A 57671-nucleotide genomic window follows, 5' to 3' on the forward strand; every position below is an offset into this window, starting at 1 on the left:
GAAGCTACGATCGCGACCTCGACGCACCACCGCCAACCATGCCGGCAGTTTGTTTCGCACCTCGTTATCCCGGTCGGCACGGTAGTTGCGTTGAAACGGCACGTACTGCCTGAGATGCGGAGTAGCAACTGCCGGCCAACTCGGCTGTCCTCTGTGCCTCCCGGATGGGGTCTGAACCTGGATCCACCGGGTGGATTTCGGGGTGAGGGTTTCGGCGGATTTTTGGTCCTCGCGGAGTTGACCGGTGGTTTCGGGTGTCGGGTGTCCGCTGGTCTGCCCAGCTTTTCCACGTGTCTGCAGGTATCGGGCCCTCTCGGGCGGGTCGTTTCAGGGAGCGTCAGCCGACTGGTGGTGGCGCGTGCGTGGCGGTGAACAGCTGGATGAACTCGCTTTCCCAGGGCCAGTGTTGGGGCAGGTGGAGGGTGAGGTGGCGTGCTGAGCGGGCCAGACGTGCGGGGACGTTGATCAGGTGGTCGCGGATCGTCGCGGTGGTCGCGCGGGCATGGAACGCGCAGGCCAGGGCCCCGGCGGCGCGGGTCAGGTTGTGGGCGAGGGCGGCGAGCGTGAGCCAGGCGGCGTTCGCCTGGAAGTGCCCGGAGGGGGCGTGCGCGAAGGCGCTGTTCTTGACGTCCGCGATCACCTGCTCCACCACGGCGTGCCGTCGGTGATCACGCTCGGCGTCGATCAGGGTGAGCGGGGAGTCGGTGAACGCGGCGTGGTAGCGCCAGGTATCGAAGAGCGTGCCCTGTCCCTCGGGCAGGGCCGCGGGGTTGAGCCGCTTCACCCTGCGCACGATCAATCGGGCGGTGACCTGCTGTTTCTTTGGCTTGGAGGTGAAGGCGGTGTAGGTGGTCTCGGCTATCTCCGCGTCCGAGATCCAGCACTGTCCCTCCTCGTCCCAGACCGCCTTGGGGTACTTGATCGCCGTCCACGCGCTCTCGCCGATGGCCGCGATGGCGGTCTTGACCGAGGCGTTCATCCGCGCCGTGACGGAGAACCGGGCGTCCGCGGCCCGGCAGGCGTTCACCACGTCAGCGCCGTAGAACGCGGAGTCGGCACGCACGATCAGCAGGCCGCCGGCCCCGCAGGTGCGGGCGGCGCGGATGGTCTCGGCAACGAACCCGGCCGCACCGCGTGCCGAGTTCGTGGGCCCCTTGCGCAGGCGGGTGGCAGCGATCACCGGTGCGGCGAGCGGGGTGGAGATGATCCCGAGCAGCGCGTTCAGGCCCTTGACCTTGCTGTATCCGTAACCGGCACCCTGCTTGGCATAGCCGTAGGTACGGCGGATCGTGTCGTCAATGTCCACATAAGCCACCGCCTGCGCGCCGGGCAGCAGCCCGGTGTGCGCGGCCAGGGCGGGTAGGAACCGCCGGGCCACGGCATGCAGTTGCTTCACATGACCGTGGGTGAAGGAACGCAGGAACGAGCCCAGCGTGGACGGCGCCCGCACCCCGGTGAACAGCCGGGACAGTCCGCCGTGCCGCAACCGGTCCATGTCATCGAAGCTGTCCGCACCCGCGACCATGCCGCCGACCAGCGACATCACCTTCGCCGCCGGGAAAGAACCCGTGCCGTCCCTCGAGACCGGCAGCTTCACCAGGCCCTCGACCAGCGCGGGCAGTCCGCACCGCTCGGCCAGACGCGCCACCGGCTCAAGCCCGCCGTACGCGACGAGATTCGGGTCATCGAACCGTGCGGAGACCATCGCGGCGGCATGGGAAGATTGCATCTCGGAAGTGCCTTGTCGATCGTGCCTGATGTGGTCCTAGAGAAACCCCATCATCGCAGGTCACAAGGCACTTCCTCGTTTCCGTGAGAGTCATCCACAGACGTCAAGCCGGTGGATCCAGGCTGAAGGGTGCTGCCTCACGACCCTTGATTTGTCAAATATTGCAGATTGCGAGGCATTAGCGAGAGGCGCAAGCTGGAGATATGGGGAACTACCCTATGGGCGTTTAGCCCTTGGTGTGTAACCACTGAGGACACGAAGAACGCCGCAGATTCACGATCTTGAGGGGTCACGGTCATGTCCAGCGCATCCAGGCGGCGAATCCCCGGTTTCATCGGCGCTACGGCTCTGATCTCGGCTCTTGCTTTTTCAGGAGCAGTTCCTGTCGCGGAAGCGGCACAGCCTGCGCAGGCAGCGTCCGCATCGCAGGCTGTTGCCAAGGGGTCCATTGACACGGCGCGGCAGAGAACTGCGCCAACCGTCGGACAGTGCTTCCGCCACGGCGAACGAGTGCCGTGCAACGACAACAACTTCAACCAGGACCAGAACCGGCACAACCGGCACAACAACGAGAACAATCAGCAGAACCAGCAGAACCAGCAGAACCAGCAGAACAATCAGCAGAACCAGCAGAACAATCAGCAGAACCAGCAGAACACCCCGCAGAACAACCCGCAGAACAACCCGAATGCTGGTTGCCACATCACCACCAAGAAGACCGTCGATGTGGCAACGGGGAAGTCCCAAGAGGTGACTGAGACCATTTGCCTCCCGGCGTAGTTGGGGCGCGGGTGGGCGAGAGGGGCACCTGATGGGGAAAGGGGCCGAAGGTGACGTCCCCGAGTAACCGTGGTGACAACCCGGCCCTGTTTGGGAGAGCATCGGCTGGGGCGGACCGGCGTTGCGTTCCGGCGCGACAAGGGGTGCGAGCGCACAGCGAAGTCGCGACCTTCGGATCACCACCACCCGCACTCCGGAGCCCGGGTGCTCGGCGTCGTACCTGAACACCCGCCCGCCGCCGGGACGTTACCGGGACGGCTCGCGCCGCCCGCCCGAGGACCAGGCCATGTGGAAGCTGATACCGGGGAGCTTTTCCGTGGTGGTACCTACGGTGATCGGTCTGGTCGAGTTCACGACTCTCACGCGTAGGGGTTCAAACCGCCGGAGACCAACAGGATGTATCCGGAGGCGAGTTCGCGACCCTGCCCGGTGTGACCGGCGGGGCCGCACGGCCCGGCGTCGCCGAGCGGGCATTCCCGCGAGCGGGCGTACCCGTAAGGTGCGGTTGCATGAACATCGACTTCCGGCGCCTGGGCGACTCCGACGCTGATGCCCTCGTCCGTTTTCTGACCGGAGAGAGGTGGCCCTTCCACGTGATCAGCGAGGTGGACGATGCGACAGCGCGTCAGTGGGCCACCGAGGGTCGCTTTACGGGCGAGGAGAACCGCAGCTTCTGGATCGTTGCGGACGGGACGCCCGTCGGTCTGGTCCGGCTCATGGAGCTGACCGACGATACCCCCCTGTTCGATCTCCGGATCCGGGCCGCGCACCGGGGCAACGGCATCGGCGCAAAGGCCGTGACGTGGCTGACGCGATATCTGTTCACGGAGTTCCCGGAGGTACGTCGCGTCGAGGGCACTACCCGACAGGACAACGTCCCGATGCGGCGCGTCTTTCTGCGCTGTGGCTACGTCAAGGAAGCGCACTACCGCGACGCGTGGCCGGCACACGACGGAACGGTTCACGACACCGTCGGCTATGCGATCCTGCGCCGCGACTGGTCGGCGGGTACCGTAACGCCTCTCCCGCGGGACGACGATCCGGTCGACTAGACGGTGCGAAACCAGGGATGCCTGATCGATGGCTCGCGCCGTCGCGTCCGGTGTCAGGGGTGTCCGGTGTGCCCGCAATGTTGGCGGTGGTCAGGCCAGGGCGAGGAAAGGCTTCTCCAGCTCTTCTTCCGACATGGGCGGGGCGTCGTCGGCGCTTTCTGCGAGACACTGGCGCATCCCGCAGGCCACGATCTCGAACCCCGCCCGGTCCAGGACGCGGGACACTGCGGCGAGTTGCTGACTCCGACGCACACGGGCGCCGCGATGACCAGGGCGGTCATGACGTGCCTCGCAGTTCCGCGATCACGCTGCGGATGTCGGTGCGCGGTCCGCGGTTGTAGGGGAGCTTGGACAGCAGGACGCCCATGGCGCAGGAGTTGCTCAGCGCCGCGTACGTCAGGCCGGCGCCGACCGCGGTGCCGATGAGGTGCGCGCCGGGAACGAAGAGGCCCACCACTCCGGTCGCAAGGACGATCGAACCGGCGACGAGCCGGACCTGGCGCTCCATGTCCCAGCGGTCGGCGCCGCGGTTCGCGGGAGCGCCTGCCATCTCCCAGGCGTTGATGCCGCCCTCCAGCACACGGAGGTTCGGCAGGCCGGCCTCGGCCAGAGCCTTTTCGGCCTGGGCGGCACGGGTTCCGGAGCGGCAGACCAGGATGACGTCCTCGTCGAGGTGGGTCAGCAGTTCGTTCCGGTGCTCGCGCAGGATGGCGAGAGGAACGTTGCAGGCGCCGGGGATGTGGACTGTGCGGAATTCGCCGGGCGTGCGCACGTCGAGGATTCGCGGTGCGCGTTCCTCCTGTACGAGGCGGTGCAGGACGGCGGGGGTGATCGAGGAGATCTGGGCGGACTTCTCAGTCATGGGAGGCTCCGTTCAAGAGAGTTGGATACCCAGGGGGTATTCGTCGGAATCGGCTGGGTGACCGCCCCGGTCGGGGGATGACCCCCGCCCGGGGCGTGCCGGGAGGTCGCGGGAGGAGGACGGTCAGACGCCGGCGGGTTCCGCCGACAGGGCCCAGGCGGCGTAGCCGCCGAGAAGGTCGGAGACGTCCTCGAAGCCGCGGTGGCGCAGCAGGCTGGCCGCGATCGAGGAGCGGTGGCCGCCCGCGCAGTGCAGGACGAGGGGCCGGTCGGTGGGGATCTCGTCCAGGCGGGTGGGCAGTTCGCTCAGGGTGATGTGCGTGGCGCCTTCGATGAAGCCGTTCGCGCCGCGCTCGCCGCAGGTGCGTACGTCGACGACGAGCGGGGGGTTCTCTCCTCGCAGGGCGGTGCGCAGTTGTGCAGCGGTCAGGCGGCTCGCGGGCGCGGCCTCCTCAGCCAGTTCCTTCAGGGCGTCCTCGGGGTTGCGGAGGTAGCCCATTGCACGGTCGAAGCCGATGCGGGCGAGGCGGGTGACGACTTCCTCCTCCCGGTTCTCCGGAGCCATGACGATCAGCTCGTCGGCCGGGTCGAGGACGGTGCCGGCCTGTTCGGCGAACCGGCCCTCGGCGGGTACGTTGACCGCCCCGCGCAGGTGACCGTTGGCGAACTCCTGCGGGTCCCGGGCGTCGACCACGACCGCCCCCGCCCGCCGCAGCTCGGTGAACTCGGCCAGGGACAGCGGGCGGGGCGCCGCGGCCGAGTCGAACAGGAGACGGTCCTTGCGGTTGAGTTCCGCGTCGAAGGCGAAGTATCCGGGTGCGGCGGACTGGCCGGCGGTGACGAGTGCGACGAAGTCCTCGCGGCTCATCGGCGCGCAGGCGTAGTTGGTGGCGCGCTGTTCTCCGATGGTGGACTGCTTCTCGGTGGAGAGGTTCTTGCCGCAGGAGGAGCCGGCGCCGTGGGCGGGGAAGACCCGGACGGCGTCGGGCAGCGCCATGAGTTTGTTCTGGACGCTGTCGTGAAGCATCGCTCCGAGTTCGTCCGCGGTCACGCCCACGGAGGCGAGCAGATCGGGGCGGCCGACGTCGCCGATGAACAGCGCGTCGCCGGTCAGCACTCCGTAGGGAACCGTGTCGTCGGCGTGCTCGTACACCAGGACGCTGATCGACTCGGGGGTGTGTCCGGGGGTCTCCATGATCTGCAAGGTGACGTCGCCGAGGGAGATGCGTTCGCCGTCGGTGAGCCCCCGGATGGGGTACTCGGTCTCGGCGCGGTGACCGTAGCCGATCCAGGCACCGGTGTGGTCGGCCAGCTCCAGGTGGCCGGCGATGAAGTCGGCGTGGAAGTGGGTGTTGATGACGCCCACGACGGTGAAGCCGCGCGCCTGGGCATCGGCCAGGTACTCCGAGACGTCTCTGCGCGGGTCGACGACCACGGCCCGGCCGGTCGCCTCGTCGGCGACCATGTACGACGCCTGGGAGAGGCAGTCGAGGTAGTACTGGGTGAAGAACACGGCAAACCCTCCGTCGGGGGACGCGCACCCGGCCGGGTGCGGAAAGTTGGTCGAAGGCGCGGTGGCGCCTTCCTGATGGGCCCGGGGTCCGGGCTTCAGGCGGCCTCGGTCGCAGCGCCGCAGTCGATGGGGCGACCTGCCCGGGCCCAGGCGGCGGTGCCGCCCGCGACCGAGACGGCGTCCACGCCGAGTGCCTGGAGGTGCTCGGCGGCCCGGCCGCTGCGGTTGCCGCTCGCGCAGATCACGTAGACGGTCCGGTCCCCGGGCAGAGCACTCACGACGGCGTCGAGCGTGGACAGCGGTGCGAGGCGGACGCCGGGCACGTGGCCGGCCCGGTACGCCTCCGGCTCCCGGACGTCGATCACGAACGCGCCGTTCGCGAGCTCCGCCGCGAAGACGTTCAGATCCACCTCGCGCATGAAGATTCCTCGCTTCCGGATACCCCCCTAGGTATGTGTGTCTTCGACCGTAGATGGGTCCGCGGCAGGAAGTCAAATACCCCCATGGGTATCTCCCGTCACGCGCGGAAAAATACCCGTGGGGGTATGCTGGCCCTGCGGGTGATCGGATCTTGAGAGGGATGGCGGGGCGATGGAGCAGCGGACCGGCGCGGTCTCGCCCCCGCCCTCCTCGGGTGGAGTGCGGCTGGGCCTCCGGGAGAACCGGGCTCAGTTCTCGGCTACGCGGCCGGAGCTCTCGTCGCGACCATCCTCGCCGGCGTACTCGGTCTACAGGTGACCGTCCATGCCGGCGCGCTCGGTCTACAGGTGGCCGTCCAGCCCGGCGCCCGCACCGCGCTGTCCGGTCTGCTTGCCGCGCGCTGGATTACGGAGCGACCGGGCCGCGAGTACGGCTCAGGATCGGCCCCAGAAAAGCAACAAGCCCCCTGCCTGCGGGAAAACCGCGGGTAGGGGGCCGGAAGCGGTCGAACTACTTCTTCTTTCCCTGGGTCTTGCGGGAGATCTCGACGATCGGGGGTTTCGCAGGTGGGGACACCTTCAGGCGACTGTGATACGCGTTGTGGCGGTTCTGGCCGAGATTCAGCGGGAGGTCGAGTTGGTGGTTCGCCCCCCACAATGGGCACGACTGGGCAGCGGCAGGGTGGGCGTTCGGTGGATACGATGCGCAGGCTAGGAATCGTCCAAGCGATGGGGGAGGGGCAATGAGGATCAAAGATCCGGAGTACCCGGCCGCAGTCGAAGCAGCCGTCGAGATCCTGCGGAAGCGGGCCCGGCAGGGAGAGACGATCACTTACGGAGACCTGAGCGCCGAGCTCAAGACGCAGGGCTTCGACTCCATCCCGCCTCACCGCGGGATCATGACTCACCTACTAAAGGATGTCTGTCTTTACAGCAACGAAGACGGACGGGCACCGATGCTCTCGGTAATCGTGGTGAACAAAGCCAGTCGGGAGCCATCCGTTCAGTTCTCCAGTCTTGCCCGAAGCCTCCCGTTTGGCCGGTCGGCCGCTTGGAGTTGGCAAGACGAGCTGCAGAACGTCTTTACTCAGTATCGCGGGAAGTGACACGTCAGTGCTACGACAGCCGCTTTAGGAGTTCGATCCGGCGGCTCTTCTCGGCCCGCATAGTGGCTTCGTGCCGACGTTTGTGGGTACGCCCTCAGCTGCACTTGTACGCCGACGTTCGCGCCCGTTGATGTCAGGCGTAGATGTGAGCTGCCTCGCCGACGCCCTCGTTGACCCGCGGATCACGGGGCAAGGCGTTTGCGGGGTCACAGGGCTTATCGCCCCCGACCGTGTGGTGGCGATACGCCCTGCCGCGCCGCTGGCTAACCCATAGTCTTGGCGCCGTCCAGGGACTCGCGGATGATGTCGGCGTGGCCGGCGTGCTGGGCGGTCTCGGCGATGATGTGCATCAGCACCCGGCGGGCCGACCATCGCGCGCCCGACTCGGACCACGGGGCCTTCGGTAGTGGTTGTGTGGCGTCCAGGTCGGGCAGGGTGACGACCAGTTCGTCGGTCCGACGGGCTACCTCGGCGTAGTCGGCGAGCACGCCGGTCAGCGTCTCGCTGGGCAGCATCCGGAACTCGTCGGCCCGCCGGGCCCAGTCGGCCTCGGTCATGGTGGTGAAGTCGGGCATCGCCGACGGGCCGTCCAGGATGAACTGCACCCAGGTTCGCTCGACCGCAGTGACATGTTTGATCAGGCCGCCCAGGCACAGCTGGCTGGCGGTGGTCCGGCGCCCGGCCTGCTCGTCGGTGAGGTCGCGGGTGGTGAATCGCAGGAAGCGTCGATGGTTGGCCAGCGCCTCCAGCAAGTCGGCGCGCTCGCCGGTGGCGGTCCGCTCATGGGCCGGGTCGTGGGTGGCCAGTTCGTTGACAGTCACGGTCTCGCTCATGGTCGCTGCCTTCCGTGGTTTGTGTTCCGCCGGGCAAGGAGGACACTAGAGGCCGTAGAGGTCTGATTCTGACCTAATTGACTGGAGAGGTGAGATTTCCATGATTCATCGGATTCCTCCGTGGATACTCCGCCCTTCAGGGCGGGGAGGAAACGGACTTCTGCGGAGCAGGGCAAGGAGCGGAGTTTCGCCCCCAGGGCGAAAGGCCGTGCTGTGACCCGCAGATTTGATCTTAACTCGCAGCAAGCGTGACCACGGGCTGTGTGAAGCGGGCGTTCAAGTACCGCTTCTATCCGACCGATGCGCAGGCAGCCGAGCTGTCGCGCACGTTCGGTTGCGTGCGGAAGGTCTACAATCTGGCGCTCGCCGCCCGCACGGAGGCATGGGTGCGGCAGGAGCGGGTCAACTACAACGCAACGTCGGCGATGCTGACGGCGTGGAAGAAGACCGAGGAGCTGGCGTTCCTCAACCAGGTCTCGTCGGTGCCGCTCCAGCAGACGCTGCGGCACCTGCAGACCGCGTTCACCAATTTCTTCGGCAAGCGGGCGAAGTACCCGCGCTTCAAGTCGCGGAAGAAGTCGCGGAAGTCGGCGGAGTACACCACCAGCGGGTTCCGCTTCCGTGACGGGGAGCTGACCCTGGCGAAGATGACCGAACCGCTGGACATCGTGTGGTCCCGGCCGCTCCCCGAGGGGGCGAGGCCGTCCACGGTGACCGTTTCCCAGGACGCGGCGGGACGCTGGTTCGTCTCGTTGCTGTGTGACGACCCGTCCGTCCAGCCCCTCCCCGCCACCGACAGCGCGGTCGGAATCGATGTCGGCCTGGACCACCTGCTGACCCTGTCCACCGGGGAGAAGATCGCCAACCCCCGGCACGAACGCCGGGACCGCGCCCGACTCGCCAAAGCTCAGCGGAGACTGTCCCGCAAGGCCAGGGGCGAGGGCGCCAACCGGGCCAAGGCCCGGCGCAAGGTCGCCGAGATCCACGCGAGGATCGCCGACCGTCGCCGTGACCTGCTCCACAAGCTGACCACTCGGCTCGTGCGTGAAAACCAAACGCTCGTGATCGAGGACCTGACCGTGCGCAACATGGTCAAGAACCACACGCTCGCCCGAGCCATCTCGGACGCGAGCTGGAGCGAGTTCCGCTCCATGCTGGAGTACAAGGCCGCCTGGTACGGGCGCGAGGTGATCGCCGTCGACCGATGGTTCCCCTCGTCCAAGCTGTGCTCCGCCTGCGGCACCCTCGCGGAGAAGATGCCGCTGAACGTCCGTACCTGGACGTGCGGCTGCGGAACGACCCACGACCGGGACGTGAACGCAGCGAAGAACCTTCTGGCCGCCGGGCTGGCGGTAACAGTCTGTGGAGCTGGTGTAAGACCTCAACGGAGTTCTCCGGGCAGGCAGTCGGCGACGAAGCAGAAACCCCCACGGCGCGAGCCGTAGGAATCCCCCTCGTTCACGAGGGGGAGGAAGTCAATCCCTGCTCGCTCCCCAGGTGCCTTCCAAGAACGCATCAGGCCCGGCCTCCTGAAAGAAGACCGGGCCTGACCTGGTGTTCACCTGTCGGGGCGGCCGGATGTGAACCCACGACCTCTTCGTCCCGAAGCAACTTGGGCGGGCGCTTGACCTTGAGTTGGTGTGCTTCTCACCTGCGGCGACGGTCCACCGGTGTGCATGCATGTCCGCCGCTGTTCGACGGCGTTGTCACGCGCTCGGACACTCACTGTCGCTGCCCGTTGATTCCCGCCCAATCGGGCATACGGTGGATACGACGGAGTCGATAGGCCCGGATCTCGCCGTAGAGCACGGATGCCGCAAGTATGAAGAGCACGGTCTCTATGCTCGCTGACCACGGTTCAGGTACCCACCAGTGACCCATGACCGCACAGGCGGCGGAGATCGGCACGGCGAGGAAGTAGCCGCGCAGACGCACACGCAGCCGACGCACATCGTGCCGTGGTTCAACTGCCATGATGGCCCTCTGTCATCGCGGGGTGATGCCGGAGGGCAAGCGTATGCTGCCCACCTTTGCCCGGTAGGACAATGCTCCAGCAGGGACTCGGCGTTGGATCACGTGTCGGCTCGTTCTTCCAGTTCTTGCCGGGGATCCTGGGGAGCTGGGCTTGCCTTGCTCAGGAGCGGTGGTCCCGTGTCGCCGTTCGGTGAACCGTGACCCCCTATCGGTCGATGAAGAGTGACCCCTTCTGTCCAAAGAGCCCGCGGAGCGCCACTTCTTCTTGCCTGGGTCTTGCGATTGATCTTGGCGACTGGGTTTTCGCAGCTCCGGGAGCTCATCGGCTGCGGCCGACGGGTCGTCATTGGCCTCGTACGGCCCCGAGACTGCCCGTACTCAATCGCGAGCCCAGTCGAAAGGCATCGGCGCATCCTGCGGGATCACCCAAGGGTGGGGATAGCGAGCCCGACAACCGGTGCATCGCGCGACGAACGGACCGATCTCCGGGTTCGTGAGAACGCTGTAGTGGCTGGAGGGCTGAGCCGGGAGCATGTGCCCGTTCGCCGTCGTCTCCAAGTCGGGCCACTCCGGCGAGCATTGGCATGGGTGCTGTACCGCGAACAGGTTGCCGTCAGAGGTCTTGGCCGTGCTCTTGAAGAGCTTGGCGAAGTTCTTTTGTATCGACACGACGGCGGCCTCCCCTTTACTGTGCCCGACTCTCGGGCCTCCAGACAGTAATCGAGGTGGGTGGAGTCTCAATGGCCGAGGCAAGCGAGATGCCTCTTCCGTCACGCGAGAACGGCATGCATGCGATGCGGCACTTCTACGCCTCGGTGCTGCTGGACGCCAGGAAGAGCGTTAAGGCGGTTGCCGAGTACCTCGGCCACTCGGACCCTGGCCTGACGCTGCGGGTGTACGCGCATCCGATGCCGTCGAGTCAGGAGCGCACGCGTAAGGCTGTGGCCGCCGTCTTCGACACGGCACGATCCAGCACCTGACGGCCCCACAGACAGCCCAGCGCACCGAAAAGCCCCCCACCTTGCGGAGAACCCGCAGGTGGGGGGCTTGTTCAGCTCTGGTTACTTCTTCTTGCCCTGGTTCTTCACGGCCTCGATGGCGGCCTTCGCCGCGTCCGGGTCGAGGTACGTGCCGCCCGGCTTGACCGGGCGGAAGTCGGCGTCCAGCTCGTAGGCGAGCGGGATGCCGGTCGGGATGTTCAGGCCCGCGATGTCGGCGTCGGAGATGCCGTCGAGGTGCTTGACCAGGGCGCGGAGGCTGTTGCCGTGGGCGGCGACCAGGACCGTGCGGCCTGCCAGGAGGTCCGGGACGATGCCGTCGTACCAGTACGGCAGCATGCGGACGACGACGTCCTTGAGGCACTCGGTGCGCGGGCGCAGCTCCGGCGGGATCGTCGCGTAGCGCGGGTCGTCGCTCTGGGAGAACTCGGTGCCGTCCTCCAGGGCGGGCGGCGGGGTGTCGTACGAGCGGCGCCAGAGCATGAACTGCTCCTCGCCGAACTCGGCGAGCGTCTGCGCCTTGTCCTTGCCCTGCAGGGCGCCGTAGTGGCGCTCGTTCAGCCGCCAGGAGCGGTGGACGGGGATCCAGTGGCGGTCCGCGGATTCCAGCGCGAGCTGCGCGGTGCGGATGGCGCGCTTCTGGAGGGAGGTGTGCAGGACGTCGGGGAGCAGGCCGGCGTCCTTGAGCAGCTCGCCGCCGCGGACTGCTTCCTTCTCGCCCTTCTCGGTGAGGTTGACGTCCACCCAGCCGGTGAACAGGTTCTTCGCGTTCCATTCGCTCTCGCCGTGGCGGAGGAGGATCAGCTTGTGCGGTGCGTCGGCCATGGCTCCGAGCGTAATCGACGCCGTACGGGCGCTGCGCGGCCGGTCACGGAGCGGACAGGCGCGGGGGGCAGGCGGGGATGGATGGGGGGCGTGGGGCGGACGAGGGGGGTGTGACCGGCTCGGGGGCGTGACGATTGACGGGCGGCGTCAATTGAGTAGCGGACCGGAATCCGGGGTTCGTAATGTTCGGGTGACTGTCGGACCTCTTACCGATGGTGTCCGTTCTGTACTTCCCTGGGGGGATTCCGTATGTCTGTCGCCGGTTTCAGACGGGCCGCACGTGAATCCGTGTCCGGTCTCCCCAGGGAGTTCTGGTGGCTGTGGACCAGCACGCTGGTCAACCGCCTCGGGGCGTTCGTCGCCACGTTCATGGCGCTCTACCTGACCCTGGACCGGGGCTACTCCGCCTCGTACGCCGGTCTGGTCGCGGCGCTGCACGGGCTCGGCGGGGTCGTCTCCTCGCTCGGGGCGGGGGTGATGACCGACCGGCTCGGCCGGCGGCCCACCATGCTCATCGCGCAGACCTCGACCGCCGTGTCCGTGGCCGTGCTCGGGTTCATGGTCCACCCGGTGGCGATCGCGGGCGTCGCCTTCGTCGTCGGCATGGCCAGCAACGCCTCGCGGCCCGCCGTGCAGGCCATGATGGCGGACATCGTCCGGCCCGAGGACCGGGTGCGGGCGTTCTCGCTCAACTACTGGGCGATCAACCTCGGCTTCGCCGTCTCCTCGGCCGGGGCCGGGTTCGTCGCCGAGTACAGCTATCTCGCCGGGTTCCTGGGCGAGGCCGCGATGACGCTGGCCTGTGCCTTCGTCGTCTTCATGAAGGTGCCCGAGTCGCGGCCCGAGAAGGCGGCGGCGATGCCCGGCCGCGCGGTCGGCGGCGCGGACGAGGTCCGGCTCTCCACGGTGCTGCGTGACGGGCGGTTCATGAGCGTCGTCGGTCTGTCCTTCGTGATCGCGCTGATCTTCCAGCAGGGGTACGTGGGGCTGCCGGTGGCCATGGGGGCGGACGGGTTCTCCAGCTCCGACTTCGGTACCGCCGTCGCCGTCAACGGGGTGCTGATCGTGGTGCTCCAGATCCCGGTCACCCGCTTCATCCAGCACCGCGATCCGCGCCGGCTGCTCGTCGTGTCGTCGCTGCTCGCGGGGTACGGGTTCGGGCTGACCGTGTTCGCCGGGTCCGTGGCCGTGTACGCGCTGACCATCTGCGTCTGGACGGTCGCCGAGATCGTCAACTCGCCGATCCAGACCGGTCTCGTGGTCCGGCTCTCGCCGGCCCAGGGCCGCGGCCGCTATCAAGGCATGTACACGATGTCCTGGTCCGCGGCGGCGTTGATCGCACCGCTGATGTCGGGTGTGGTGATCGACCGCTTCGGCGCGGAGTGGCTGTGGGGCACCTGCGCCGTCCTGGGGACCGGGGCCGCGCTCGGGTACTGGCTGCTGATGCGGAATCTGCCGGGGGAGGACGGGGCGGCCTCCGGGGGCGGCAGCCGGGTGGCGGAGAGCGGCGGGGGCGAGGGGAGCGGTGTCCCCGCCGCCGCCGGGGCCGGCGCCGAGCCTTCTGTCGAGCCGGCGGGCTGAGACCGAACGAGGCGGGCCGGGGCGAGGCTGAGCGAAACGGACAGAAACGGGACGGGCCCGGGGCGGCAGCGCGACAACCGCCCGGCCGCCCCGGCCCGTCCCACTCATCTGCTCGCGGTTACGGGGCCGTGCTCGCCGCGCCGGCTGTCGCGGCCGGCGAGCCCCGCGCGGAGCAGCGAGCAGCCTGCTCCGCGCGGGGCGCCCTTCGGCTTCCGTGACGGCCGGTCAGCCGCAGCAGCCACCGCACTGGCACGGGGCCCCGGACTGGCAGCCGCATCCGCAGCCCGAGCCGCAGCCGCAGGCGCCGAGCACGGTCAGGTGCACCACGTCGGCGGGCGCCTCCTGCTGGGGGGCGGTCGTGGGGGAATCGGTCATGGTTCCTCCTCTGGACGTACGACAGGGCCGTACGCCACAGCGACGCGCGCACGACCGGGGCGTACGGACAAGACGTGCCGCCCCACTCCATTGCACGCCCACCCGGGCGGGCGCATCAACGGCGCACACGCGCAGAGACACATGTGCGACCGAATGCGACCGCGTACGCCCGGCAACCCCGCGTCACGGCCCCCACGGTCTCGCGGCCTCATGTTCCCCGCATGCCCCGACAGCCCCCCATCCGCCACGACACCCGCACCCGCCCCGACAGCCCCACGGCCTCCGTTTCGCGCCCCGCTACGCGCCCTCCACCGCCGTCTGCTGCTGCTGGATCTCGTCGGCGTGCTCACCCGTCACCAGGTAGACGACCCGCTTGGCGACCGATACCGCGTGGTCGGCGAAGCGCTCGTAGTAGCGGCCGAGCAGCGTCACGTCGACGGCCGTCTCGATGCCGTGCTTCCAGCGGTCGTCCATCAGGTGCTGGAACAGCGTGCGGTGCAGCAGGTCCATCTCGTCGTCGTCCTGCTCCAGCTGAAGCGCCAGATCGACGTCCTTGGTGATGATCACCTCGGCGGCCTTGGCCATCAGGCGCTGCGCCAGCTGCCCCATCTCCAGAATGGTGGCGTGCAGGTCGTGCGGCACCGCCGATTCCGGGAACCGCAGCCGGGCCAGCTTGGCGACATGCTGGGCGAGGTCCCCCGAGCGCTCCAGGTCGGCGCTCATCCGCAGCGACGTGACCACGATCCGCAGATCCGTCGCCACGGGCTGCTGGCGCGCGAGCAGGGCGATGGCCCGCGCCTCCAGGTCGTGCTGGAGGTCGTCGACCTTCTGGTCCGCGGCGATCACGCTCTCCGCGAGCTTGAGATCGGCGTCGAGCATGGACGTCGTCGCCCGGCCGATCGCCGACCCGACGAGCCGGGCCATCTCGACCAGTCCCTCGCCGATCGAGTCGAGTTCCTCGTGATAGGCGTCACGCATGGAAGTCCCTCTCCAGTCCTCTGTGTAAGGCCGGGGCCAGATATGAACCCCACGCTGCCACCCTGGGCGGCGTACGCGTCGGGTTCCGGCCGACCAAGTGAACCAACCCTTGCCCCTCGGTGAACTCTGAGCGACGAGTGTTCGGATACGCCCTCGGATGGCTGGGAGACTCCTCCCGGACCCGCATAACCTTGACGTATGGACGTGAACGCGGCAGTCGCCGCAGCTGCGGCGATCGGCGGTGCTTGTACCGGCGTGGTTGCCATGCTTGCGTTCCGCTGGAGCGAGCGCGACCAGAAGAAGCCGACGCGCACCTCCCTGCGGCCCGACAGCAACGCCCCCCTGCCCCCGGGGGTTGACACGGTCCTGTCCGTGCTCAGCTCCTCCGCGGTCGTGCTCGACGAGAGCGACAGCGTGGTCAAGGCCAGCTCCGCCGCCTATGCGCTGGGACTGGTCAGGGGCGGGCGGCTCGCCGTCGAGGCGATGCTGACCATGGCCCGGGACACCCGTCGTGACGGTGAGATACGCCAGGTCGAACTGGACCTTCCCCGGCGCGGTACGGGGCGGGGCGAGGCCCTCGCGGTCTCCGCCCGGGTCGCCCCGCTGGGCTCCCGGCTGGTGCTCCTGCTGGTCGAGGACCTCACCGAGGCCCGCCGTATCGAAGCGGTACGGCGTGACTTCGTCGCCAACGTCAGCCATGAGCTCAAGACCCCGGTCGGCGCGCTCTCGCTGCTCTCCGAGGCCGTGATGGACGCCTCCGACGACCCGGAGGCGGTGGAGCGGTTCGCGGGGCGGATGCAGATCGAGGCGACCAGGCTGACCAACCTCGTACAGGAGATCATCGATCTCTCCCGGGTACAGAACGACGACCCGCTGGAGGACGCCGAGCCGGTCCGGGTGGACGAGCTGGTGGCCGAGGCCATCGACCGCTGCCGCCAGCAGGCCGGCTCGAAGCAGATCACCATGGCGTCGGGCGGCACCGCGGAGCTCCGTATCTGGGGCAACCGCGGCCAGCTCGCCGCGGCGCTCGGCAACCTCGTCGAGAACGCCGTCAACTACAGCCCCGCCCGTACCCGAGTGGGCATCGCCGCCAGGCGGCTGTCCGTACCCGGCGGGGACCAGATCGAGATAGCCGTGACCGACCAGGGCATCGGCATCTCGGAGAAGGACCGCGAGCGGGTCTTCGAACGCTTCTACCGCGTCGACCCGGCCCGCTCACGGGCCACCGGTGGCACCGGCCTCGGCCTCGCCATCGTCAAGCACGTGGCCGCCTCGCACGGCGGGGAGGTCACGGTCTGGAGCTCGGAGGGCCAGGGCTCCACCTTCACCCTGCGGCTGCCCGAAGCGGGCTCCGCACGGGACCGCGACCGCAGCCCGGGCGGACCGCTCATCGTCAACGGCGACGAGGGTCCCTACGGACCCGCTCACCCCGACACCCCCGAACCATTTCCTGCCCCGGAGGTCCTTCCGTGACCCGAGTGCTTGTCGTCGAGGATGAGGAATCCTTCAGCGACGCCCTGTCGTACATGCTCCGCAAGGAGGGCTTCGAAGTCGCCATCGCGGCGACGGGCCCGGACGGCCTCGACGAGTTCGAGCGCAACGGCGCCGATCTCGTGCTGCTCGACCTGATGCTGCCGGGCCTGCCCGGTACGGAGGTCTGCCGTCAGCTGCGCAGCCGTTCCAACGTCCCCGTGATCATGGTCACGGCCAAGGACAGTGAGATCGACAAGGTCGTCGGCCTGGAAATAGGTGCCGACGACTACGTCACCAAGCCGTTCTCCTCGCGGGAGCTCGTCGCCCGCATCCGCGCGGTGCTGCGCCGCCGCGGTGAGCCGGAGGAGGCCGCGCCGGCCGCCCTGGAGGCGGGCCCGGTCCGGATGGACGTGGACCGCCACGTCGTCACGGTCTCCGGCGGCAAGGTCGACCTCCCGCTCAAGGAGTTCGACCTGCTGGAGATGCTGCTGCGCAACGCGGGCCGGGTCCTGACCCGCATGCAGCTGATCGACCGGGTCTGGGGCGCGGACTACGTGGGCGACACCAAGACCCTCGACGTCCATGTCAAGCGCCTGCGCGCCAAGATCGAGCCCGACCCGGGCGCGCCGCGCTTCCTGGTGACGGTGCGGGGCCTGGGGTACAAGTTCGAGCCGTAGGCCGGCCCGTACACGACGGCGGAGGGCGCCCCCCCCGAAAGGGAAGGCGCCCTCCGCCGTTCACGTGCTTGGGTACGTGCGTGACCCGCGTAGGCCAGCCGGTCAGCCGGTCTGCGCCGAGGCGGACGCGGCGTCGGTCGGGGTGACCGCCTCGTCCGTGGAACCGGAACCGGACTCGGCCCCGGGCTCGCCCGGCGTCCCCGGGGTCGCGGAGGCGGAACCGGAGGGCGTGGCGGGCGACGTGGGCGGCGCCACCGGCAGCGAGCTCGGGCCGAAGCCCTCGAAGTAGCTGGTCGCCGGAACGACGAACGCGCCGAGCGGGATCTCCCCCGTCGAGCTGAACTTGAAGACGACGGCCTGCATATTGCCCGCCTGCGCGGCCTCGCGGCCCTTCTCGATCACGGCGGACGCGTTGCCCTTGCCGCCGAGGACCACCTTGCCGCCGGCCGGGACCACGACGGGCCCCGTGCCCCGGGCGGCGTGCAGCTGCACCGCGGCGCTCGTACCCGGCAGGGTGATGGCGTCCAGGGTCTGCTGCTTGGTGCCGTTGTTGAAGAGCGTCGCGGAGACGACGGCAGGGCCCTCGGCGTTACGCTCGGGCTGGGTGATGACGTTCGCGTTCTGGATGCTGATGTCACCGGAGGTGGCGGCAGCACTGTCCGGCCTGACCTTGAGCGACGCTGCGTCATTGCCCGCACCGCACGCGGCGAGCGAGGCGATCGAGAACACGATGGCTGTGGCGGCGAGAGCGCCGTGTCGAAGGCTGCGGCTCACGGCGGCGGCAACTCCTTGTTCGGACTGCGGACGGGAGGGGCGAGCGGCGTAAAGCCGCCCTAAGGGTGTGTCAGCGGCCTTAGGCTACCGAGCCGCCCCGCCCGCCCCGCACCCGACCCGCCCCTACGCGCTCCTTCGTGCTCCGGCACTCCCGGGGGCCGGTGCCGTTCGGGACCCGCCCCGGGGCCGGGGTTCCCGGAACGGAGCACCGCCGAACCACCCGAAACCATCGACACGTGCCGTTCGCATATCGCGGGTGATCAATTTATGGAGCACGTCATGGAGCGTGGCGCATTCCGTTCGTATTAACCGATCGCATCGGGGTGCTGATCAATATCCATTGATCAACCACACATGTGTCCGAGCGGGTGATCGATCTCCGAACGGAGTACGTAAAGTTCATCATCCTGAACCAGGCAAAACGGGACGTTCAACCACTTCGGGGCGGGGTTCCGGTGTGTGTGACGTGCGTGTTTCGCCTCGCCCGTACAGCCGCTCCGACCTGCGAATACCGTCCCCCGTGAGCCTTCCGCAGCACGTACGTGTTGCTGTTGTCAAGCCCCGAGATATGCCCTGACCTGCGAAAACGCCATTCAGGAGAAGCTGTTCTCGTGTTACTCTTGATAGCCACGGAAGGGGTACCTGTCACATGACGTTCAAGGTTGGCGACACCGTGGTCTATCCCCATCACGGGGCCGCGCTGATCGAGGCTATCGAAACTCGCCAGATCAAAGGCGTGGACAAGACCTACTTGGTGCTCAAGGTCGCCCAGGGCGACTTGACGGTTCGTGTGCCGGCGGACAATGCGGAGTTCGTGGGTGTACGCGATGTGGTCGGGCAGGAGGGGCTGGACCGGGTCTTCGAAGTGCTGCGCGCACCGTATGCCGAAGAGCCGACGAACTGGTCCCGGCGCTACAAGGCAAATCTGGAGAAGCTCGCCTCCGGCGATGTCATCAAGGTCGCCGAAGTGGTTCGCGACCTGTGGCGTCGTGAGCGCGAGCGCGGACTCTCCGCAGGTGAGAAGCGGATGCTCGCCAAGGCTCGGCAGATTCTGGTGAGCGAGCTCGCTCTCGCGGAGAACACGAACGAGGACAAGGCCGAGGCTCTGCTCGACGAGGTACTCGCGTCCTGAACCGGCTCACGCCGACCCTAAATAATGTGCCGCGGTGCCCGCTGACAACCGTATTCACGGGATGTCGTCGGGCGCTGCGGCATGTTTGGATTCGGCCACGGTATGGCCGGATTTCGCCCCGACTCACCGATGCGTTGGCTTCATCGGTAATCCCCCGGATACGTTGCTCGCGATCTTGCGCAGCCGACCCCGAGCGGCCGGTGCGGCGTGTCCGTCGTCGACCGGGTGTCACGGAAAGGGCCCGGTCGAGTCAAGGCGTGGCGCCCGGCTCGCTTGTGGCCATACCCATGTCGGCCGTGGAAACAAACATGCCGAAGCTTCGGAGTGCAACCGATGTCTGATCAATCGCGTCCGTACCGCACAGCCGCCGTGATCCCCGCGGCCGGCCGCGGCGTGCGGCTCGGCCCGGGCGCCCCCAAGGCGCTCCGTGCGCTGGGCGGGACGCCCATGCTCATCCATGCGGTACGGGCCATGGCCGCGTCCCGTGCCGTCTCCCTGGTCGTCGTCGTGGCGCCGCCGGACGGCGCCCCCGAGGTCAAGAACCTGCTCGACGAGCACGCCCTGCCCGAGCGCACCGACTATCTCGTGGTGCCCGGTGGTGAGACCCGTCAGGAGTCGGTGCGGCTCGGCCTCGACGCCCTGCCCGAGGGCATCACCACCGTCCTCGTCCACGACGCGGCGCGCCCGCTGGTCCCCGTCGACACCGTGGACGCGGTGATCGAGGCGGTACGGGACGGCATGCCCGCCGTCGTGCCCGCGCTGCCGCTTGCCGACACCGTCAAGGAGGTCGAGCCGGGGGCGCCGGGGGAGCCGGAGCCGGTGCTCGGCACGCCCGTGCGGGCAAGGCTGCGCGCCGTACAGACCCCGCAGGGCTTCGACCGCGACACGCTGGTGCGCGCGCACGAGACCGTCGCGGTCGGCGGCGAGGGCGCCACGGACGACGCGGGCATGGTGGAGCGGCTCGGGGCGCCGGTCGTGGTCGTACCCGGGCACGAAGAGGCGTTCAAGGTGACCCGGCCGCTGGATCTGGTGCTGGCCGAGGCGGTACTCGCACGCAGGAGGGCGAACGATGGCTTCTGAGGAACGGACCGGGCCCGTGATCCCGCTCGTCGGGATCGGCACGGACATCCACGCCTTCGAAGAGGGCCGCGAACTGTGGTGCGCGGGGCTGCTGTGGGAGGGCGAGGGCCCCGGTCTGGCCGGGCACTCCGACGCCGATGTCGTCGCGCACGCCGCGTGCAACGCGCTCTTCTCCGCCGCCGGGCTCGGCGACCTCGGGCAGCACTTCGGCACCGGGCGGCCCGAGTGGTCCGGTGCCGCCGGGGTCACCCTGCTGACCGAGGCGGCGCGGATCGTGCGGGCCGAGGGCTTCGAGATCGGCAATGTCGCCGTGCAGGTGGTCGGCGTACGGCCGAAGATCGGCAAGCGGCGCGACGAGGCGCAGCGGGTGCTGTCGGCCGCCGTGGGCGCGCCCGTCTCGCTCTCCGCCGCCACCTCCGACGGCCTCGGCTTCACCGGACGGGCCGAGGGCCTCGCCGGGATCGCGACCGCACTGGTCTACCGCACCGGCTGACCGCCGCGCTGCCGCTGCCGCTGCCGTGCCCACGCCCCGACGCCGTCGCCCCGCGCTGCCGCGGACCGCGAAGAACGTGACGGGGGGCAGGAACGGGAAGCGGAAGCCGCGACGCGGGGTTGGGGTACGGGTAGGAGCACCACCGATGCCAACTGGAGGACGTACGCCATGACCGCCGCACTCTCCGCAGAACTCAAGGCGCTTCTCGACACGCCCGTCTTCGTCACCGTCGCCACCATCCAGCCCGACGGCTCCCCGCAGGTCTCCCCGGTATGGGTGAAGCGGGACGGCGACGACCTGCTCATCTCGACGACGGTCGGCCGCCGTAAGGAGCAGAACCTGAGCCGCGACCCGCGCGTCTCCGTCGTCGTGCAGCCCTTCGACGCCCCGTACACGTACGCCGAGATCCGCGGCACCGCCACGCTCACCACCGAGGGCGGCCAGGCGCTCATCGACGAGCTGTCCGTGAAGTACACCGGCAAGAAGTACGCGGAATTCAATCCCACGGCCGGTGACGACGACGAGCGCGTCGTCGTCCGCATCACGCCCCGCAAGGTCGTCGGACGCATCTAGGAAGGTGCTCGGCGTCCCCGAACTTTTCCCCGCGATCCCCAAGGGGTCGCGGGGCACTGGTGCGCGCCCACTACCCTTGAGACGTGACTATTCGCCTGTACGACACCAGCGCCCGGCAGATCCGTGATTTCGTCCCGCTCACAGCGGGCTGTGTCTCGATCTACCTCTGTGGCGCTACCGTCCAGGCCGCCCCGCACATCGGGCACATCCGGTCCGGGCTGAACTTCGACATCATGCGCCGCTGGTTCGAGTACCGCGGCTACGACGTCACGTTCGTCCGGAACGTCACCGACATCGACGACAAGATCATCGCGAAGTCGGCCGAGCAGGGCCGCCCGTGGTGGGCCATCGGGTACGAGAACGAGCGCGCGTTCAACGCCGGATACGACGCACTCGGCTGCCTCCCGGTCACCTACGAACCGCGCGCGACCGGCCATATCCCCGAGATGATCGAGATGATGCGCGGCCTGATCGAACGCGGTCACGCCTACGCCGCCGACGGCAACGTCTACTTCGACGTGCGCTCCTTCCCCGGCTACCTGGAGCTCTCCAACCAGGACCTGGACGATCTGCGCCAGCCGTCCGGTGAGGGCGAGACCGGCAAGCGCGATCAGCGCGACTTCGCGATGTGGAAGGCGACCAAGCCCGGCGAGCCCAGCTGGGAGACCCCGTGGGGCCGCGGCCGGCCCGGCTGGCACCTGGAGTGCTCCGCCATGGCCCACAAGTACCTCGGCACCGCCTTCGACATCCACGGCGGCGGCATCGACCTGATCTTCCCGCACCACGAGAACGAGATCGCCCAGGCCAAGGCGTACGGCGACGAGTTCGCCAAGTACTGGGTGCACAACGGCTGGGTCACCATGTCCGGCGAGAAGATGTCGAAGTCGCTCGGCAACTCCGTGCTGGTCGGCGAGATGGTCAAGCACTGGCGTCCGGTCGTGCTGCGCTACTACCTCGGCACCCCGCACTACCGGTCGATGATCGAGTACAGCGAGGAGGCCCTGCGCGAGGCCGAGTCCGCGTTCGCGCGGATCGAGGGCTTCGTGCAGCGCGTCACCGAGAAGGCGGGCGAGACGGTCGAGCCCGCCACCGAGGTGCCGCCCGCGTTCGCCGAGGCGATGGACGACGACCTGGGCGTCCCGCAGGCGCTCGCGATCGTCCACACCACGGTCCGCCAGGGCAACTCCGCGCTTGCCGCCGACGACAAGGAAGCCGCCGTCGCCCGGCTCGCGGAGGTCCGTGCGATGCTCGGCGTCCTCGGCCTCGACCCGCTCGACGAGCACTGGGCGGGCGAGAGCGACCGCGGCGACGATCTGCACGGCGTCGTCGACACGCTCGTACGCCTCGTTCTGGACCAGCGGCAGTCGGCCCGCGAACGCAAGGACTGGCCCGCCGCCGACGCCATCCGCGACCAGCTCAACCAGTCCGGGCTCGTCATCGAGGACAGCCCGGCCGGACCACGGTGGACACTCGGCCCGCGCCAGTAGTCCCCCCATGTGCCGCCCGGCGATCCGGGCGGCACACTTCACTTATACGTACACACGTCTGAGAAGCAACGAAACAGGTAGGTCATGGCCGGGAACAGCCAGCGCAGGAACCGCCGCACGTCCAACAAGAAGGGCGCGCAGGTCGGCAGCGGTGGGCAGCGACGCCGTGGCCTCGAAGGCAAGGGCCCGACGCCGCCCGCCTCCGCCCGCAAGGGACACAAGAAGAACCGCGTCGCCAACGCCCAGGCCAAGCAGGCCGCGGCCCGCCGCCCCGCCCCCCGGCGTGGCGGCGCCAAGGGCACGTCCGAGATGGTCGTCGGCCGCAACCCGGTCTACGAGGCCCTGCGCGACGGTGTCCCGGCGACGACCCTGTACGTCCAGCAGTACATCGACAACGACGAGCGGGTCCGCGAGGCGCTGCAGCTCGCCGGTGAGCGCGGCAACATCAACCTGATGGAGGCCCCGCGCCCCGAGCTGGACCGGATGACGAACGGCCTGAACCACCAGGGCCTCGTCCTTCAGGTCCCGCCGTACGAGTACGCGCACCCGGAGGACCTCACCGCCGCCGCGTACGACAAGGGAGAGGACCCCCTGATCGTCGCCCTCGACGGCGTCACCGACCCGCGCAACCTGGGCGCGATCGTACGCTCCGTCTCCGCGTTCGGCGGCCACGGCGTGGTCGTGCCGGAGCGGCGCGCGGCCGGAATGACGGCGGGCGCCTGGAAGTCCTCCGCGGGCACGGCCGCCCGCACGCCGGTCTCCCGGGTGACGAATCTGACCCGCGCCCTGGAGGGCTACCAGAAGGCCGGCATCACCGTCGTCGGCCTCGCCGCGGACGGCGAGCACACCGTCGAGGACCTGGAGGCACTCGCCGGTCCCGTCGTCATCGTCATCGGCAGCGAGGGCAAGGGCCTCGGCCGCCTCGTCGGCGAGACCTGCGACTACCGGGTCCGCATCTCGATGCCGGGCGGCGCGGAGTCGCTGAACGCGGGTGTCGCGGCCGGGATCGTCCTCTACGAGGTCGCCCGGCGCCGGGCCTGACGTACACCCGGACGGGGGGCGGCCGACCGGGGCGCCCCCTGCCGGAGGCCATTGACGGGCCTCGGACACTTCGGGCCCGTCAAGGCAGTGTCCTAAACACACATCACACGGTTAGATGAGTGTGGACACCAGAACGCCTCGGTTCGACGAACAACCCGCCCTGAGCATGACCAAGGTGGACTGCGACCCCGCGCAGGTCATCGTCAACCACGCCAGCTTCCGGGTGCGGCTCGCCCCCGGCCAGCGCGCGCGGCTGCGCGGTCCGGCCTCCGGTGTGCCCCGGATCCCCGCCATGAGCGGCGGCACCGGAGCGGCGCGCGGCAGGCGCTCGCCCGTCGTGTGGAGCGGCAGGTCCGCCCCCGGCGACCCCGGCGCCACGGGACTCCTGCAGGCCGTACGGAACTCCACCGCGGGCCGCCCGGCCACCGCGTACGACTCCTACGGCCCCTATGCGCCCCAACCCGCCCACACGGGACACGAGTTCGACGGCGGGTTCGGCACGGGCGGCACCCAGGTCATCGAGCGCCTCGAAGAGACCCGGCCCAACCCCGTCATCACCGCGCCCCGCCGGCCGGGCCGCCGCGGCAACGGCCCCCTGCTGCCGCCCATGCGCCGGGCGGTCGGCGCCTACGACCCCGTCGACACCGGACCGTACGGCCGGGGCGCCTACGACCGGGACGACGAGGACGACTACGACGGCGGCGCCGAGGCCCGGGGCCCGCGCCACGGCAACGACTCCGTGCGGCACGCGTACTACCCCGACCGCCGGATGAACCTCGGCGTCGTGCTGCTGCCCCTGCGGGTCTTCCTCGGCTTCATCTCGATCTACGCCGGCATGGGCAAGCTGTGCGACCCCGTCTACTTCGACGGCGGCGAGCGCGGCTCGATGGTCAAGTGGCTGACCTCGCTGCACCCCTGGGCACTGGCCGAGCCGCTGCGCGACTTCGCGCTCTCGCACCCCGTCGGCGCCGGGCTGACCGTCGCCTTCCTCCAGGTCGTCGTCGGCGTCCTCACCGTCCTCGGCCTCTGGCAGCGGGTCGCCGCCTCCTTCGGCACCCTCCTCTCCGCCGCCCTGCTGGTCACCGTCAGCTGGCGCACCGTCGCCGCCTACGACGCGCCGGACATCATCTACCTCGCCGCCTGGAGCCCGCTGATCATCGCGGGCGCCCCCGTCTACTCCGTCGACGGACGTCTCGCCGGTGAGGCATGGCGCAGGCTCGGCCCGCGCTCGGCGATCTGGGACCTGCGCCGCCGGGTGCTCCGGCGGGGCGCCGTCGTCGCCACCGTCGTCGTCGGCCTCACCCTGCTCGTGGGCTCCATGCTCGGTGGCGCGGTCCGCTCCTCCGAGGTCGTCACCGTGCCCGGCCCGAACGGCAACCCGACCAACCAACTGCCTGGTTCCCCGCTCCCGCAGGAGTCCCGCAGCGACCGGGCCTCCCACGCGCCCGCCGGGCAGCGTCCCGCGCCCTCCCGCAGCGGTGCCGCCGGCTCCCCCTCCGCCAAGGAGGTCACGCCCGCCGCGGGCTCCGTCCGCGAGTCGGGCCAGGCGGGGGCCGGCGCGGGACAGCCCAGCCAGACCCAGGGCACCGTCCAGCAGCCCCCGCAGCACACGACTCCGCAGCAGCCCCCGTCCTCCAGCAGCTCCGGCCCCAGCTCCTCCGGCTCCACCGGCACCGGCGGCGGCTCCACGGGCGGCGGCGGTCCGGACAACGGCGGCGGCTCCTCCGGCGGTTCCTCCGGCGGGACCTCCGGCGGTTCCTCCGGCGGCGGGCAGAACCCCATCGGCGGCCTGCTCGGCTGAGCCGCCTGCTCGGCTGAGCCGCCGGGTCGGCACACGACGAAGGGGCGGTCACCGGACACGTATCCGGTGACCGCCCCTTCGTCGCGTGCGTCTGCCGGGGCTCTCGCTACTGCAACTGCCCGACTGCTACTTCTCCTGCCCGGCGAGCTCCTTGGCGGCCTCGGTCAGGTCCTTCGCCGTGTCGATCGCCCGCCAGTACGCCCCGTGCGGCAACGGGTACCCGGCCAGCCTGCGCTCGCGGGCCAGTCGCGGGAACGTCGTCCGCTCGTGGTCGCCCCGGTCCGGCAGCAGCGTCGTGAACGTCGGCGAGAAGACGTACACACCGGCGTTGATCAGATACGGGGACGGCGGCGACTCGATGAAGTCGGTGATGTGCCCGAACGCGTCCGTCTCCACGGCACCCCACGGGATCCGGGGACGGGCCAGGGCCAGGGTGGCGGTGGCATCCCGCTCGGCGTGGAACGCGGCCATCTCGCGCAGCGAGAAGCGCGTCCAGATGTCGCCGTTGGTGGCGTACCAGGGCTCGCCCGGATCGGGCAGCCGGGCGGCGGCGTACTTCAGCCCGCCACCGCGGCCCAGGGGCTCGGACTCCACGACGGTCGTCACGCGCAGCGGGAGCACCGCCGAGGCCAGCCACTCCTGCAGCACCTCGGCCAGATGACCGCACGACACCACGGCGTCGGTCACGCCCTCGGCGGCCAGCCAGGAAAGCTGATGGCCGATGATCGGAGTCCCGGTGCCCGGGATCTCGACCATCGGCTTGGGGCGGTCGTCGGTGTACGGGCGCAGCCGTGATCCCTGGCCACCTGCCAGGACCACGGCCTGCGTCGGATACGTATGCATACCAGGCACGATATGCCGTGCCCGGCCCGGCCGGTCAGCTGAACTGTGCGACGCCCGAGGCGAACGACGTGTCGCAGACGGGACGCGAGAACCGGTGGGCGCGCGTCGGACCGTACTGCTCGACCGCCGCACGGCCCAGCGCCCTCGCGATCGACATGCAGTGCCGGGCGAGCGAGGGACGGGCCTCGACGGAACGCTGCAGGTTCGTCAGCGCGACACCCGGGTCCTTCGCCCGGAGCTCCAGCAGCAGCCGGTCCCGCAGGACGTCCTGCGGGGTGCGTGCCTTGGCGCGCTCCGATACGTCCTGAGCCGACGCGGTCAGGACCCGGGACTCGGAGTTGTGCGCTGCCCACGGCACGCTGGTGACGGCGAGGGTCCCGGAGAGGACCATCACGACGGGCAGTACGAAAGCGAGGGATCGGCCGATGCGGCGAGCGGTGTGGGTCACGCAGCGAGCGTAGCGGGCAGTGATGATATGGCGACATTCCGTCACCCTTGCGGGGGATGGTTCGAGAGTGCTTTTCGAATCGCGTGTTGACGGACCGCGATGAAATGCCCGGTGTGCCGGGGAATCCGGCGCCGTGCGGATTCAAACCCGGACACGCCGTGCCACGCGCGAACGGCCCCGCACGAAGAACGTGCGGGGCCGCTGCGATGCGCGATGCGTGTGCACGCGGGGTGTGGGACGTCAGTCGGTGAGACGCTCGCCCGTCGAGGTGGAGAAGACGTGCAGCTCGTCCGGACGCGGCACGACGTGCAGCTTGGTGCCCTTCTCCGGAACGGCGCGGCCGCCGACGCGGACGACCAGGTCCTTGTCCTCGCTGCCGACCCGCGCGGAGCCGTAGACGAAGCCGTCGGCGCCGAGCTCCTCGACGACGTTGACCGAGACGGCCAGACCGGCCGGGGCGTCGGCGCTGTCCTTCGAGAGGGACTTCGCGGCGGCGCCGCCGTGCTCGACGATGTCGAAGTGCTCGGGGCGGATGCCGACCGTGACGGTCGTGTCGCCCTTTTCCGCGGCGGCGGAGAGCGCCTCGCGGGAGACCGGGACGACGCTGTTGCCGAACTTCACGCCACCGTCGGCGATCGGGACCTCGATCAGGTTCATGGCCGGGGAGCCGATGAAGCCGGCCACGAAGAGGTTCGCCGGCTTGTCGTACATGTTGCGCGGCGAGTCGACCTGCTGGAGCAGACCGTCCTTGAGGACCGCGACACGGTCACCCATGGTCAGGGCCTCGACCTGGTCGTGCGTGACGTACACGGTCGTGATGCCCAGACGGCGCTGGAGCGAGGCGATCTGCGTACGGGTGGAGACACGCAGCTTGGCGTCGAGGTTCGACAGCGGCTCGTCCATGAGGAAGACCTGCGGCTCACGCACGATGGCACGGCCCATCGCGACACGCTGACGCTGGCCACCGGAGAGCGCCTTCGGCTTGCGGTCCAGGTACTCGGTGAGGTCCAGCATCTTGGCGGCCTCTTCGACCTTCGCCCGGATCTCCGTCTTGTTCACGCCGGCGATCTTGAGCGCGAAGCCCATGTTGTCCGCGACGGTCATGTGCGGGTAGAGCGCGTAGTTCTGGAACACCATGGCGATGTCCCGGTCCTTCGGGGGCAGGTGCGTGACGTCGCGGTCACCGATGCGGATCGCGCCGCCGTTGACGTCCTCAAGACCCGCGAGCATGCGCAGGGAGGTCGACTTGCCGCAACCGGAAGGACCGACGAGGACGAGGAACTCACCGTCCGCGATGTCGATCTCGAGCTGGTCCACGGCCGGCTTGGTGGAGCCGGGGTAGACGCGGGACGCCTTGTCGAACGTGACACTGGCCATGCTGAATCTTCTCCTCCACCGGCAGGAACGTGCCGGACGATCCGAGTAAGGGAGTGGTCTGGTCCACTTGGGTGAACCTTCAGCGACGCTACCTGGCCATGTGAAATCTGTCAGTAGTTCGAGGGACGCGAAATCTCCTATCCGTATCGGTGAACTGGCAGAGCACCGCACTTTTGACCCTGCGCCCTGGGCAGAGCACCGGATTTTGGCCCGATGCCCACACGTGGCACTTCCTGCTTCAACGCCCACCGCCGCCCCGACACACCCCTGAGAGGCGCGCCCGACCGGTCTTACATGGGCTCCACAGGCATGACGGCCGACGGCCCGTCGGTCCGAACCACCTCTCACGCAGCCAGCAGTACCTCTGCCAGCTCCGACGCCTTGATCAACGGCAGCGGCACCCGCCCTGGTGGCAACGCCGAAGCCACCAGCGCGTGAAGGCCCCGTCCAAATGCCGCAACGACTGCTGCAACACCGTCGACGACACGTCTCGCAACCACGATGTCTCCGGCGCCTGCCGCCGGCCCGTCAACGCCCGACACGACTCCGCGAACCCGACCGACACCCGATGCCGCTCCCAGGCGCCCGCCCGCAGCGCCAGACCCTCGTTGTAGACCCAGCGACAGGCCCCGAAGGTCTTCCCCAACTGCTCGGCCTGCGACGGAGTCGGATAGAAGCGGTAGCGATACACCCGCTGCTGCGTGCCGGGCTCCTTGGCCCGGCTCTTCATCGCGGTCGACGCCCGACCGTGGTGCTTCTTACGGTCGGCAATGCCGAGGGCCTCGCGCTTGATGCGCTTGGCCTCGTCGCCCGTTACTCGTATCGGCTCTTCCGCAGCGTTTGTCATGGCTTCCCCCAACCCGACTGTCCGATATGCGGAACAGTGCGTCAGTCCTCTTAACGCACGGGTGCTCGGATGGTCACGGTGTCAGCGGAACTTCGTGGATCGGAGCGTGAGCCGCTGTGTAGAGTGAGGGCACCTGCGCGCGCGGCTTTGGCGTGCGCGGTGCCGCCTTAGCTCAGTTGGCAGAGCGGTTGCCTTGTAAGCTCCAGGTCGTCGGTTCGATTCCGACAGGCGGCTCAAAATCCCAGGTCAGCGCCTTGCTGGCCTGGGATTTTTTTTGCCTCTGGTCGAGGCGCTCGCCCCTCCGGTTGCTCTCGCGGTGCTGCTCTGCGCTCTTGGGACTTCATGGGTGCGACATCCCTCCCCATGCGTGTGGAGACGCTGGGGAGAGGCGGTACACGGGTGGGGGGCCTGCTTGCTCTTCTTGGAGGGCGGGGGTGGTCGGGGTGGCGGGTGCCGTGGTGGTGGTCGTGGGCGGGATCTCGGACTTTTTCGGCTGGGCCGGGGCGGACCGGCCGGAGCCTGCCGTGGCGTTGGGCTGCTCGCCCGGTACGGGCCCCGTCGTGCCGAGGCGTGCCCCGAAGGCGCCGCCGGCTCCCGGCACGGCCCCCGCCCCGGCTCCCGGCACGGCCGGTAGGCCTTCGGTGCGTGGTGTGTCCGGGTCCGTCTCCGCGAACTCCGGCGAGAGAATGTCGGGCATCTCCCGGGCGGTTGCCATGGCGCTCCCTCGGTCAGCGGTCCGAGCCGTCAGCAGGGTGGTTGACGGTGGGCAGGCGGTGCAGGTCCGGCGCCCCACCGGCCGGAGATCCCTTGGCATGATGGGGTCCGGTCGGTCGGCCGTCGGCCCACCGGATTACCGAGCACGAGGGAGCCGCTGTGGCGCGCCATCTGATCGTCGTTGACCCGGCAGGGTCGGGCGACCACCGCACCATCGGCGAGGCGCTGACCGCGGCGCGCGGGGGCTCGGTGATCAGCGTCAGGGCCGGGCGGTACGAGGAGAACCTCGTGGTGACGAAGCTGGTCACGGTCGTCGCCCACGAGCCGGGTTCCGCCGTCGAGATCGCACCGCGCAGCGGCAGCGCGGTGCAGGTGCTCGCGGAGGCCGTCAAGCTCTCCGGGCTGCGGCTGGTGGCGGGCGGAGGCGGGGACGAGGACGAACCGGTGGTGGACGTGCCGCGCGGTCAGGCCGCCCTGGAGGACTGCGAGGTGTACGGCAACTCCTGGGCCGCGCTGCTCTCGCGCGACGAGGGTTCGCTCGCCATCCGCGACACCACCGTCAGCAATCCGGCGGGCGCCGGAATCGTGGACCTGTCGTCGCGGACCAGCGTCGTCGAGCACTGCGTCCTGCAGCGGCTGGGCAGTTCGGGGATCGTGCTCGGCGAGGACGCGTCCACCGAGGTGCGCGGCTGCACCGTGCGGGACGCCGGGGGCAACGGCGTACTCGCCAACGGGCGGGCGCGCGGCAGCTTCACGGACGTCACGGTGGAGCGGACCGTGAAGCCCGGGGTCGCCGTGGAGGGGAACGCCACGACGCGGTTCACCGATGTACGGGTCGAGGACTGTGTGATCGGCTTCCACATATCGACGGCCGCGCAGACGGTACTGACCGACTGCGCGGCCACCGGCTCCACGACCCACGGCGTCACCCTCTCCGGCGCGACCGACCCCGAGCTGAACCGGATCCGGATCGACCGTCCGGGCGGCCACGGCATCGCCGTCACCGGGCGTTCCCGGGGCACGGTCGCCGATGCGCGGATCAGCGGGGCCCGTTCGGCCGGGCTGCTCGTGCAGGACGGATCGTCGACGACCGTGCTCCGTACGGAGATCGTCGATGGCGCGGCGGACGGCGTCCTCCTCACCGGCGGCTGCACCGCCCGCCTCGACCGGGTCACCGTGACCGCCGTCGCGGGGCACGGCATCGTCGTCGCGGAGGGCGCCGACCCGGTGCTGCGGCGGGTCGAGGTGACGGACACCGGCGGGCACGGCATCGAGCTGCGCGGCGGGGCGCGCGGGAGGATCGAGGCGTCCGCGGTGACCGCGGCGGGCGGCTGCGGGGTCCGGGTCGACGGCGCCCGACCGGCTCTGCAGGGTACGGCCGTACGGTCCGCCGCGCGGGCCGGGATGTCGGTCCTGGCGGGCGGCGTCCTCATGCTGGTCGACTGCGAGGTCGAAGGACCGGGCGGCAACGGGCTGGAAGTGGACGGCCCCGAGGCCGAGTTGACGGCAGTACGGGTCCGGGTGCGGGCTGCCGGACGGCACGGTGCGAGCGTCGGGGCGGAGGCGACGGCCGAGCTGACCGAATGCGTCCTGACCGCGGGCGGCGGGGACGGGCTGCGGACCGTGAGCCGGCTGCGGGTGCGCGCCGCGGGGTGCACCATCACCGGCAACAAGGGCGCGGGCGTGCGCCGTACACCCACCGAGGGCGAGCTGGTGCTCGACCGGCTGACCAGCGAGGAGAACGGCGAGCCCGACATCACGGGCGACGCCGACGCCCCGGACGGCGCCCCCGGCGACCCGCGCGGGCCGCTCGCCCGGCTGGACGAACTGGTCGGGCTGCGTGCCGTCAAGGAGCAGGTCGCCACCCTGGTCAATCTCAACCGGCTGGCCCGGCGCCGCCGTGACGCGGGCCTCCCGGTCCCGGCCACCGCCCGCCACCTGGTGTTCGCGGGCCCGCCCGGCACCGGCAAGACCAGCGTCGCGCGGCTGTACGGGAGCATCCTCGCCGCCCTGGGTGTGCTGCGCTCCGGACATCTGGTGGAGGTGGCCCGCGCCGATCTGGTCGCGAAGGTGGTCGGCGGCACCGCCATGAAGACCACCGAGGTCTTCGAACAGGCCATGGGCGGGGTGCTGTTCATCGACGAGGCGTACGCGCTCACCCAGGGCGGCGGGTCGTCCGGTGCCGACTTCGGGCGGGAGGCGGTCGACACACTGGTGAAGCTGATGGAGGACCACCGGGACGACGTCGTCGTGATCGCGGCGGGCTACTCGTCCGAGATGCACACCTTCCTGGCGTCCAACCCCGGGCTGGCCTCGCGTTTCAACCGTACCGTCGAGTTCGAGAACTACACGGTCCCCGAGCTGATCACCATCGTGCGCAAGCAGTGCGAGCAGAACCGCTACACGCTGGGCGAGGACACCGAGCGGGCGCTGGCCGTGCACTTCGGGCGGATGCACAAGGACGCGTCGTTCGGCAACGCGCGCGCCGCCCGGAAGGTCTTCGAGGAGCTGATCGACCGGCAGGCGCTGCGGCTCGCCGAGATGCCGGAGGTCTCCGAGGACGATCTGACGACGCTGCTCCCCTCGGACGTCGGCGAGCAGGCGGCGGCAGCCATCGGCGCGGGTGAGAGCGAGCCCACGGACACCACCCGGCTCGACGCGATCATGACCGAACTGGGCGCGCTGGTCGGCCTGGAGGAAGCCAAGTCGCAGGTGCAGGACCTGGTCAACCTGCTGGCGACGGCCCGCAGGCGCCGGGCGGCCGGACTGCCCGCGCCGTCGGTCGGCCACCACCTGGTCTTCGCGGGCCCGCCCGGCACCGGCAAAACCTCGGTGGCCCGACTGTACGGCGAACTGCTGGGCGCCATGGGGGTGTTGCCCCGTGGGCAGCTGGTGGAGGTGGCACGGGCAGACCTGGTGGGCCGTTACGTCGGGCACACGGCGCAGCTCACCCAGGAGGTCTTCGCGCGGGCGCGGGGCGGGGTGCTGTTCATCGACGAGGCGTACGCGCTGACGCCGGCGGGCGGTTCGGGCGCGGACTTCGGGCAGGAGGCCGTCGACACCCTGGTGAAGCTGATGGAGGACCACCGGGACGACACGGCGGTGGTGGTGGCGGGCTACGAACGGGAGATGGACCGATTCCTCGCGTCGAACCCCGGGCTGGGCTCGCGGTTCTCGCGCCGGGTGACGTTCGGCTCGTACTCGGCGGAACATCTGGTGGAGATCGTCCGGCGGCAGTGCGAACGCGACGGGTACGACTGCGCACCGGAGACGGTGGAGTTGCTCGCCCGGTACTTCGAAGAGGTTCCGCGCGACGAGAACTTCGGCAACGCGCGGTTCGCACGGCGGGTGCTGGAGTCGATGATGACCCGGCAGGCCGGGCGGCTGAGCAGGATGCCGGAGGCCGGGCCGCAGGAACTGCGGATGCTGCTGTCCGAGGACCTGGTGGTCCCTTCGGGCCTGTCCGGCGGGTGAGGTACGGGGCTGGGGCGGCGGCCCAACAGGTCATAGGATCATGGCCATGCAGCCCCGCACCGCACTGCTCCCGGCCGCCGCCCTCGCCCTCCTCGTGAGCGTCTCGGCAGCCGGCCCCGCCGAGGCCGCGGACGGTCCCAGCCTCCCCGCCGTCAGTGCCGCTCCGCCCGACGACGGCAGTTGTGTCAAGCCGTCCACGAAGCACTCCGACCTCACTCCGTGGCCGCAGCGGTTCATCGCGCCGTCCCGGGCCTGGCCGTTGTCCCGGGGCGCGGGTGTCACCGTCGCCGTGGTCGACACCGGGGTCGATGCCGCGCGGACACCTGCGCTCGCCGGGCGGGTGAAGGCCGGGCCCGATGTCGCCTCGGGCGGGACCGCCGGGAAGGACTGCACCGGACACGGGACCTTCGTGGCGGGGATCATCGCGGCCGGGCAGAAGCCCGGAGTCGGCTTCGCGGGGGTCGCGCCCGACGCACTGATCCTGGCGGTCCGGGTGACCGCCAAGGACGGGTCGGTGACCGCCGACCGGGTGGCGGCCGGGATCCGGGCCGCGGTGGCCGGCGGGGCTCGGGTGGTGGACGTGCCCCTCGCGCTGGACCGCGGCAGTGCTTCGCTCACCTCGGCCGTACGGGACGCGGTGAGCCACGATGTGCTCGTGGTGGCCCCGGCGTACGGGAGTCCCACCTCGCCGGGGGAGGCGGCCCCGGCCGCCTATCCGGCGGCGCTGCCCGGTGTGCTGGCTGTCGCCGGGCTCGCTCCCGGGGGCGGCCCCGACCAGAAGGCCGCGCCCGCGACGGCCCCCGACATCGCCGCGCCGGGCACCAGTGTCATGAGCATCGGGCCCGGCGGCACCGGGCACTTCAGCGGTAGCGGGGCCGATCTGGCGACCGGGTTCGTGGCGGGTACGGCCGCGCTGGTGGACGGATACCGTCCCGGCCTGACCGTCCAGCAGCTCACGGACCGGCTGACGTCGACGGCGTACCCGGGTGCCGGGAGCCGTGCGCTGACGGGTGCCGGGACGGTCGATCCGGCGGGTGCGGTGACGGCCGTGCTGCCCACGTCGGCACCCCGCCCCGCGCGGCCCGGTCCTGCCCCGCAGCTCGCGGCAAGTACCGGGGACAGCGCCCATGCGGGCGCCGTCGCGGTGGCCGGAGGCGCGGCGGGCATCGTCGCGCTGACGGCCTTCTTCGCGGTGGTGCTCCCGCGCGCCCGCCGTCGGGGCTGGCGCCCCGGGGCCTGACCCGGGGCTCGGGACTCCGGAACGACGGGGCCCCGGAGCCGCGGAGCGTGGGACCCCCCAGGACCACAGAGCCGGGACCACCGGGCCAGGACCACAGGATCCCGGGCCCTGCGGTCCCGGAGGGCTTACTCCGCTTCCGTCTCCACTGTCTCCTCCGCCTTCTCTGCCTCCTCTGCCTCTTCACCGCGCAGCGCCGTCTGCACCTGCACCGTGTTGCGGCGCGTGATGTACAGACCGCGTCCGGGCGGGAGCAGACGGGGCTTCGTACCGGCGATGATCTGGCCCTCGGTGGGCGGGCAGGACAGTTGCAGGACCGGGGTGTTGGCCTCGACGAGCCGGCGCAGCAGCTGGTCCGACATCATCGAGCGGGACGCGCCGTTGGCGCTGCGGGCCACGATCACGTGCAGACCCACCTCGGTGCCCTGCGCGAGATACGGAAGCAGCGGGGCGAACGGGTCGGGACCGCCGCTGCCGATCAGCTCGTAGTCGTCCACGACCACGAACAGCCGCGGCCCCTTCCACCAGTCGCGCCGCTTCAGCCGCTCCGGTGAGATCTCCGGCCCCGGCACCCGGTCGGCCATGGCGCGGGCGGAGCCGCTGACCATCTCCTGGAGCTGGGCCGGGCCGACCGCGTACCCGAGGCGGTAGGGCTCCGGTACGGCTCCGGCCAGGCGGCGACGGTAGTCGGTGACCATGACGCGGGCCTCGCTGGGCCCGTAGCGCCGGGTGACGGCTTCGCAGACCATGGCCAGCAGGTTGGTCTTGCCCGACTCGGCGTCGCCGACCACGACCAGGTGCGGGTTCTCCTCGAAGTCGTGGTGGAAGGTGTCCAGTTGGACGTCCCGCAGGCCGATCGGGACGCGCAGGTCGCCGTCCGGTTCGGGCAGTTCGGACGCGGGCAGGGTGAGCGGCAGCATCCGTACGGGCGGGGCCTTGGGCCCGTCCCACTCGGCGGCCGTCTCGCGGACCAGCGCGTCCACGCCGTCCGAGAGGGTGTCGATCGAGGAGTCTCCGTCGATACGGGGCAGTGCGGCCAGGAAGTGCAGCCGCTCGTCGGTGAGCCCCCGGCCGGGGATCTTCGGTACGGTCGCCGCCGCCCGCATGTTGATCGCGGAGTCGACCGGGTCGCCGAGCCGCAGTTCGAAGCGAGTGCCGAGCTGGTCGCGCAGGGCGCTGCCGACCTCGCCCCAGCGGGTTGCGGCGATGATCAGGTGGACGCCGAAGTTGAGCCCGCGGGACGCGATGAGGGTGAAGGTGGGCACCAGGTCCATGAAGTCCTGGCGGATCGTGTTCCAGCCGTCCACGACGAGGAAGACGTCGCCGTACGGGTCGTCGGCGAACTCACCGGCCGCGCGCTTGCGCCGGAAGTCGGCCATGGATCCCAGGCCGTGGTCGGCGAACTGCCGCTCGCGGCGGGCGATCAGCGCGGTGATCTCGGCAACGGTACGGAGCAGCCGGTCCGGGTCGAGGCGTCCGGTGACGCCGCCGACGTGCGGGAGGCCACAGAGCGCGGCGAGCGCGCCGCCGCCCAGGTCCAGGCAGTAGAACTGCACCTCGCGCGGGGTGTGGGTGCGGGCGATGGCGGTGACGAGCGTACGGACGAGGGTGCTCTTGCCGCTCTGCGGTCCGCCCGCGATACCGACGTGGCCGCCCGCCCCGGACAGGTCGGCGGTCAGCTCGTCGCGCCGCTGGTCGAACGGCCGGTCCACGATGCCGACCGGCACGGTGAGCGGGCGGCGTGGCGTCGCCGAGCCGGGTGGAGGCAGCAGCAGGTCGAGCGTGGGCGGCTCGGTGAGCGGGGGCAGCCACACCTGGTGGGCGTGCGGGCCGGAGCTCTCCAGCCGCTCGACGGCGATGGTGAGCAGGCTGGTGGCAGCGGCCTCCTCGGCCGGACCGGCTTCCGGCGTGGCCACATCGGGCTCGGTCTGCGGCAGTTGCCGCGGCGGCACCCAGCCCGCGTGGAACGGCACGACCTGCCCGGCGACGACCGCCTGGCGTACTGCGGGGCGGACCACTCGGTAGGGACCGGAGACGAAGGCGGCCTTGAACCGGGTGAGCGTGCCGACGTCGTTCTTCAGCAGGCCGCTTCCCGGCTGCGGAGGCAGCTCGTACGCGTCCGGGACACCGAGCACACCGCGGCTCTCCATCGCGGAGAAGGTCCGCAGCCCCACCCGGTAGGAGAGATGGGACTCCAGCTGGTGGATACGGCCTTCGTCGAGCCGCTGCGAGGCGAGCAGCAGATGCATGCCGAGGCTCCGGCCGAGCCGTCCGATCATGACGAACAGGTCGAGGAAGTCCCGGTGGGAGGCGAGGAGTTCACTGAACTCGTCGACGACGACGAAGAGGGTGGGCAGCGGTGCGAGGTCGGCGCCGCCTTCGCGGGCCTTCTCGTACTCCAGCACCGAGGCGTAGTTGCCCGCCCTGCGCAGCAGCTCCTGACGGCGCATCAGTTCACCGTGCAGGGCGTCCCGCATGCGCTCCACGAGCGCCGTCTCGTCGGCGAGGTTGGTGATGACGGCGGAGGTGTGGGGCAGCCGGTCGAGGCCGAGGAAGGTCGCGCCGCCCTTGAAGTCGACGAGTACGAAGTTGAGCGTCTCGGACGAGTGGGTGAGCGCGAGGCCGAGCACCAGGGTGCGCAGCAGCTCCGACTTGCCCGATCCGGTGGCGCCGATGAGCATGCCGTGCGGGCCCATCCCGCCCTGCGCCGACTCCTTGATGTCCAGGGCCACCTGGCTGCCGTCGGCGGCGAGACCGATGGGGACCCGCAGCCGGTCGCCGGGCGTGCGCCGTTCGTGCAGCTTGGTGAAGTCGGCGGAGTGCAGATCGTGGATGCCGAGCAGACCGGTCAGCTCCATGTCCTCCTGGAGCGGCTGCTCGGAGCGGGCGGTGACGCCCAGCCGGAAAGGGGCCACGGCGGAGGCCAGGGCGCGGGCGGCGTGCGGGCCGAGGGTCTCGGGGCGGCCCACGGAGGTCTCGGAGGACTTGCCGTCCGGGTCGGTGGTGACCATCGAGAGGTCGTCGGGGGTGACCCGGAAGCGGAGTGTGCCGCGTGCGGGGGCGGCGTCGAGGGCCCCGCGTACGTCGATGACCAGGGCATTGCGGTAGCCGGGCCCGGCGATGCGCGCCCCGGCGGGGACCGCGGCGGTGTCCAGGACGATGACCGTGTACGGCTCGTCGCGGCTCGGCTCGGAGCCCGGCTCGAACGGCGGACGCCCGCCGAACTCCTCGCCCAGCAGTGGCTCCAGCTCGGAGACGGCCTCGGCGACGAGGCGGGCGGCGCCCGCACCGTCGGTGTCGGACGGGTGCTGGGCGTGCGGCAGCCACTTCACCCACTCCCAGCCGGGGAGCGCGCCGCCGTCGGCGACGACCACGACGGCGAGATCCTCCGGCGCGTGCAGGACGGCGAGCTGGGCGACCACGGCGCGGGCGGCGCCGCGGGCCGTCTCCAGGTTCCGCTCGGCGGCCGCGACCGCGTCGGTCCCGGTCTCCTCCCCGTCCTTGCTGCCGGACAGCAGGACGACCCGGGCGAAGGAGCGCAGCCGGACCGCGATCGGCTGCCCCGGCACCGTCGAGTACGCGCGGATGAAGCGGCGCAGCGCGTGCGCGCAGAGCGGTTCGAGGTCCTCGACGGGCTTGGTGGAGAGGGGGGTGAGGGTGAGTGCGAGCTGACGGGTACCGGTGGCGACCCGGACCTCGGCGAAGTCCTCATGGGTGGTGCGGCGCTCCCACAGCCGTCCGCTGCGCGCCAGGGAGACGAGCGAGCCGGGCTCGGGGTGGTGCCAGGCGTCGGCGCGCCGCTGCTCGTCGATGGCCTTGCGGATACGGCGGCGGCTGGTGGCGAGGTAGCGCAGGTAATCGCGCCGTTCGCCGCGCAGCCGCCGTTTGCGGTCGCCGGCGGCGCGGATGAACTGGCTGATCAGCATGCCGACGGCGGACAGCAGCATCATCCCGATGGCGACCCACATCAGGACGCCGCTGCTCTCGCCGGGCCTGATGAAGATCAGCACCATGCCGAGCGAGCTGAGCGCCATGGGCAGATAGGTGATGACGCCGCTCATGGCGCTCTGGGACTCGGGCAGTGCGGGTGGTTCCTGGAGGGTCAGCTCGCCCTGTGGCAGCTGCGGGCCCGGCCGGCGCGGCGGGCGCCGGAACGTGACGGTGCTCAAGAGGGCAGGGCCTTCCTGGTCCAAGGAGACAGGTGAATTACCCGCGGGTCAACGGGCGGACAAGAAACAGTTGTCCGTTGTGCCACAGGGCAATTTCATCAGCCACCCACCATTGCTGGCCAGGTGGTTGATCCGATGATCGGTTCGAACTCACGATAGTGTTCGCCCCGTTCCCGGGTCGACCCGCACCCACGGACGGGAGAGAATCGAAACGCCGTGAGCGACACCACCGTCGGATTGTGCCGAATAGCTGTAAGAGCGCCTGAAAATTCCTATGAGTTGGGCGTCCCGGTCGACGTGCCGCTCGCCGATCTCATCCCCGTCCTGGTCGAGTACGCCGGCGGTGAACTGCATGAGCAGGGCGCCGCCCACGGCGGCTGGACCCTCCAGCGACTGGGCGCCGCGCCGCTCGACGAGGAGGGAACCCCGCAGTCGCTCGAGTTGCGCGACGGCGAGACCCTGTATTTGCGGGCCCGTCACGAGGCGTTGCCCGAGGTCGACTTCGACGATCTGGTCGACGGCATCGGGGAGACGCTGCGGGCCCGCCCCGACACCTGGAACCCCGCGCTGAGCAGACGGCTACTGATCGGCCTTGCCGTGGCCGGGCTGGCCGCGGCCCTGTTCACCGTCGCGCTGCCCGGCCCCACCGGCTGGCGGGCGGGCGCGGCTGCCGTGCTCGCCGTACTGCTGCTCGCCGGGGCGACGGCCGCGTCGCGCGCCGTCGGGGACGCGGGGGCAGGCGCCGCTCTCGGGCTGATGGCGGTGCCGCATCTGGCCCTGGCCGGCGCGCTGTTGCCCACCGCCGGGCACGGTGAGGACGTGTTCGGCCCCCGGTTGCTGGCGGGCGGAGCGGCGGCAGCCGGGGCCGCGGTCCTCGCGCTGGCCGCGGTCGGCGCGTTCGCTCCACTGTTCCTCGGCGCCTTCGCCGTCGCCCTGTTCGCGGCGGTCGGCGGCCTGGTCTGCGCGGGCGGTGTGCCGCTGTCGCACACCGCCGGATACCTCGCGGTGGGCGCGGTCGCCACCGGGAGTTTCGTACCGGGACTCGCCTTCCGCCTGGCGGGGCTGCGGCTCCCACCACTGCCGTCCAGCGCCGACGAACTCCAGGAGGGCATCGAGCCCTTCGAGGCCGAGCGGGTACGGGTGCGTGCTCGGTCCGCCGACGCGTACGCCACCGGTTGCTCCGCCGCACTCGGACTGGTCCTCGCGGGCTGTGTGACGGCGCTGCTCACCGGGCCCGACTCCGACGGCTGGCCCGCGCCGGTCCTCGCGGTGGCGCTCGGCGTACTGCTGCTGCTGCACACCCGGACCGTCGGCGGTGCCCTGCAGCGCCTGGCCCTGGCACTGCCGGGGGCGTACGCCCTGGTGCTCGCCGCCTGCACGGACGCGGCCGGGACCGGCATGCCCGGCCGGCTGGAGGTCACCGGGTTCCTGACGGCCGCGGCAGCGGTCACGGTGATCGCCGCCTGGACCGTGCCCGGCCGCAGGCTGGTCCCGTACTGGGGCCGCGCGGCCGACCTCCTGCACAGCCTGACCGCACTCGTACTGCTGCCGCTCGCGCTGCTGCTGGCCGGGGTGTTCGGCATGCTGCGGGGCATCTGGGGCTGACCGGCCCCGGGAACCGGCCGCCCGGTTCCCAGCAGCCCGACAGGGCAGGTCCGGGGCCGGTTCCCCGGTGATCCAGTGAGCCCGTGAGCGCACCGAGCACGGTCAGCACGCTCACATTCAGCACACTCACGGTCAGCACACTGAGGAAGCAGTGAGGAAATCCCATGCAGTCCAGGCGTGACCAGGTCCAGGCCCACATGTTCGTCATGGGCCGGCTCTCCTCCGGCATGCAGCGCGCCGAGCCGGATGCGCCGGACACCCCGACCGCCCGTACCTGGCGCGGCATCATGTGGGGCCTGCTGGTTGCCGTCCTCGCCGCGGTGGTCACGACGCTGTACGGGCTGATCTCGCCCGGTGGCGCGACTTCCTGGCGCACCGACGGCGCGCTGGTGGTGGTGAAGGACTCGGGGGCCCGGTACCTCTACGTCGGCGGCACGCTGCACCCCGTACTGAATGAGGCGTCGGCGCGGCTGCTGGCCGGGGACAAGCTCTCCGTCCAGCAGGTCGCCGCCGCCTCCCTCGGGGACACCCCGCGCGGGACGCCGCTCGGCATCGTGGGCGCGCCCGACGGGCTGCCGAAGGGCGCGCTCGACCGGGGTACCTGGTCGGTGTGCGCGGGCCGCAAGGACACCGGGACCGGCGGCACCAGCACGGTCACCTCCGTGGTGATCGGCACCGAACCGGGCGGCGACGAACTGGGCGCGAAGGAAGGAGTACTGGTGTCGTCACCTCACGGCGGGGTCCAACTCCTCTGGCACGGAAGGCGGTTCGCGGTCGACACCAAGCACGGTGCGGCTGCGGCGCTCGGCTGGGCGGGGACCACGGCCCCGTACCCGGTCGGCGACGCCTTCCTCGCCTCGCTGGCGGCCGGGCCCGACCTGGCGGCGCCCGAGGTGCCGGGCCGCGGCGGGGCGGGTCCGCAACTGGCGGGGGCGGCGAGCCGGACCGGCCAGCTGTTCACCGCCGACGGCGGCCAGCACTACCTGCTGCGCAAGGACGGGCTCGTACCGCTGACCGACACCTTGCACCGGCTGGTGCTCGGCGACCCGCGCACCCAGGCGCAGGCGTACGGCGGGGGCGTGGTGAGCGAACGTACGGTGGGCGCCGCCGATCTGGCCGCCCATCAGGTTCCGGCGTCGGCGGCTGCGGCGCTCGCCGCCGACCTGCCCGCCAAGGCACCGCACCCGGTGTCGGCCGCCGCAGGTCAGGACGTGTGCGCGCGGGTCGCTTCCAGCGGCTCCGGGCACACCACGACGGTGGCGCTGGTCGCCGCCGCGCAGGTGCCGGGCGGGACGCCGGACGCCGAACCGGGCGTACGGGCCGGGTGCCTGGCGGCCGACCGGATCTGGGTGCGGCCGGGCTCGGGCGCCCTGGTGACGGCCCACTCCACGGCCGGGACCGGCGCCAGCCGCTACCTGGTCACCGATGCGGGCGCCGCCTACCCGGTGCCCGACGACGACGCTCTCAAGCAGCTCGGCTACTCGGCGGACGAGGCGGTACGGCTGCCCGCGCCGCTGCTCGACCTGCTGCCGACCGGGCCGAGTCTCGACCCGCAGGCGCTGGCTCGGGGCGGAATCGTGCAGGCCGACCAATCCGCCTCGGAAGGCACCGGGAGCGAAAGAGTTGCACGCACGGGGAAACAATCCAATGAACGATGCGTCAACAATTGAAGCCAATGCTCAAGTGAAGATCAAATCTTGATCCTGCGGGGTCAGTTGAACACCTCTGATGAGTATCGTGACGACGCATGTCCGAATCCTGATGCGAATGGGGCCGACCATGAGTGATAACGCGCCTGGACTGTTCAACCGGCAGCAAGTAGACGTCGACAAGGCCCGCACGGCCCTGGAGAACCACGTGGCCACCATGGCCCGTGCGGGCGCGACGGTGTCGGCGATCCACGACGACGTGCGGATGGCGTACGTCGCCAACTCCTCCAGCATCTTCAGCAGCAAGCTCCAGCAGTGGATGCAGGCGTACACGGACATCAAGGGCAAGGTCGACGCGCTGCACGCCTCGCTGTCGGCGGCCGACGTCATCCACAACACCAGTGAGATGGACGCCTCCCAGTACGCGAGCGCGTGGGACGGCGGCGGCAGCGGCTACTACCAGGCCCTCTCCGGCTGACCCACCGGCAACTCACCTACCAGTACTGCCTCTTCCCTCCTCCCGCATCTCCTGAAAGGACGACCGGACATGGCGGACGTCACACTCGAAGTCTCGCGCGCCAACGCGGCCATCGACGACATGGTCAGGGCCAACACGGACATGGTGAACGCGCTCCAGGAACTGCTCAGTCAGCTCGGCGCCCTCAAGGCGTCCTTCTCCGGTCAGACCGCGGTCGTGTACCAGGACTTCCAGAACCAGGCCAACACCGCCATAGAAACGATGAACGCCCAGTTCGGTATGGGTTCGCAGGCCCTGAAGGAAATGGTCGACGGCCAGGTCGCGGGTGACAAGCGCGGCGCTGGGATGTTCTGACCATGGCCAAGGACGACGGCGGCGACACGGGGACCTTCAAGGTCACCGAGGGCTGGCTCAAGGGTGAGGCCCGCACGAGGGTCTTGGCGCTCCGGGACATGCTCCAGAAGGGCCCCGACTACACGACGCTGACCGAATTCGCGACCGAGACGGGCGCCTACAAGGGGCTCCTCGCAGGCTCGGGCGCCCTGGGCGTCGACGCAACTCTGCACAAGGTGTTCACTCAACTCTGCTCAAGTCTCAAGGCGCAGGTGGACGTCCTCGGGAACGGTTTCAACACCCTCTCGATCGACATGGCGACCGTCGACTCCATTCTCCAGAACAGCGAGGACGACGCCGCACTGACGGCGTCGGAGATGAACCTGGAGCTGGCGAACGCCATCAAGGGGTTCGGCGGCGCTCCCACGAACAGCCCCCCCGCGTAACTCCGGTACAGCGCACCGGCACCGCTCGACGTCAGCGCCGGGCGGTGCCGGCCCGCCCGGCGCCTGTACCGCTCAACCGCCGCACCGCTCACCTGTCTGCACTGCTCAACCGTCTGCATCGCACCCGTAAGGAGCCCGTCATGGTCGACCGGAAGTGGGAGGACGCGCTCGCCGTCGTCGTCGCCAAAGACGGCCCCGGTCAGGGCAAGGTGACCAACCGCACCGACGTGACGGGGGGCGCGTGGTTCAAGACCGATCACGTGGTCAACCCGACGGCCCGGCCCAGCGCCGGTACTCCCAGCGGCTATGACTACGCCTGGGCGCAGAGCTGGAGCAAGTCGGGCACCGGGAAGAACTCCACGAACTACACGTACCAGATCGGGTTCTCTCTGACGCCCGAAGTCGGGGAGAACGGCTCGGACACCGCGCTGTCCAAGTTCATCCACGAACCCTGGGCGATCATCGGGCCGGCGTTGAACACCCCGAACGGCAACTCCTCGCTCAGCCTGGGCAGTTTCGACACGGCCGGGATGATGATGCGCGGGATGCTCGGTCATCTGACCGATGTGCAGAACGAGCTCAAGTCGTGGGCCAAAGAAATCGACGTGCCGGACTCCGAGATGCAGGGCACGGCGGCCGGGGCCCTCAAGCGGACCCTCGTGGCCGTACAGCAGCAAGTGGCCTACCTCTACCAGGAGGTGACGAACTACGGGGACATCCCGTATCGCATCGACGATGCGCGCGCCATGATCCACGAGGCGCTGTACGCGCTGGTCAACGCGGCCGACGGCTACCGCAACAGCGCGGCCGCCTGGCCCGCCAACCATGTCCACGACCAGTTCTTCAATGCCCTCAACGCCACGTCGCTCCAATTCGACGCGTCAGGCGACGCCTATCTCGACGTGCCGGGACTCGGAAATCCGACGAAGGCGGACTTCTGGTCCGCGCTGGAGCAGAAGTCGAAGGACGCCTGGTTGGGCGGGCTGTCCTGGCTGGACACCGTCGCCAATGCGCAGATGCGGTCCGTGGAAATCGTCTACCAGCAGGCGATCGACGTGATCCCGCCCAACGCGCTCACCGCGCCGCCGTACCGCGATCCCAACGCGCCGAAGCCCCCCGGCACGGACACCAACCCCGGCGACAAGCCTCCGGGCACCGATACGAACCCGGGCGACAAGCCCCCGGGCACGGACACCAACCCCGGGGACAAGCCGCCCGGCACGGACACCAACCTCGGGGACAAGCCGCCCGGCACGGACACCAACCCCGGTGACAAGCCGCCCGGGAGTTCGAGTGTCACTGGGCCGCCGCAGACCAACTCCAAATTCAACTCCATGCCGCCGCCGGAGTCGAAGACGACCGGTCCCCCGCAGACCAGTACGGGGAACGGCACCGGCAACACGCTGCTCGACAAGAACAACCAGCCGATCAAGGACTCAAAGGGCAACGAAACCCGGATCCCGCCCGGGTCCCACATCAACAAGGACGGCACGATCACCGGGCCCGACGGCAAGCTGCTGATGGGCGCCGACAACAAGCCCCTCAAGGCTCCGGCGAACTCCCACATCGGCCCGTCGTCGTCGACCGGCCCCAGCAGCAGCAACAGCAAGCAGCAGCTGAAGGAACAGCAGGAACTGCAGGAAAAGCAGCTCAAGCTGCAGAAGGCGAACCAGCAGCAGCAGCTGAAGGACCAGCAGGAACTGCAGGAACAGCAGCTGAAGCAGCGGAAGGCGCAGCAGGCCCGGGAGGTCGAGCAGGAGAAGGCCTACCAGCAGGCCCTCTCCCACGTCCGCGGTCAGGCCCGTACCGAGACCAGCAGCAACGGGTACAGGACCGGAGGCGGCGACAGGAACAGGCTGAACCTGGAGGAGACGCCGCCCCGGGTCAACGAGCGGCTCCCCACCAGCCGGACCGTCGGCGATCCCAGGACCTCGATCTCCGAGCGCATCCGGGCCCGCACCTCGGCCAATGAGCCCAATCTGGCCGCCGCGACCGCGGCCAGGGAGTCCTCCGCGATGAACCGCACCTCGTCCAACGGCCAGCCGATGATGCCTCCCATGGGCGGCGGAGGCGGAGGCGTAGGCGGAGGCGGCGGCGAGCGGGACCGCGAGCGTCGCACCTGGCTGGCCGAGGACGAAGAGACCTGGGGCACCTCCCAGGAAGCAGCACCGGGAGTGATCGGCTGATGGGTAACGGATTCCAGGAACAGCTCGACGAGATGATGGGAAAGCTCGCTGAGCACCGCGAGTCCCTCCTCGCGACCCAGCGAGAGCTGGCCAAGTACACGGTCACCGTGCAGTCGAAGGACCGGATGCTGACGGTCGTCGCTGGCGCCCAGGGCGACGTGCGGGAGATCAAGTTCCATACGGACGCGTACCGCGACATGGCTCCCGCCGAGCTGGGTGCGGCGCTGGTCGAGGTCATCGGCCAGGCCAGGGAGCAGGCCGGGCAGAAGGTCCGCGAGACCATCTCGCCGTTCCAGGGGGCGGGCGCCGCCCTGCGCAAGTCGATGACGGGCGGCACCGAAATGGACGATTTGATGGGCCCGTTGCGGGAGATGTGGCCGGGGCCGGCGGGGCCGGGCGGCACGCCGGGCGCCGGCCGGAACGGCACGGGCAAGGGGAAGGGCGGTGCCTCGGATGGCTGAGAAGATCACCACCATCGACCAGCTCAAGCAGCAGTTCGCTCAATACCCGCAGATCGGGTCGCTGATCAAGCAGATCGGCGACTACCTGGCCCAGATCGACAAGATCAATATCGCCGGCGGCGGCAAGGACGACGAGATCGCCAAGCAGTACCACGAGACCATCGACCCCGGCATGACACACCTGCACGACCTGCTGACCCTGCTCAAGACCCTGGTCGAACAGGTCGGGTACACGGGATCCGACGTGATGGGCCTGTTCGACCGGGTCGAGGACGAAGCCCAGTCACTCGCGACCAGTTGGTCGAGCGACGCCACATGATGAGAACACGCGGATGCTGACCCCCTCCCCGGCGGTTGAGTGGATCATGCATGCCCTCACGGGCATGAAGTGGCCACAGGCCAATGAGGACGAACTCCGGAACGCAGCGGATCTCTACGACTCCGTGGGCGACGACTACAAGCAGCTCGACGACCAGCTCGTGCTGTTGCTCCAGAGCATCCAGAACAACTTCGAGGGCGACGCGGCCACCGCCTTTCTCAATCTGGGCAAGGTCATCGCGGGCGGCGACAGCTCGTTCCTCGACGCGGCGGCCGAGCAGTCCCAGACCATGGCGCAGGTCGCCCGGGACACCGCGAACCAGGCCGAGTACACGAAGTGGATGATGCTCGCCCAGCTCATCGAGCTGCTGGCCGAGTTCATGTACGCCATGGCGTTCTCGTGGGTGCCCGGCTTCGGTGAGGCACTGCTGTCGGGACTGAGCTGGCGCACGCTCTTCACCCGGCTGTTCCTCAAGATGTTGATCAAGGAGCTGCTCAAGAGGATCGCCCAGCACGTCGCCCTCGGGGTCGGCATGGGCATAGCGATGGACCGCATCATCCAGATGATCCAGATAGACCAGCATCACCGGGACGGCTTCGACAACAAGCTGCTGCTGGACGCGGTCAAGTTCGGCGCGATCCAGGGCCTGGTCACCGGACCGCTCAGCCTGCTCGCCCCGGGGATCGGCAAATGGCTGGGCAACAAGCTCGGTACGGGCCTGTCGAAGCTCCTCACCAAGGAGCTGAAGACGGCCTTCAAGACCCTGGAGAAGGTCGGGGGCAAGGGGTCTGGTGACCTGGCCAAGAACGTGGCCAAGCTACTGAGCGAACACGACCTCAGCCTCACCAAGGGCTTCACCAAGGTCGGTGGAAAAGAGGGCGCCAAGGCCGCGAGCGACAACTTCATCAAGAACATGGGCAAGGAGTTCGCCAAATCCCCCTTCAACGGGCTGACGAAGGAGGAGGCCCGTCAGGTCGGCAAGACCTGGGCCGAGACCGTCACCAAGCACTGGTCGGGCCCGACCAAGGGTGCGGCGGAAGCGCTCAGCAAGGAACTCACCAAGGAACTGAGCAGCAAGCTCGACAAGACCGCGCTGAAGGCGCTCGCCGACGACCTGCCCCAGGCCCTGATGCACGTGGGATTCCAGGGTAACAAGCGATTCCGATTGGGCATGGTGGGCAGTGGGCTGCTCGTCGAGTCCGTGGGCCAGAACCTCGGTGAGGGTTTCTACAACCTGATCTACCAGGACGGCTTCACCACGTCGTGGGACACATTCGTCGCGGGCATGCTGACCGGCGGACTGAGCCACGGCGGACACGTGTATCTCGTCCGCCCCGTCGTGCATGCCATGTCCCACCATTTCGACACGTCGGGCCTCGGCGTCGGGCACGACAAGGGCCTGGACAAGAGCCTCGATGCGAGCGGACCCGGATCGGACGCGCCGAACAACGGGCCGAACCTCACGACGACGAACACAACTTCGGGCGCGACGACAAACACGACGACGAACACGGCGCACAGCACGGGCAGTGGCACCTCGACCGACACGTCGACGAACGACGCGAACGACGACACGACCAACAACACGGTCACGTCCCACAACTCGGTGACGCCGGTGAAGCCGGTGGCGACGACCTCCTCGGACACGTCGGTCCAGACGGTCAACCACACGAACGACGGGCAGTCCACGTCCACTTCGCACTCCGAGAACCAGTCCGAGGCCCCGGTCACGCCGATCGCCCCGGTCCCGCAGGTCGCCCCGGTCACCTCCGCACCCCCGGCCAACTCGGCATCGACCACCTCGCCGAACCAGTCGTCCACTCACACGGCGCCGGAAAACACGCCCCATGCGGCTTCCCCGCCCCGCCGTTCGAACCAATCCCCCCTTCTGCCGAACAATGGTGAAGGCAGCAGCAGCATCGAACTGAAGCCTCTGCGGCGACCGACTTCGACGCAGACCACTTCCACCGACTTCGACTCGTCGCTCACGCAGACCAATGAATCGGTCACGGCCCCGAAGTCCACGGCGAACAACGTCACGGAGACGGTCGATGTCAACGAGACGGTTTCGGAGACGTCGCCCCCTCCGAAGCCGCTGTCCCACGACAACGTCGTCTCCAGCGTGCACCGGGACAACTCGGCACTCGACACGGATCAGCTCCAGAACGAGCAGAGGAACCAGAGCAACGAGCAGGCCAACGAGCACTCCGTACAACAACAACAGCAGCAGTCCGACCGGCAGACCAACCAGCAGACGGATCAGCAGCTCAACCAGCACACCGGACAGCAGACCGGTCAGCAGTCCAACGACCAGACGAACACCCAGACCAACGAGCAGACCAACGAGCAGACCAACGACCAGACGAACACCCAGACCAACGAGCAGACCAACGAGCAGACGAACGAGCAGACTCCGGATGACGACCCCCGGCACGACGACACCCTGACGCCCCCCACGAATACCCCCAGGGCGGTCACCGAGGACGCCCCCCGTCCTCCCCTCTGGCAGCACGACGTCAGCCAGTACGTCAAGAACCAGGCCGGGCGGGAGACCCCGCTCCCCACCGGCTCCGCCGCAGGCCACAGCAGCACCAAGCTGCTTCAGCCGCGCCAGGGCGCGAGCATCGGCCGGACGCTCCACGACAAGCTCAACGCCGCGCTCAACCGTAAGCTCAACGGCGACCGGGCCGACGCCTCCGTGATCCAGCAGATCGACGACGAACTGGCCCGGCACCCGAACTCGTTCCTCGGCGACGGCCGTCGGTTCGTCGTCAAGCACAGCGTCCCCTTCCTCGGAACGAGCCTCACCAAGGCGAAGCGGACCGTGATGACCGTCAAGGCCATCCCGTACGCCGACACGTGGACCCACCATCCGGACTCCGAGGCCCGCGACCCGCACAAGCTGGACACGTCCCAGCAGCTCCAGCAGCAGACCGGTACGAACACCGGCACGTCCCGGGGCACCGGTCTCCAGATGGGGTTGGCCGCCGGGGCGCTGCCGTCCGACGCCCGGATGCTGCTGGACCTCCGCGGGAGCACCAGTCACAACCAGAAGCATGTCGTCGGCACCCACGACCAGCGTTCGTACCAGCGTGAGACGCGCACGACCGGCGGCAGCGAGTCCTTTCACCAGGACGTCTATTACCAGGTCGAGTTCCACCCGGACGAGCAGATCGCATCCTTCGGCGCGGGCATCAAGAACGGGATGACGACCCGGGTGTCCAAGGGTTCCGCCGTGCCGAAGGAGACGGAGCTACGCGTGCCGCGCAACTTCACCCCGCCGCCCGGCTCGCCTCTCGGCTCACCGAGCACCGAGGGCTTCGGCCCGGTGAAGTCGCTCTTCGACTGGGCGGTCCAGAAGCTCGAAGCCAGGCCGGGCGGGTACAAGCACAAGCAGCTCAGCGACTACTTCAGCACGGACCGCTTCCACAGCATGTCCGACGAGATGGCCCGTGGACCGCTGGCACCGCTCGACGTGCGCAGGCGCAACGGCCAGTCCGCGGGCAGCTTCCAGGTGGGCAAGGCGATATCCGGCGAGCACCATCTGATCGAGGTCGTGGACGACGCCGAGATGCGCATCACGGACGCCATCACCGTGAAGAACGAGATCCTGGTCCAGGACAACCGGCGTTATGTGGTGGCCTTCTTCGGCGGTTCGCGGTTCGCCATCCCGACCGACCAGGCGCCGCACATCTTCATGCAGCTCGGGCTCACCCTGCACTACAGCCACGACTCCAGCGAGGTCTCGCTCCAGGGCGGGAACGTGGGGCGCAAGATCACCGGGCGGGTGAAGGGCAGTTCCACGGCCCTCTACCTCCAGGAGCTGAAGGTACCCGTCACGTTCGAGGGCGAGACGAGGATCCTCGACACCTGGAATCTCGTACGGCTGCCGGTGCGCGAGGCCCGCGAGCGGGCGGGCTGGGACCCCGACACCCATACCCGTCCCGAGGGGAGCGAGCCGCCGCTGCCCGCGCACTGGCGCAACGGCGACTACGACCTGACGCACACCAGGGCCACCGACCTCGTCATCGACAAGAGCCACTCCCCGGACCCGACGTCCCCGAACGTACTCGTCGACCGGGTACTCGACTGGATCAACCGGACGCACGGCGACTCGGTGCTGGTCGCCCCGCGCCCGCGTGCGAACACCGCCGATCCGCGCAGCCAATGGACCAAGTTCACGCAGGCCATCAGCGGCGAGCGGGACCGGGCCGAGGCCAACACCCGCATCATCATCGCCAAGTTCGACGAGCGGAACCTGGCGGCGACGCTCAACGAACTCGCCCACGACGGGCTGTCCGTCAAGCTGTTCGGCCGCAACCTCACCAAGGAGAATCTCTTCGCGCTGAACCTGAAGGCCGATCTCGATCCGCCGGTCTACCAGGGCACCGACCGTGACCGGATGACCCGCCAGAACAACAACGCCGGTGAGCGCGTGGGCAACGCCCACAGCACCACGCACACCTTCGGGGCCCAGGCGGGCGGCACCGTCGAACTGCGCTCGAACGAAACGTTCCGTACCGGTACGCCGGCCCACATCGGTGTAGTGGGGGCCAAGGCCGGCGCGAGCCGCCAGCACACCCGGGGCAACGGCACCACGTTCACAGCCGGCCGCGAGGACGTGACGGCCACCCCGGCCGGGGTGCATTCCTTCCTGGCGACCGGCCGGTTCACGGCCGAGCTGGTGGGCGTGCACCAGTGGCACGCGCCGTACCGGGCCCTCACGCTCGGCCGAGCGGGGCGCAAGATCCACGAGCCGGCCATCGTGGGCGGCTCCGAGGCCACGCTCGGGGACTTCAGCGTGATGCTCCATCTGTCGGAGCAGTACATGCCGAAGGTCGACCCGCATGCGGAGGGCGCGGCCAACCCGTTCGTCACCGGCCGCGAGACCACCTCGCGGGAGCTGGACCCGCAGACCGAGACCGAGGACCTGTGGGCGCCCTCGGAGTGGCAGCGCGGCGACTCGCTCAAGAACATCCCGGTCATCACCCTCTACGTGCCGACGGACCATCACCTCCAGCAGGCGGGCCCGCTGGTCGCGAACCGGGCGACCCGCGGTGAGTGGTCGCTGACGACCGAGGGGACCAGCCAGCACCAGCGGATGAACAACGCCTTCGGCTCGATGGCGCTGACCTCCGACTCCGACCAGGTGTTCTCCCCGACGGGCAAGCAGCTCAACGACGTACGCGCCCCGGGTTTCCTGTACGGCGCGACGGGCGACATACGCCTCGTCGGACGGCGGGGGAACCCGACCGCTGTGGGCGGCCCCGTCGACCTCAAGCCGGAGATGAACCGCACCCTGGACCTGGCGGTCTCGGGCGGCGGCAGCAAGGGCTGGGTGCTGTCGTTCGACGTGAACGCGGGGCACTTCCCCGCGCAGCCGACGGACGTACCCACCACGACGCGTTACGGCTTCGGCGCCACCCCGTACCAGCGCTCCAGCGTGACCTCGCAGGGCGGCGGCAGGACCATCAGCCGGTCCGTCAACGTCGTTCCGGAGAACGGTCAGTGGGTGCCGGTCACGACGGACGCCCAGTACCGCGTCGAGATGTCCGCCGACAAGCTCGGCGCCCTCACCCCGTTCCGCTCGAAGCTGCCCGCGTGGACCGGGCAGCTGGTGGACAAGGCGAACGCCTGGCGCGGACTGGTCTCCGAACAGGCGGCGCACGCGCTGAATCTGTTCAACACCGGTATCGCGCGGGTGCCCGGTCTCGCCGACGGGGCCGGGACCTGGTCGCACTCCTCGTGGTTCAAGGAGAGTCCGCTCGGGGTCGTACCGGTGTCGGCGCCGAGCGGTCACGACGCGGGGCGGGCGCAGTTCATGCAGACCCTGCGCAATCTGCGGTTCACCCGCAACAGCCTGGAGTCCATCAGGACACTGCTGTCCGAACGGCACGGGCAGGCCATGGTCGAGTCCGGCATTCCGCAGCAGTACCGGGGCCGTGCGCCCTGGCGCGGTTTCACCGACAGCCTCCCTCTCGGAGGCAAGGAATACCGGGTGACGGTGACGCAGGTCCCCGGCACCCGGACGGTCGAGGACTTCGGCTTCGGCGATGTGGAGAACGGCCACTCCGTCACCACCAGCAACAGCGCCTCGCGGGGCGTCACCCGCTCCCGCGGCCTTTCCGCGAACGCCACCGAACGCATCACCGGGCCGAACGGTTCGTCGGGCGGCCCGCTGGGGAACTCCAGCGGTTCGAAGGGAAAGAGCGGCGGCCAGACCAGCTCGGAGTCGGAGACCGTGGCGCAGGTGACGGTGATTCCCGGCCCGCTCGCCACCGTCTCCACCTCGTACGACGTCGTGGTCACGGTGGTGGACACCAAGGGCGACGTCGTCCTGGAACACACCTGGGGCGCGGGCAGCGCGAAGAGCCAGGAGCCGCTGGCACTGCTCAAGCCGGGCGGGGAGAACAAGGGCGATGTGTACACACCGCCGCCCGCCGCCGTGGACGTGTGGCCGTCGAACAACGCGACGCCGGACAGGATCAGCCGGCACCTCACCCAGCACGTGTCCGGCGACAATCGGCCCGCCGGGCTGGTCCCCGGCAACGGGGTGCATTTCACGCGGGTACTCGGCTCCAAGAACGTCGAGAATCTGGCCCACATCACCCTGGCGAAGGCCGAGAGCCAGCACCTCAACGGGGGACACGCGGGCAAGGGGGTGGAGACCCAGGGTGTGCTCACCGGTGACCAGCTGGTCGAGGCCCGTGCCAAGGCCGCGAAGGTCAAACTGCTGTCGCCCGGCAAGGGTGGCGGCGACACGCTGACGACCGGCACCGGCGAGATGTCCCTGACCGGTTCGCTCATCGACGGTTCGGCGCTGGGCGAGAACGGCTACCAGCCGCTCGGCCTGGTCGACGACACGGTCGTCGGCGGCGCCACCGGCACCCTCCAACTCCACCCGGCCTTCGACCTGTCGGGGGCCAAGCTCCTCGCGACGGCCGATGTACGGATGGAGTTCGCCACCGGCACGGGTGAGAGCTTCGACGTGGGTGAGGGGCAGTCCCACAGCAAGAACGGTGGGTTGGGCGGTGACGCCATCGGGGCCGACTCGCACAAGACGACCTACCAGGTCACCCCGGTCATCGCGCCGGGCGTCGGCTCGTCGGAGGAGTTCAAGTTCAACGAGGCGACCGCCGCCAAGATCAACATGAAGCCGGACACCGGGCGGGCGTTCCTCTTCTCCGTACCCACGAAGTGGCTGGCCGTCGCCGGGGTGCACCGTCACATCAAGGACAGCTCGGTCGGCCGGCTGGCAGCCCGCGGGCTGACCTGGGAGGGCTACGACCCGCCGGGCCTCCAGGCCGGTGAGGCGGACACCGAGGTGCTCGCCTGGATCCGCGAGGACGTGGCCCGCGACCTGGGGCTCATCAACGACCAGAACCACCCCGAGGCGCTGTCCAAGCAGTGGGACGACGTGACCAAGGGGTGGAAGACCTGGAAGGCCAACCACGACGCGTACTGGAGCACCTACCGCCCGTTGACCGACCTGGCGTTCGTGGTGCAGGACGCGCAGCACCGGCTGGACGCGGCGACCACCCCCGAGGCCCGGCGGACGGCGCAGCAGGCGCTGGACGCGGCGAACGCCGAACTGAACGCGGTACGGGAGACGGTCCGGCCGAAACTGGAGTCGCTGGAGCAGAAGCTGAGGGCCGCGGGCGAGCACTACCACGCGCTGCGGTCGGCCGCCGACGCCCTCAACGACTGGCACCGGCTCCCGGCGAACGAGCGCGGTGAGACCACTGAGCCCCAGGTGCTGGCCTACGACCCGGCCGTGGAGCACGACCACGGCGTGGAGAAGCCCGAACCCCCGGCCGACACGTACGCGGAGTTCACCGACGACCAAGGTGAACTCCTCGGCGTGGAGGATCTTCCGTCCGGTCGGATCCACCCGGTCGGCCCGGTCTCGCACGACGGCAACGGCTTCTTCCACTCCCTGGCCGAGCACCTGGTCCGGATCGATCCGAACCTGCTGGCGCAGCAGGGCATCGCCGTCCCGAAGGGCCATGACCTCACCGGTGTGGCGAATGAGCTGCGTGCGCTGTTCGGAGAGACCCTCCGCGGGGGCGGGGACAACGCCCTGGCGGATTACACCCACCCGGACCTCGCCGACAAGTTCGAGCCCGACGAGGTCCGCGCGGCCGGGCTGGAGAACCTGCTGGACAGGTCGACGCCGCAGGGCCGGGAGTACACGGAGGGCAAGTGGATTCCGCACTCGGCGGGCGCCCCCACCGAGAACCACCGTGCGGTACTGACCCCGGAGCAGCGGACCGCGCTCGCCGCGTCGCAGACGGAGCGGCCCGCCAACGAGGAGTCCGCGGCCAAGGACAGCGCGGGTGACCTGTACCCGCCGCTGGCAGCCCGGCTGTTCGGGGTGCCGGTGACGGTGCTGGTGGACGGCAGACGCCATACGTTCATGCCCGACGGGAGCGAGGCGACGGGCCACGAGGGCGCCGAAGGCGTCGAGCTGCTGCTGAAGGACGGCCACTACCGGCACGTCGATCAGACCAAGGACCTGAAGCCTCCGCAGGAAACGCCGTCCGACAACGAATCCGACCACGACTCGGTCTCCGACCACGACTCGGTCTCCGACGACGGGTCCGACCTCGAACCCGTGCCGGGTACGCCCCGCCCGGTGCTCAAGGTGCCGGACGACGCCTACTCGCAGCTCACTTCGCTGTTGGTCAGCGCCCCCTCGGCAGTCGGGCCGAAGCTCCCCCACCTCGGGCAGAAGCTGAGGGCCCTGGTCAACTCCCCGGACGAGCTGCGCGCCATCGCTTCGGCCGCGTCCGATGTCGAGAGCCACCAGGACCTGCACACGCTGGTGCTCGGCATGAAGGAGGCCGTGCACGCCCATGTGAGGGATCTGGGCCCGCACGGGATCGCCGAACTGCTCCCCGATCTCCTCCCGCACACCTCCGTTCCGACCAGTGAGGCGGCGGCCCGCAGGGCCCGCAACCTGCTGTTCAAGGAGGTGCAGAGGGCCGTCTCCGAGTGGGAGCACAGCGGGGACTCCTCCTGGCCGAAGAGATTCCTGCCGCTGCTGGCCGGAACGTTCCACGTGGACCTGACCGTGCACACCCCGCCGTCGGGGACGAACCCCGGCGGGTCGGACCGGTTCCGGCCGGCGCCGGGGGGCGGTGCGCCGCTCTCCGTACACCTTCAGCAGAACGGCTCGCACTTCGACGGGACGACGGAGCCGACCGCCCAGCAGCGGACCGAGTCGTCCCATGCCCCGAACACCTCGCCGAACGCCCCTCTTCAGACGCAGCACACCAGCCCGAACGAGTCCCCGGCACCCGTCCCCCCGCACAAGCCCGCCGGCACGCCCACGCTCACCGCCGACTACTCCGTCGCCGAGCTTCCCCCGGCTCCCCTCCCGAAGCCGGTCGCCGACGTCCAGTCGCTGGGCAAGGCCGAGATTCTGCCGCCCAGTGACCGGACCATGGACAAGGGCGGGGCCGCCGCGTCCGTCTGGGAGCGCTCGTTCGCCGTCGAGCGCGTCCTGCTCAGCGACGGCAGTGTGCGCTCCGACGTCACGGTGCGCGTCCATCTGGACCCGCAGGCGGGCACCACCAAGAAGCACGTCACGTACGCCAAGGAGATGGCGAAGCGCGGCATCGACAAGTACTACAACGACCCGAAACACCGTCTCCCGAACGGTGATCTGCTGCAGGTGAAGATGGAGTTCGTCTTCGATCCCGCAGACGCGCACCGGCAGGTGAAGCTGCACCCGGACCCGAACGGGGACGGCCGGGACGACAGCGCCACCTGGTACGTCTCGGAGGGCGGGGCGGGCGCGATCGACAAGTCGTACGTCATCGCGCACGAGACCGGCCATCTCCTCGGCTTCCAGGACCAGTACCGGGAGGCCAAGGAGGGCGAGCCGTTCCGGCCGGTGTACGACGACCATTCGCTGATGTCCGCTTACGGCATCGACGACGCGGGACTCGTGCAGTTCGACATGGACCACATGACGTCCGACCACTACCTCTCGCCGTCGCTGCGGATCATGCCGCGGGATCTGCTGCTGCTCTCCATGGCGGTCGACGCCGCCTGGTCGCACACCCCGGGCGTGGGGACGGGCCCGCACGACAAGGCCAGGGCGCACATCCCGCTCGACGTACGGGAACGGGTCCTGCGCGGCAACTCCCGCACCGGCGCCGACGGTCTGCTCGCCCCGCGCGGCCCCTCCGGACGGTTCCGCCCCGAAGCCACCGGGCCGGTCAACCCCAACGGCACCTACCGGGCGGGCAAGCGGCCGGACGGCAGCGTCCAGACCATGTTCCCGGACCACTGGAGTCCGGACGAAGTCCTGCACGCGGCCCGCCAGGTGTACCTCGACCACGTCCGCAAGGGCACCCTGATCCCCGACAGCGAACGCTCCGGACGCCAGTCGTTCGACGGTGTCTACCAGGGCGTACGCATCAAGGGCACCGCCGACACCACCGGCACCCTCATCGACTTCGCGCCGCACCCCGACCAGAGCGGCCTGCTGCCGCCCACCCATCTCGAACCGCCGCCTTCCCGCGAGCTGTCCGACGAGCCCGCGTTCAGCGAAGCCTCGATGCGCTTCGTGCTGCGCGGCGACCCCTCGACGCTGACCGGGGTGCAGTACGCACACGGCGAAGAGAAGCGCGAGCTGGCCCAGACGGACCGCGGCATCCGCTTCGAGAAGCTGACGGGCCCCGACTTCAACGGCGTGCGCCGGGCCGAAGTGTGGTTCCGGAACCCGCCGACGGGACCAGGGAAGGTGACCCTGAAAATCGGCGAGGGCGACTCGCCCGACGGGGTCATCCAGGACGGCTGGGGCACCAATCCGCGGATGCTGTTCCCCGAGAAATGGACCCCCGGTGATCTGCGCGAGGTCGTACGGGACGCACACGACAACGCCTTGGCCAAGGGCCTCTTCGAGGTGCTGCCCGACGGCGGTTACCTGTGGGAGGGCACGGCGGACGGCGTGCGGATGCAGGGGGTCGTGAAGGACGGCGAGCACCGCTGGTTCCGTCCGTCCCGCTTCCAGCCGCACCCGGAGTGGAACGCCGAGGACATCGTGGCGGTCACTTCCGAGACCCCGATGACCTTCGCCAGGGCGTCCGGCGGACTCGCCGACTTCCGGGTGTCGCACGTGGTGTTCACCAACGGCGACCGCGGGCTGAACCTCACCCGGATCGTCCGCTACCCGAGGAACATGCACCCGCAGGCCCTCGCCGAACTGCGCGAGAAGCTGTCCGACGTGCAGGAGCACATCGACGACACCTACAACTCCGGGGAAGAGAGCAAGGAGAACGGCCGGCTTCCCAAGACCCGGTTCACCGTGGAGCTTCGCCCGACGAAGCGGCCCGGCCAGCCCGAGGACGGTGCGGACATCGGGGCGCTGTCGGTACGCGACCCCGAAGACGCGGCGGCCCAGCTGCTGGGCTTCGACGTGGACCCGGACACGGGCCGCCAGAATCTCGTACGCCAGGTCCTCGAACACCGGCGCCCGACGCCCCAGTCCACCGACTCCTGGGACGCCCCGCGCGAGCAG

General features: G+C 69.7%; 40 protein-coding genes, 1 tRNA gene and 2 pseudogenes (1 of these 43 cut by a window edge). 27 read left to right on the forward strand and 16 right to left on the reverse strand.

Going from position 1 to position 57671, the window contains the following annotated elements:
- Positions 1-337: 337 nt before the first annotated feature.
- Complete coding sequence (locus OG936_RS19130; protein WP_331746122.1) at positions 338-1729, reverse strand: IS1380 family transposase; 1392 nt, start codon at positions 1727-1729, stop codon at positions 338-340.
- 297 nt (positions 1730-2026) lie between these two features.
- Between OG936_RS19130 and OG936_RS19135 the strand changes: the two genes are divergently transcribed.
- Both OG936_RS19135 and OG936_RS19140 read left to right on the forward strand, forming a co-directional pair.
- A complete protein-coding gene (locus tag OG936_RS19135; RefSeq protein WP_406496169.1) occupies positions 2027-2509 on the forward strand; it encodes a hypothetical protein in 483 nt (160 codons plus the stop codon).
- 509 nt (positions 2510-3018) lie between these two features.
- Entirely contained in the window at positions 3019-3561 is a 543-nt protein-coding gene (locus OG936_RS19140) for a GNAT family N-acetyltransferase (protein WP_406496170.1), read from the forward strand.
- Between the two features lie 90 nt (positions 3562-3651).
- On the opposite strand, the pseudogene OG936_RS19145 reads toward OG936_RS19140, so the two are convergent.
- The 4 genes and pseudogenes from OG936_RS19145 to OG936_RS19160 form a co-directional block, all read right to left on the reverse strand.
- Positions 3652-3798 (reverse strand): annotated as a pseudogene (locus OG936_RS19145) (metal-sensing transcriptional repressor); the annotation flags it as partial.
- 40 nt (positions 3799-3838) lie between these two features.
- Positions 3839-4423, reverse strand: a complete 585-nt coding sequence (locus OG936_RS19150; protein WP_383760285.1) for a rhodanese-like domain-containing protein — start codon at positions 4421-4423, stop codon at positions 3839-3841.
- Between the two features lie 123 nt (positions 4424-4546).
- Positions 4547-5935: a rhodanese-like domain-containing protein gene (locus tag OG936_RS19155; RefSeq protein WP_406496173.1), complete on the reverse strand. Its 1389-nt coding sequence runs from the start codon at positions 5933-5935 to the stop codon at positions 4547-4549.
- Between the two features lie 95 nt (positions 5936-6030).
- Positions 6031-6354 carry a rhodanese-like domain-containing protein gene (locus OG936_RS19160; RefSeq protein WP_406496175.1) on the reverse strand — a complete coding sequence of 108 codons (324 nt, stop codon included), beginning with the start codon at positions 6352-6354 and terminating at the stop codon, positions 6031-6033.
- 743 nt (positions 6355-7097) lie between these two features.
- Between OG936_RS19160 and OG936_RS19165 the strand changes: the two genes are divergently transcribed.
- On the forward strand, positions 7098-7460 hold the full coding sequence (locus OG936_RS19165; RefSeq protein ID WP_406496177.1) for a hypothetical protein: 363 nt from the start codon (positions 7098-7100) through the stop codon (positions 7458-7460).
- 263 nt (positions 7461-7723) lie between these two features.
- On the opposite strand, the gene OG936_RS19170 is transcribed toward OG936_RS19165, so the two are convergent.
- A complete protein-coding gene (locus OG936_RS19170; protein WP_406496178.1) occupies positions 7724-8293 on the reverse strand; it encodes a DinB family protein in 570 nt (189 codons plus the stop codon).
- A gap of 263 nt (positions 8294-8556) precedes the next feature.
- On the opposite strand from OG936_RS19170, the gene OG936_RS19175 reads away from it, so the two are divergent.
- A complete protein-coding gene (locus OG936_RS19175; protein ID WP_406496180.1) occupies positions 8557-9738 on the forward strand; it encodes an RNA-guided endonuclease InsQ/TnpB family protein in 1182 nt (393 codons plus the stop codon).
- A gap of 907 nt (positions 9739-10645) precedes the next feature.
- Here the strand turns inward: OG936_RS19175 and OG936_RS19180 are convergent.
- Positions 10646-10936: a hypothetical protein gene (locus tag OG936_RS19180; protein ID WP_406496182.1), complete on the reverse strand. Its 291-nt coding sequence runs from the start codon at positions 10934-10936 to the stop codon at positions 10646-10648.
- Positions 10937-11037: 101 nt separating this feature from the next.
- Between OG936_RS19180 and OG936_RS19185 the strand changes: the two are divergent.
- Positions 11038-11247, forward strand: a pseudogene (locus OG936_RS19185) (site-specific integrase); the annotation flags it as partial.
- Between the two features lie 81 nt (positions 11248-11328).
- Here OG936_RS19185 and OG936_RS19190 read toward each other — a convergent pair.
- Complete coding sequence (locus OG936_RS19190; protein WP_406496184.1) at positions 11329-12090, reverse strand: phosphoglyceromutase; 762 nt, start codon at positions 12088-12090, stop codon at positions 11329-11331.
- A 249-nt stretch (positions 12091-12339) separates the two neighbouring features.
- Between OG936_RS19190 and OG936_RS19195 the strand changes: the two genes are divergently transcribed.
- Positions 12340-13671 (forward strand): MDR family MFS transporter, encoded by a 1332-nt coding sequence (locus tag OG936_RS19195; RefSeq protein WP_406496185.1) that lies wholly within the window; start codon positions 12340-12342, stop codon positions 13669-13671.
- 225 nt (positions 13672-13896) lie between these two features.
- Here OG936_RS19195 and OG936_RS19200 read toward each other — a convergent pair whose 3' ends face one another.
- Together OG936_RS19200 and phoU are read right to left on the reverse strand one after the other, a co-directional pair.
- On the reverse strand, positions 13897-14046 hold the full coding sequence (locus OG936_RS19200; RefSeq protein ID WP_383759177.1) for a hypothetical protein: 150 nt from the start codon (positions 14044-14046) through the stop codon (positions 13897-13899).
- Positions 14047-14343: 297 nt separating this feature from the next.
- Positions 14344-15024, reverse strand: coding sequence for a phosphate signaling complex protein PhoU (gene phoU, locus OG936_RS19205; protein ID WP_383759178.1), 681 nt, complete (start codon positions 15022-15024; stop codon positions 14344-14346).
- A gap of 198 nt (positions 15025-15222) precedes the next feature.
- Here phoU and OG936_RS19210 point away from each other — a divergent pair, with 198 nt between their 5' ends.
- Both OG936_RS19210 and OG936_RS19215 read left to right on the forward strand, forming a co-directional pair.
- Entirely contained in the window at positions 15223-16497 is a 1275-nt protein-coding gene (locus tag OG936_RS19210) for a sensor histidine kinase (RefSeq protein ID WP_406496188.1), read from the forward strand.
- Positions 16494-17174 carry a response regulator gene (locus OG936_RS19215; protein WP_406496190.1) on the forward strand — a complete coding sequence of 227 codons (681 nt, stop codon included), beginning with the start codon at positions 16494-16496 and terminating at the stop codon, positions 17172-17174. The genes OG936_RS19210 and OG936_RS19215 overlap by 4 nt, the downstream gene beginning before the upstream one ends.
- 102 nt (positions 17175-17276) lie before the next feature.
- Here OG936_RS19215 and OG936_RS19220 read toward each other — a convergent pair whose 3' ends face one another.
- Positions 17277-17948, reverse strand: a complete 672-nt coding sequence (locus tag OG936_RS19220) for a DUF461 domain-containing protein (protein WP_406496191.1) — start codon at positions 17946-17948, stop codon at positions 17277-17279.
- A 649-nt stretch (positions 17949-18597) separates the two neighbouring features.
- Between OG936_RS19220 and OG936_RS19225 the strand changes: the two genes are divergently transcribed.
- From OG936_RS19225 to OG936_RS19255, 7 genes are all read left to right on the forward strand, one after another.
- Positions 18598-19080 carry a CarD family transcriptional regulator gene (locus OG936_RS19225; protein WP_006380568.1) on the forward strand — a complete coding sequence of 161 codons (483 nt, stop codon included), beginning with the start codon at positions 18598-18600 and terminating at the stop codon, positions 19078-19080.
- Between the two features lie 333 nt (positions 19081-19413).
- Complete coding sequence (gene ispD, locus OG936_RS19230; protein WP_406496193.1) at positions 19414-20160, forward strand: 2-C-methyl-D-erythritol 4-phosphate cytidylyltransferase; 747 nt, start codon at positions 19414-19416, stop codon at positions 20158-20160.
- Positions 20150-20653, forward strand: a complete 504-nt coding sequence (gene ispF, locus OG936_RS19235) for a 2-C-methyl-D-erythritol 2,4-cyclodiphosphate synthase (RefSeq protein WP_266747625.1) — start codon at positions 20150-20152, stop codon at positions 20651-20653. Before ispD ends, ispF begins: the two co-directional genes overlap by 11 nt.
- A 168-nt stretch (positions 20654-20821) precedes the next feature.
- The gene (locus OG936_RS19240; RefSeq protein WP_406496195.1) at positions 20822-21226 is read left to right on the forward strand and encodes a PPOX class F420-dependent oxidoreductase; all 405 of its coding nucleotides are present in this window, start codon (positions 20822-20824) and stop codon (positions 21224-21226) included.
- An 83-nt stretch (positions 21227-21309) separates the two neighbouring features.
- Positions 21310-22713: a cysteine--tRNA ligase gene (cysS, locus tag OG936_RS19245; protein WP_406496196.1), complete on the forward strand. Its 1404-nt coding sequence runs from the start codon at positions 21310-21312 to the stop codon at positions 22711-22713.
- Positions 22714-22797: 84 nt separating this feature from the next.
- Positions 22798-23754, forward strand: coding sequence for a 23S rRNA (guanosine(2251)-2'-O)-methyltransferase RlmB (rlmB, locus tag OG936_RS19250; RefSeq protein ID WP_327258946.1), 957 nt, complete (start codon positions 22798-22800; stop codon positions 23752-23754).
- Positions 23755-23869: 115 nt separating this feature from the next.
- Positions 23870-25555: a DoxX family membrane protein gene (locus tag OG936_RS19255; RefSeq protein WP_406496198.1), complete on the forward strand. Its 1686-nt coding sequence runs from the start codon at positions 23870-23872 to the stop codon at positions 25553-25555.
- A 126-nt stretch (positions 25556-25681) separates the two neighbouring features.
- On the opposite strand, the gene OG936_RS19260 is transcribed toward OG936_RS19255, so the two are convergent.
- The 4 genes from OG936_RS19260 to OG936_RS19275 form a co-directional block, all read right to left on the reverse strand.
- Positions 25682-26398, reverse strand: coding sequence for an NDP-sugar synthase (locus tag OG936_RS19260; RefSeq protein ID WP_383759184.1), 717 nt, complete (start codon positions 26396-26398; stop codon positions 25682-25684).
- A 34-nt stretch (positions 26399-26432) separates the two neighbouring features.
- The gene (locus OG936_RS19265) at positions 26433-26846 is read right to left on the reverse strand and encodes a hypothetical protein (protein WP_406496200.1); all 414 of its coding nucleotides are present in this window, start codon (positions 26844-26846) and stop codon (positions 26433-26435) included.
- Between the two features lie 240 nt (positions 26847-27086).
- The gene (locus OG936_RS19270) at positions 27087-28223 is read right to left on the reverse strand and encodes an ABC transporter ATP-binding protein (RefSeq protein ID WP_406496202.1); all 1137 of its coding nucleotides are present in this window, start codon (positions 28221-28223) and stop codon (positions 27087-27089) included.
- Between the two features lie 385 nt (positions 28224-28608).
- Positions 28609-29070: a helix-turn-helix domain-containing protein gene (locus OG936_RS19275; protein WP_406496203.1), complete on the reverse strand. Its 462-nt coding sequence runs from the start codon at positions 29068-29070 to the stop codon at positions 28609-28611.
- Positions 29071-29231: 161 nt separating this feature from the next.
- Between OG936_RS19275 and OG936_RS19280 the strand changes: the two genes are divergently transcribed.
- From OG936_RS19280 to OG936_RS19290, 3 genes are all read left to right on the forward strand, one after another.
- Positions 29232-29304 (forward strand) — tRNA-Thr (locus OG936_RS19280).
- Positions 29305-29943: 639 nt separating this feature from the next.
- On the forward strand, positions 29944-33258 hold the full coding sequence (locus OG936_RS19285) for a right-handed parallel beta-helix repeat-containing protein (RefSeq protein ID WP_406496205.1): 3315 nt from the start codon (positions 29944-29946) through the stop codon (positions 33256-33258).
- A gap of 46 nt (positions 33259-33304) precedes the next feature.
- A complete protein-coding gene (locus tag OG936_RS19290) occupies positions 33305-34498 on the forward strand; it encodes a S8 family serine peptidase (protein ID WP_406496207.1) in 1194 nt (397 codons plus the stop codon).
- Between the two features lie 125 nt (positions 34499-34623).
- Here OG936_RS19290 and eccCa read toward each other — a convergent pair whose 3' ends face one another.
- On the reverse strand, positions 34624-38664 hold the full coding sequence (eccCa, locus tag OG936_RS19295; RefSeq protein WP_406496209.1) for a type VII secretion protein EccCa: 4041 nt from the start codon (positions 38662-38664) through the stop codon (positions 34624-34626).
- Positions 38665-38880: 216 nt separating this feature from the next.
- Here eccCa and eccD point away from each other — a divergent pair, with 216 nt between their 5' ends.
- From eccD to OG936_RS19340, 9 genes are all read left to right on the forward strand, one after another.
- Complete coding sequence (gene eccD / locus OG936_RS19300) at positions 38881-40269, forward strand: type VII secretion integral membrane protein EccD (RefSeq protein WP_406496210.1); 1389 nt, start codon at positions 38881-38883, stop codon at positions 40267-40269.
- A gap of 164 nt (positions 40270-40433) precedes the next feature.
- The gene (eccB, locus tag OG936_RS19305; RefSeq protein WP_406496212.1) at positions 40434-41939 is read left to right on the forward strand and encodes a type VII secretion protein EccB; all 1506 of its coding nucleotides are present in this window, start codon (positions 40434-40436) and stop codon (positions 41937-41939) included.
- 109 nt (positions 41940-42048) lie between these two features.
- Complete coding sequence (locus OG936_RS19310) at positions 42049-42396, forward strand: hypothetical protein (protein ID WP_406496213.1); 348 nt, start codon at positions 42049-42051, stop codon at positions 42394-42396.
- Positions 42397-42465: 69 nt separating this feature from the next.
- A complete protein-coding gene (locus OG936_RS19315) occupies positions 42466-42750 on the forward strand; it encodes a WXG100 family type VII secretion target (protein WP_406496215.1) in 285 nt (94 codons plus the stop codon).
- 2 nt (positions 42751-42752) lie between these two features.
- Positions 42753-43175 carry a hypothetical protein gene (locus OG936_RS19320; protein WP_406496216.1) on the forward strand — a complete coding sequence of 141 codons (423 nt, stop codon included), beginning with the start codon at positions 42753-42755 and terminating at the stop codon, positions 43173-43175.
- A gap of 140 nt (positions 43176-43315) precedes the next feature.
- Positions 43316-45361, forward strand: coding sequence for a hypothetical protein (locus OG936_RS19325; protein ID WP_406496218.1), 2046 nt, complete (start codon positions 43316-43318; stop codon positions 45359-45361).
- Positions 45361-45822 (forward strand): YbaB/EbfC family nucleoid-associated protein, encoded by a 462-nt coding sequence (locus OG936_RS19330; protein ID WP_406496220.1) that lies wholly within the window; start codon positions 45361-45363, stop codon positions 45820-45822. Before OG936_RS19325 ends, OG936_RS19330 begins: the two co-directional genes overlap by 1 nt.
- The gene (locus tag OG936_RS19335) at positions 45815-46141 is read left to right on the forward strand and encodes a hypothetical protein (RefSeq protein WP_406496222.1); all 327 of its coding nucleotides are present in this window, start codon (positions 45815-45817) and stop codon (positions 46139-46141) included. Before OG936_RS19330 ends, OG936_RS19335 begins: the two co-directional genes overlap by 8 nt.
- A gap of 64 nt (positions 46142-46205) precedes the next feature.
- Positions 46206-57671, forward strand: partial view of a hypothetical protein gene (locus OG936_RS19340; RefSeq protein WP_406496223.1) — the 5' portion only. It continues 5208 nt past the right edge of the window; the window shows 11466 of its 16674 coding nt (coding positions 1-11466); its start codon is at positions 46206-46208; its stop codon lies beyond the right edge, outside the window.

It is taken from the genome of Streptomyces sp. NBC_00846 (genome assembly GCF_045207325.1).
Lineage (GTDB): Bacteria > Actinomycetota > Actinomycetes > Streptomycetales > Streptomycetaceae > Streptomyces.

Coding starts and splice junctions, on each gene's coding strand:
- OG936_RS19130 (WP_331746122.1), bottom strand. CDS start 1,729: ATGCAATCTTCCCATGCCGCCGCGATGGTCTCCGCACGGTTCGATGAC.
- OG936_RS19135 (WP_406496169.1), top strand. CDS start 2,027: ATGTCCAGCGCATCCAGGCGGCGAATCCCCGGTTTCATCGGCGCTACG.
- OG936_RS19140 (WP_406496170.1), top strand. CDS start 3,019: ATGAACATCGACTTCCGGCGCCTGGGCGACTCCGACGCTGATGCCCTC.
- OG936_RS19150 (WP_383760285.1), bottom strand. CDS start 4,423: ATGACTGAGAAGTCCGCCCAGATCTCCTCGATCACCCCCGCCGTCCTG.
- OG936_RS19160 (WP_406496175.1), bottom strand. CDS start 6,354: ATGCGCGAGGTGGATCTGAACGTCTTCGCGGCGGAGCTCGCGAACGGC.
- OG936_RS19165 (WP_406496177.1), top strand. CDS start 7,098: ATGAGGATCAAAGATCCGGAGTACCCGGCCGCAGTCGAAGCAGCCGTC.
- OG936_RS19170 (WP_406496178.1), bottom strand. CDS start 8,293: ATGAGCGAGACCGTGACTGTCAACGAACTGGCCACCCACGACCCGGCC.
- OG936_RS19190 (WP_406496184.1), bottom strand. CDS start 12,090: ATGGCCGACGCACCGCACAAGCTGATCCTCCTCCGCCACGGCGAGAGC.
- OG936_RS19195 (WP_406496185.1), top strand. CDS start 12,340: ATGTCTGTCGCCGGTTTCAGACGGGCCGCACGTGAATCCGTGTCCGGT.
- OG936_RS19200 (WP_383759177.1), bottom strand. CDS start 14,046: ATGACCGATTCCCCCACGACCGCCCCCCAGCAGGAGGCGCCCGCCGAC.
- phoU (WP_383759178.1), bottom strand. CDS start 15,024: ATGCGTGACGCCTATCACGAGGAACTCGACTCGATCGGCGAGGGACTG.
- OG936_RS19210 (WP_406496188.1), top strand. CDS start 15,223: ATGGACGTGAACGCGGCAGTCGCCGCAGCTGCGGCGATCGGCGGTGCT.
- OG936_RS19225 (WP_006380568.1), top strand. CDS start 18,598: ATGACGTTCAAGGTTGGCGACACCGTGGTCTATCCCCATCACGGGGCC.
- ispD (WP_406496193.1), top strand. CDS start 19,414: ATGTCTGATCAATCGCGTCCGTACCGCACAGCCGCCGTGATCCCCGCG.
- ispF (WP_266747625.1), top strand. CDS start 20,150: ATGGCTTCTGAGGAACGGACCGGGCCCGTGATCCCGCTCGTCGGGATC.
- OG936_RS19240 (WP_406496195.1), top strand. CDS start 20,822: ATGACCGCCGCACTCTCCGCAGAACTCAAGGCGCTTCTCGACACGCCC.
- rlmB (WP_327258946.1), top strand. CDS start 22,798: ATGGCCGGGAACAGCCAGCGCAGGAACCGCCGCACGTCCAACAAGAAG.
- OG936_RS19255 (WP_406496198.1), top strand. CDS start 23,870: ATGAGTGTGGACACCAGAACGCCTCGGTTCGACGAACAACCCGCCCTG.
- OG936_RS19260 (WP_383759184.1), bottom strand. CDS start 26,398: ATGCATACGTATCCGACGCAGGCCGTGGTCCTGGCAGGTGGCCAGGGA.
- OG936_RS19270 (WP_406496202.1), bottom strand. CDS start 28,223: ATGGCCAGTGTCACGTTCGACAAGGCGTCCCGCGTCTACCCCGGCTCC.
- OG936_RS19275 (WP_406496203.1), bottom strand. CDS start 29,070: ATGACAAACGCTGCGGAAGAGCCGATACGAGTAACGGGCGACGAGGCC.
- OG936_RS19290 (WP_406496207.1), top strand. CDS start 33,305: ATGCAGCCCCGCACCGCACTGCTCCCGGCCGCCGCCCTCGCCCTCCTC.
- eccB (WP_406496212.1), top strand. CDS start 40,434: ATGCAGTCCAGGCGTGACCAGGTCCAGGCCCACATGTTCGTCATGGGC.
- OG936_RS19310 (WP_406496213.1), top strand. CDS start 42,049: ATGAGTGATAACGCGCCTGGACTGTTCAACCGGCAGCAAGTAGACGTC.
- OG936_RS19315 (WP_406496215.1), top strand. CDS start 42,466: ATGGCGGACGTCACACTCGAAGTCTCGCGCGCCAACGCGGCCATCGAC.
- OG936_RS19320 (WP_406496216.1), top strand. CDS start 42,753: ATGGCCAAGGACGACGGCGGCGACACGGGGACCTTCAAGGTCACCGAG.
- OG936_RS19325 (WP_406496218.1), top strand. CDS start 43,316: ATGGTCGACCGGAAGTGGGAGGACGCGCTCGCCGTCGTCGTCGCCAAA.
- OG936_RS19330 (WP_406496220.1), top strand. CDS start 45,361: ATGGGTAACGGATTCCAGGAACAGCTCGACGAGATGATGGGAAAGCTC.
- OG936_RS19335 (WP_406496222.1), top strand. CDS start 45,815: ATGGCTGAGAAGATCACCACCATCGACCAGCTCAAGCAGCAGTTCGCT.